This is a genomic window from Massilia sp. ST3, assembly GCF_018119405.1.
GTDB lineage: Bacteria > Pseudomonadota > Gammaproteobacteria > Burkholderiales > Burkholderiaceae_D > Telluria.
Genome location: NZ_JAGPWC010000040.1, coordinates 1 through 43910, shown reverse-complemented (window position 1 = coordinate 43910; position 43910 = coordinate 1). Strand labels below are relative to the sequence as shown.

At 66.5% G+C, this 43910-nt stretch carries 39 protein-coding genes, 1 tRNA gene, 1 other RNA gene, 1 pseudogene and 1 riboswitch; of the genes and pseudogenes, 22 read left to right on the top strand and 20 right to left on the bottom strand.

Annotated elements, in window-relative coordinates; translation table 11 throughout:
- Positions 1–500 (top strand): annotated as a pseudogene (locus KBW98_RS14780) (hypothetical protein); the annotation flags it as partial.
- A 206-nt stretch (positions 501–706) separates the two neighbouring features.
- Here the strand turns inward: KBW98_RS14780 and KBW98_RS14775 are convergent.
- Together KBW98_RS14775 and KBW98_RS14770 are read right to left on the bottom strand one after the other, a co-directional pair.
- Entirely contained in the window at positions 707–1123 is a 417-nt protein-coding gene (locus KBW98_RS14775; protein WP_211520909.1) for a hypothetical protein, read from the bottom strand.
- A gap of 90 nt (positions 1124–1213) precedes the next feature.
- Positions 1214–2275 (bottom strand): DUF475 domain-containing protein, encoded by a 1062-nt coding sequence (locus tag KBW98_RS14770; protein ID WP_211520908.1) that lies wholly within the window; start codon positions 2273–2275, stop codon positions 1214–1216.
- A 133-nt stretch (positions 2276–2408) separates the two neighbouring features.
- Between KBW98_RS14770 and KBW98_RS14765 the strand changes: the two genes are divergently transcribed.
- The 4 genes from KBW98_RS14765 to KBW98_RS14750 all read left to right on the top strand — a co-directional run bounded on the left by KBW98_RS14765 (position 2409) and on the right by KBW98_RS14750 (position 7894).
- Positions 2409–2846, top strand: a complete 438-nt coding sequence (locus KBW98_RS14765) for a divergent PAP2 family protein (protein WP_211520907.1) — start codon at positions 2409–2411, stop codon at positions 2844–2846.
- A gap of 260 nt (positions 2847–3106) precedes the next feature.
- On the top strand, positions 3107–4240 hold the full coding sequence (locus KBW98_RS14760) for an efflux RND transporter periplasmic adaptor subunit (RefSeq protein WP_211520906.1): 1134 nt from the start codon (positions 3107–3109) through the stop codon (positions 4238–4240).
- A 4-nt stretch (positions 4241–4244) separates the two neighbouring features.
- A complete protein-coding gene (locus KBW98_RS14755; protein WP_211520905.1) occupies positions 4245–7454 on the top strand; it encodes an efflux RND transporter permease subunit in 3210 nt (1069 codons plus the stop codon).
- A 131-nt stretch (positions 7455–7585) separates the two neighbouring features.
- Positions 7586–7894, top strand: a complete 309-nt coding sequence (locus KBW98_RS14750; RefSeq protein WP_211520904.1) for a DUF1272 domain-containing protein — start codon at positions 7586–7588, stop codon at positions 7892–7894.
- 391 nt (positions 7895–8285) lie between these two features.
- Here KBW98_RS14750 and KBW98_RS14745 read toward each other — a convergent pair whose 3' ends face one another.
- The 4 genes from KBW98_RS14745 to KBW98_RS14730 all read right to left on the bottom strand — a co-directional run bounded on the left by KBW98_RS14745 (position 8286) and on the right by KBW98_RS14730 (position 12168).
- Positions 8286–8672 carry a hypothetical protein gene (locus KBW98_RS14745; protein WP_211520903.1) on the bottom strand — a complete coding sequence of 129 codons (387 nt, stop codon included), beginning with the start codon at positions 8670–8672 and terminating at the stop codon, positions 8286–8288.
- A 245-nt stretch (positions 8673–8917) separates the two neighbouring features.
- Positions 8918–9859: an NAD(P)H-hydrate dehydratase gene (locus KBW98_RS14740; protein ID WP_211520902.1), complete on the bottom strand. Its 942-nt coding sequence runs from the start codon at positions 9857–9859 to the stop codon at positions 8918–8920.
- Between the two features lie 10 nt (positions 9860–9869).
- Positions 9870–10634, bottom strand: a complete 765-nt coding sequence (locus KBW98_RS14735) for a histidine phosphatase family protein (RefSeq protein ID WP_211520901.1) — start codon at positions 10632–10634, stop codon at positions 9870–9872.
- A 133-nt stretch (positions 10635–10767) separates the two neighbouring features.
- Positions 10768–12168 (bottom strand): L-cystine transporter, encoded by a 1401-nt coding sequence (locus tag KBW98_RS14730; RefSeq protein ID WP_211520900.1) that lies wholly within the window; start codon positions 12166–12168, stop codon positions 10768–10770.
- A 261-nt stretch (positions 12169–12429) separates the two neighbouring features.
- On the opposite strand from KBW98_RS14730, the gene KBW98_RS14725 reads away from it, so the two are divergent.
- Positions 12430–14172 carry a methyl-accepting chemotaxis protein gene (locus KBW98_RS14725; RefSeq protein WP_211520899.1) on the top strand — a complete coding sequence of 581 codons (1743 nt, stop codon included), beginning with the start codon at positions 12430–12432 and terminating at the stop codon, positions 14170–14172.
- Between the two features lie 136 nt (positions 14173–14308).
- On the opposite strand, the gene KBW98_RS14720 is transcribed toward KBW98_RS14725, so the two are convergent.
- Entirely contained in the window at positions 14309–14500 is a 192-nt protein-coding gene (locus tag KBW98_RS14720; RefSeq protein ID WP_211520898.1) for a hypothetical protein, read from the bottom strand.
- Between the two features lie 93 nt (positions 14501–14593).
- Here KBW98_RS14720 and KBW98_RS14715 point away from each other — a divergent pair, with 93 nt between their 5' ends.
- Positions 14594–14755 carry a hypothetical protein gene (locus KBW98_RS14715; protein ID WP_211520897.1) on the top strand — a complete coding sequence of 54 codons (162 nt, stop codon included), beginning with the start codon at positions 14594–14596 and terminating at the stop codon, positions 14753–14755.
- Positions 14756–15183: 428 nt separating this feature from the next.
- Here KBW98_RS14715 and KBW98_RS14710 read toward each other — a convergent pair.
- The 9 genes from KBW98_RS14710 to KBW98_RS14670 all read right to left on the bottom strand — a co-directional run bounded on the left by KBW98_RS14710 (position 15184) and on the right by KBW98_RS14670 (position 21758).
- Positions 15184–15259 (bottom strand) — tRNA-Lys (locus KBW98_RS14710).
- Between the two features lie 63 nt (positions 15260–15322).
- Positions 15323–16078 carry a tol-pal system protein YbgF gene (gene ybgF, locus KBW98_RS14705; RefSeq protein ID WP_211520896.1) on the bottom strand — a complete coding sequence of 252 codons (756 nt, stop codon included), beginning with the start codon at positions 16076–16078 and terminating at the stop codon, positions 15323–15325.
- Between the two features lie 107 nt (positions 16079–16185).
- Complete coding sequence (pal, locus tag KBW98_RS14700) at positions 16186–16710, bottom strand: peptidoglycan-associated lipoprotein Pal (protein WP_211520895.1); 525 nt, start codon at positions 16708–16710, stop codon at positions 16186–16188.
- 162 nt (positions 16711–16872) lie between these two features.
- On the bottom strand, positions 16873–18096 hold the full coding sequence (tolB, locus tag KBW98_RS14695; RefSeq protein ID WP_229429210.1) for a Tol-Pal system beta propeller repeat protein TolB: 1224 nt from the start codon (positions 18094–18096) through the stop codon (positions 16873–16875).
- A gap of 68 nt (positions 18097–18164) precedes the next feature.
- Positions 18165–19082 carry a cell envelope integrity protein TolA gene (gene tolA / locus KBW98_RS14690; RefSeq protein WP_211520893.1) on the bottom strand — a complete coding sequence of 306 codons (918 nt, stop codon included), beginning with the start codon at positions 19080–19082 and terminating at the stop codon, positions 18165–18167.
- Between the two features lie 19 nt (positions 19083–19101).
- Positions 19102–19533 carry a biopolymer transporter ExbD gene (locus tag KBW98_RS14685; protein WP_211520892.1) on the bottom strand — a complete coding sequence of 144 codons (432 nt, stop codon included), beginning with the start codon at positions 19531–19533 and terminating at the stop codon, positions 19102–19104.
- Positions 19534–19546: 13 nt separating this feature from the next.
- Entirely contained in the window at positions 19547–20230 is a 684-nt protein-coding gene (gene tolQ, locus KBW98_RS14680) for a protein TolQ (protein ID WP_211520891.1), read from the bottom strand.
- Positions 20231–20266: 36 nt separating this feature from the next.
- Positions 20267–20671 (bottom strand): tol-pal system-associated acyl-CoA thioesterase, encoded by a 405-nt coding sequence (ybgC, locus tag KBW98_RS14675; protein WP_211520890.1) that lies wholly within the window; start codon positions 20669–20671, stop codon positions 20267–20269.
- Positions 20672–21008: 337 nt separating this feature from the next.
- Positions 21009–21758, bottom strand: a complete 750-nt coding sequence (locus tag KBW98_RS14670; protein ID WP_211520889.1) for an SDR family oxidoreductase — start codon at positions 21756–21758, stop codon at positions 21009–21011.
- 167 nt (positions 21759–21925) lie between these two features.
- A riboswitch (ZMP/ZTP riboswitch) is annotated at positions 21926–22043 on the top strand.
- Between the two features lie 114 nt (positions 22044–22157).
- On the opposite strand from KBW98_RS14670, the gene glyA reads away from it, so the two are divergent.
- From glyA to KBW98_RS14625, 9 genes are all read left to right on the top strand, one after another.
- Positions 22158–23405 carry a serine hydroxymethyltransferase gene (gene glyA, locus KBW98_RS14665; RefSeq protein WP_211520888.1) on the top strand — a complete coding sequence of 416 codons (1248 nt, stop codon included), beginning with the start codon at positions 22158–22160 and terminating at the stop codon, positions 23403–23405.
- Between the two features lie 50 nt (positions 23406–23455).
- Positions 23456–23914: a transcriptional regulator NrdR gene (gene nrdR / locus KBW98_RS14660; protein ID WP_211520915.1), complete on the top strand. Its 459-nt coding sequence runs from the start codon at positions 23456–23458 to the stop codon at positions 23912–23914.
- A gap of 146 nt (positions 23915–24060) precedes the next feature.
- The gene (gene pilV / locus KBW98_RS14655; protein ID WP_211520887.1) at positions 24061–24591 is read left to right on the top strand and encodes a type IV pilus modification protein PilV; all 531 of its coding nucleotides are present in this window, start codon (positions 24061–24063) and stop codon (positions 24589–24591) included.
- Positions 24588–25514 carry a PilW family protein gene (locus KBW98_RS14650; protein WP_211520886.1) on the top strand — a complete coding sequence of 309 codons (927 nt, stop codon included), beginning with the start codon at positions 24588–24590 and terminating at the stop codon, positions 25512–25514. Before pilV ends, KBW98_RS14650 begins: the two co-directional genes overlap by 4 nt.
- A gap of 19 nt (positions 25515–25533) precedes the next feature.
- A complete protein-coding gene (locus KBW98_RS14645) occupies positions 25534–26169 on the top strand; it encodes a hypothetical protein (RefSeq protein ID WP_229429209.1) in 636 nt (211 codons plus the stop codon).
- 5 nt (positions 26170–26174) lie between these two features.
- Positions 26175–26633 carry a type IV pilin protein gene (locus KBW98_RS14640; RefSeq protein ID WP_267876139.1) on the top strand — a complete coding sequence of 153 codons (459 nt, stop codon included), beginning with the start codon at positions 26175–26177 and terminating at the stop codon, positions 26631–26633.
- Positions 26630–27373, top strand: coding sequence for a GspH/FimT family pseudopilin (locus KBW98_RS14635; RefSeq protein WP_229429207.1), 744 nt, complete (start codon positions 26630–26632; stop codon positions 27371–27373). Before KBW98_RS14640 ends, KBW98_RS14635 begins: the two co-directional genes overlap by 4 nt.
- A 40-nt stretch (positions 27374–27413) precedes the next feature.
- Positions 27414–28523, top strand: a complete 1110-nt coding sequence (gene ribD, locus KBW98_RS14630) for a bifunctional diaminohydroxyphosphoribosylaminopyrimidine deaminase/5-amino-6-(5-phosphoribosylamino)uracil reductase RibD (protein WP_211520912.1) — start codon at positions 27414–27416, stop codon at positions 28521–28523.
- A gap of 25 nt (positions 28524–28548) precedes the next feature.
- Complete coding sequence (locus KBW98_RS14625) at positions 28549–29175, top strand: riboflavin synthase (RefSeq protein WP_211520911.1); 627 nt, start codon at positions 28549–28551, stop codon at positions 29173–29175.
- Between the two features lie 235 nt (positions 29176–29410).
- On the opposite strand, the gene KBW98_RS14620 is transcribed toward KBW98_RS14625, so the two are convergent.
- Both KBW98_RS14620 and KBW98_RS14615 read right to left on the bottom strand, forming a co-directional pair.
- The gene (locus KBW98_RS14620; RefSeq protein ID WP_211520884.1) at positions 29411–32275 is read right to left on the bottom strand and encodes a pitrilysin family protein; all 2865 of its coding nucleotides are present in this window, start codon (positions 32273–32275) and stop codon (positions 29411–29413) included.
- A gap of 82 nt (positions 32276–32357) precedes the next feature.
- Positions 32358–35030: an EAL domain-containing protein gene (locus tag KBW98_RS14615; protein WP_211520883.1), complete on the bottom strand. Its 2673-nt coding sequence runs from the start codon at positions 35028–35030 to the stop codon at positions 32358–32360.
- A gap of 346 nt (positions 35031–35376) precedes the next feature.
- Between KBW98_RS14615 and ribBA the strand changes: the two genes are divergently transcribed.
- From ribBA to nusB, 3 genes are read left to right on the top strand one after another with little or no spacing between them, the layout of a single operon-like run.
- A complete protein-coding gene (ribBA, locus tag KBW98_RS14610) occupies positions 35377–36486 on the top strand; it encodes a bifunctional 3,4-dihydroxy-2-butanone-4-phosphate synthase/GTP cyclohydrolase II (protein WP_211520882.1) in 1110 nt (369 codons plus the stop codon).
- A 53-nt stretch (positions 36487–36539) separates the two neighbouring features.
- The gene (gene ribH / locus KBW98_RS14605; RefSeq protein WP_211520881.1) at positions 36540–37019 is read left to right on the top strand and encodes a 6,7-dimethyl-8-ribityllumazine synthase; all 480 of its coding nucleotides are present in this window, start codon (positions 36540–36542) and stop codon (positions 37017–37019) included.
- A 19-nt stretch (positions 37020–37038) separates the two neighbouring features.
- Positions 37039–37509: a transcription antitermination factor NusB gene (gene nusB, locus KBW98_RS14600; protein ID WP_211520880.1), complete on the top strand. Its 471-nt coding sequence runs from the start codon at positions 37039–37041 to the stop codon at positions 37507–37509.
- Positions 37510–37569: 60 nt separating this feature from the next.
- Here the strand turns inward: nusB and KBW98_RS14595 are convergent, their stop codons facing one another.
- Positions 37570–39324, bottom strand: coding sequence for a hypothetical protein (locus KBW98_RS14595; protein WP_211520879.1), 1755 nt, complete (start codon positions 39322–39324; stop codon positions 37570–37572).
- Between the two features lie 136 nt (positions 39325–39460).
- Positions 39461–40270, bottom strand: coding sequence for a transglycosylase SLT domain-containing protein (locus KBW98_RS14590; protein ID WP_373888950.1), 810 nt, complete (start codon positions 40268–40270; stop codon positions 39461–39463).
- A gap of 568 nt (positions 40271–40838) precedes the next feature.
- Between KBW98_RS14590 and ubiD the strand changes: the two genes are divergently transcribed.
- From ubiD to dnaX, 3 genes are all read left to right on the top strand, one after another.
- Complete coding sequence (ubiD, locus tag KBW98_RS14585) at positions 40839–42323, top strand: 4-hydroxy-3-polyprenylbenzoate decarboxylase (RefSeq protein ID WP_211520878.1); 1485 nt, start codon at positions 40839–40841, stop codon at positions 42321–42323.
- A gap of 208 nt (positions 42324–42531) precedes the next feature.
- Positions 42532–42630, top strand: an RNA gene (gene ffs, locus KBW98_RS14580) — signal recognition particle sRNA small type.
- Between the two features lie 148 nt (positions 42631–42778).
- Positions 42779–43910: DNA polymerase III subunit gamma/tau (dnaX, locus tag KBW98_RS14575; protein ID WP_211520877.1), on the top strand; the 1132-nt coding region annotated here is incomplete at its 3' end.

Genomic DNA, 43910 nt, shown 5'->3' with positions numbered 1-43910 from the left:
CGGCGGCCGACACCCGCGCCAACGAGGCGGCGGCGGCGCGCCTGGCCTCCGAACACGCCGCGGCCCAGGCCGCGCAGGCGCGCGCGGCGGCCGAGGAAGAGCAGGCGCGCCTGGCGCGCGAGCGCGAGCTGGCCGAGCAGGCGGCCGTGCAGGCGGCAATCGAGAAGCGCGAAGCCCAGCGCGCCCTGCTGGAACACGCCCAGGCCCACGCCGAGATGCAGCGCAAGGCGGCCCAGGCGACCCGGCAGATGGCGGACGCGCGCAAGCATTTGCTGAATCTGGAAAGCCGGCACCAGGAAGAACAGGCGGCCGAGCTGGCCGCGACCCAGCGCACCATCGGCGAGCACAAGCAGGAGGCAAGCTACCGCTCGGTGTCGGCCGACCTGACGCGCGAGGTGCTGGGCAGGCTGAAGCAGCCGTCGGCGGGCTCGTCGGCGGCGGAAGCGGCGACGCGGCTGGCGGAGGCGATTCTGCAGCAGCGCAGCAGGGATGATCGCTAGGCCAGGGCGCTAGCGGAAAGACCGTCGAGCGCGTCGCTCAGCCCTTAGCTTCAAGACCGTCATTCCAGCGCAGGCCGGAATTCAGGTTTGCCAGCGTCTTGGCTGCGTTTGGAGTAAATGGTGGGCGTACGACTTGGATTCCGACCTGCGCCGGAATGACGTGTCATCGTCGCCGGCCGATATGAGGCGGTCGGTCGCTTCGGTATTTACATCCCCGCCGGCGCATCGCTCGGCGCCACCGGATTCACCGGCCCCGTCGCCACCTTCTCCACGTAATACTCGGTCTCGCCAAAGCAGCTGGTCGGTACGCCCTTGTGCTGCTCGTAGCTGATCTGCACCCGCTGTCCCATGCTCGACTGCAGCTGCTTGACCAGGCTCTCGTCGCGCACCGTAAAGGCGAAGCGCTCCGGAATCGCGCCCGGCATGCTCGACAGCAGGATCTCGCCTTCCCAGGTCTTGCACAGCCAGCCCTTCTTGGAGAATTTCTGCAGGTAGCCCGCCCGTTCTCCCTCGGAATACGACCAGCTCAGGGTGAACCAGGTATACAGCGCGAACAGCACCAGCACGGTGGCGATGGCGGACAGCAGGAGGGCAAGGGCGCGCTTGGGCATGGTCGTGGGCATTGAGAATCGAACGTTGTCAGGATGGCAGCGCCATTCTGCCACGGCTGGGCCGCCAAGCCAAATCGGCTATGTATCAGCCGATGTACTGGCTTATGTATCGGCAAGTTCGGGATGCTTGTGTTCCTTGGCTTCCATGCGCCGCCGGTAGCGCACCGAGGACCAGACCGATACCAGGATGAAGGCCAGCCCCGACAAGCCCGTGAACCACTCGGGAATGTGGTAGTGGACGCTGGCGAACATGATCAGCGCCAGGATGCCGATCGCGTAGTGCGCGCCGTGTTCCAGGAACACGAATTCCTGCAGGGTTCCCTTATACACGAGGAAGACCGTCATCGAACGCACGAACATGGCGCCGATCGCCAGGCCCAGCATAATGATGACCACGTCGTTGGTGATGGCGAAGGCGCCGATCACGCCGTCGAAGCTGAACGAGGCGTCCAGCACTTCCAGGTAGAGGAAGCCGCCGATGCTGCCCTGCGAGATCATGGCGCCCACCGTCGGGTCTTCCTCCTCTTTCTCGAGCAGGCCGCTGAGCCACTGGACGCCGATGTAGATCAGGACCCCGACCACGCCCGCGATCAGGACCGGCAGCTTGCGCGGGGGCGGCATCAGGCTCATGGCGAAGAACACCCCCAGCAGGGTAATCATGACCGCCAGCCCCTCGGTGCCGTATTTACCCACCTTTTCCTCGATCCAGCCGAGCCAGTGCAGCTCCTTTTCCTCGTCGAACAGGAAGTTCAGGAAAACCAGGGCCAGGAAGGCGCCGCCGAAGGCAGCCACCTCGGCGTGCCGCTCGGTCAGGTGGCGCGAATACTCGAGCGGGGTGTTGATCGCCATGTGCCAGACGTCCACCAGCCCGAGGCCGGTGGCGACCGCCACGATCACCAGGGGGAAGAGCAGGCGCATGCCGAACACGGCCACCAGGATGCCCACGGTCAGGAACAGCTTGCGCCAGAACTCGTTCCAATGGCGCAGGACGGAGGCGTTGACCACCGCGTTGTCGAAAGAAAGCGACACTTCCAGCACACCCAGCACCGCGGTGATCCACAAGGCCTGGAACATCCCCGCCACCCCCTTGTGCTCGTAGCCCCACCAGCCCGCCAGGGCCATCAGGACCACGGTAACCGCGATGGACAACCGGAAATGCCGCATACCGCCCCCTTGCTTGTCTTGGTCGAGTGGAGGAATATTACCGCTCTGGACACAGCGGGGGCGCATCGGAAGGTCCCCGGAGAGGCATGCTTCTGAGATAATTCCGCCCGGCATTCTTCTAATTAGGCGCTTTATGGAATTTATCTACCTCGTAACCCCGGTCCTGACCTGGATGATGGTCGGCCCGATCAAGTTTCTCATCACCAGCGTGCGCCAGCGCCGCTGGGCTTTCAACCTGGTCGGCAATGGGGGCTTTCCAAGCAACCACAGTGCCGTCGTGACCAGCATGGCCACCCTGATCGCCCTGCGCGAGGGGATGGGCCATCCTGCGTTCGGGGTCGCCGTGACCCTGGCCTTCATCGTGATGATCGATGCGAACAGCCTGCGCCAGCACGTCGGGCGCCATGCGGTCACCCTGAACCGCCTGCATGACGGCAAGGAAGACTACGTGATCCTGCGCGAGCGCATGGGCCATACCCTGGTCGAGATCGCCGGCGGCATCGTCACCGGCATCGGCATGGGTTTCCTGATCAATACGGTCCTGGGTGGACCGGCCGCCGCGGCCTTCTAAGGCGCCGGCGGGAGGAGACAGGGGCGGGGAAGGTGGCCGGCGGACGTCCGCCCGTCCGCGATCCGTCCAAAAATGGGGACGTTTCATCCGGGCTGGAATGCAGCTCATCGCCAAAAAACGCATTTCATCCCACGAATTCCGCAAGTCGCAGGTTCGTCTATTGAGTTCGGGCGGCCCCTACTGAATACTGCGCACTGGCCGTATCTATTCGTATTTTTAAAAAAACAAGCTTACCGAGTCCATTTCCGGAGAACACCAACATGCTGCGCAAACCACTACTCGTTCTAGCCATCGCCTCGGCCCTCGTCGCCTGCGGCAAGGAACCCGCCAAGGGCCCCGGCGCCCAGGCGAAGGACAACAAGCCCACGCAGCTGACCGTGGCCCCGGAAGACGTGCTGACCGTGCAGAGCGATTCGATCTCCTCGGGGCCGGTCGTCACCGGCTCGATCCAGCCGGAGCGCCGCGCCGACCTGCGCGCCGAAGTCTCGGCCATCGTACTGCAGGTCCTGAAGGAGAACGGCGAGCCGGTCAAGCGCGGCGACGTGCTGGTGCGCCTGGACGAGACCTCGATCCGCGACACGATGCTGTCGGCCGAGGAAGCCCAGCGCGCCGCCAACCTGTCGCTGGAGCAGGCCAATCGCCAGCTCGAGCGCCTGAAGACCCTGCGCGCCTCGGGCATGACTTCGGTGAAGGCCCTGGACGACGCCGAAATGGCGCGCAACAACGCCCTGAGCGAGCTGTCCGCCGCCAAGAGCCGCGTCGCCACCGCGCGCCAGCAGCTGGGCCGCACCGTGGTGCGCGCCCCGTTCGACGGCATCGTCTCGGACCGCAAGGTCTCGGCCGGCGATACCGCCACGATCGGCAAGGAACTGGTCAAGGTCATCGACCCGAACAGCATGCGCTTCGAAGGCCGCGTCTCGGCCGACTCGATCGCCACCGTCAAGGTCGGCCAGAAGGTCAACTTCCGCGTCAACGGGTATGGCGACCAGCAGTTCGCCGGCATCGTCAAGCGCATCGATCCGGCCGCCAACGCCGTGACCCGCCAGGTCGAGGTACTGGTCGAGTTCGCCGACAAGGCCCAGCCGAAGGTGGCCGGCCTGTACGCCGAAGGCCGCGTCGACGCGGTCTCGACCAACGCCCTGATGCTGCCGGAAGCCGCCGTCGTCAAGGCCGGCGACAAGGCCTACACCTGGCGCGTCAAGGACAAGACCCTGGCCAAGGTCGACCTGGTGCTGGGCGCGCGCGACCAGCGCAGCGGCAACGTCGAAGTCAAGCAGGGCCTCGCTGCCGGCGACGTCGTGCTGCGCGCCCCGACCTCGAACCTGAAGGCCGGCCAGAAGGTCGACATGCCAGCCGCGCGCGTCGCCAGCGCTGCACCGGTACAAGGAAAATAACAACATGTTCCTCTCTAATTTCAGTGTCAAGAATCCCGTTGCCACGGTCGTCATGATCGTGGCGATGATGGCTTTCGGCCTGCTTGCCATGTCGAAGCTCAAGGTCAACCAGAACCCGGACGTCGAAGTGCCGGTGATCGTGGTCGACATCCCCTACCCGGGCGCGTCCCCGGAAACCGCCGAGCGTGAAATCACCAACCGCCTGGAAAAGCAGATGCTGGCGATCCAGGGCGTGACCGAGGTCAATTCCAATTCCTACGAAGGCGGCGCCTCGATCTGGATGGAGTTCGACTTCGACCGCAACATCATCGAAGCCTCGGACGATGTGCGCAACGCCATCGCGGCGGTGCGCTACAAGCTGCCGGTCGAGATGCGCGAGCCGGTCCTGCGCCGCATCGATCCGGCGTCCGAGCCGGTGATGTCGCTGGCCCTGTCCTCGAGCACTCAGAGCCACGCCGAGATTTCGCGCTATGCCGAAGACATCCTGGCCGACAAGTTCCGCGCCATCGACGGCGTCTCGACCGTCAACGTGAACGGCGCCCTGCGCCGCGAACTGTCGGTCCTGCTGCGCGCCGAGAAGCTGCGTGAATTCAACGTCTCGGTCTCGGACGTCACCAACGCCCTGCGCACCCAGAACACCAATGCGCCGGTGGGCAAGCTGCGTAGCGAGCTAGACGAGAAGGGCATCCGCCTGGTCGGCCGCATCGAGCGTCCGGAAGACTTCTCGCAAGTCGTGGTCAAGCGCAACGGCGACCAGATCGTGCGCCTGAACCAGGTGGCCGAGATCCGCGACGGCTACGCCGACGTCAACAGCCTGTCCATGCGTAGCGGCAAGCCGAACGTCGGCCTGCAGGTCTCGCGTTCGCGTGACGCCTCGACCGTGTCGCTGGCCAAGAAGGTGCACGAAGTCGTCAAGGAAGCCAACAAGGAACTGCCGGAAGGCACCAAGGTCGAAGTCGTGCGCGACGGCGGCGACGACGCCCAGAGCAGCCTGAACAACGTGATCGAAGCCCTGGTGCTGGGCGCGGTCCTGACCATTTTCGTCGTCTACGCCTTCCTGAATTCCTGGCGCTCGACCCTGATCACCGCGCTGTCGCTGCCGACCTCGGTGCTGGCCGCCTTCATCGCCGTGTGGCTGTGCGGTTTCACCCTGAACTTCATGACCCTGCTGGGCCTGTCGCTGGCGATCGGCGTGCTGATCGACGATGCGATCGTGGTGCGTGAAAACATCGTGCGCCACATGGAAATGGGCTCCGACCGCCGCACCGCTGCCCTCGAAGGCACTTCCGAGATCGGCATGGCCGTGGCCGCCACGACCTTCTCGATCATGGCCGTGTTCATCCCGGTCGCCTTCATGCCCGGCATCTCGGGCGAATGGTTCGCGCCTTTCGCGCTGACCGTGACCTGCTCGGTGATCGTGTCGCTGTTCATCTCCTTCACCCTGGACCCGATGCTGTCGGCCTACTGGGGCGACCCGGTCGGCCACCACGCCGCGCCCAAGAAGGGCATCGGCAAGGTGCTGGACCGCTTCAACCACTGGTTCGACCACCAGGCCGACCGCTACGGCAACGTGATCGCCTGGGCGCTGCACCACCGCAAGTGGATGGCCGCCATCGCCGTCGCCAGCTTCGTCGGCGCGATCGCCCTGCACGCTTCCTTCGGCGGATCGAGCTTCCTGCCGAAGTCGGACCACGGCACCATCATGGTCGAGATCCGCACGCCGGCCTCGTCGAGCGTGGAATACTCGCGCCGCAAGGTGGAAGCGGCGGCCGAGCTGGCCCGTTCGATTCCTGAAACCAAGGACACCAACAGCAACGTCAACCTGAACGGCGGCCGCATCTACGTCGACATCGGCAAGCGCAGCACCCGCAAGCGCGGCGCCGCCGAGATCGCCGCCGACCTGCGCCAGAAGGTCAGCCGCCTGGTGGGCGCCGAGTATGTCGTGATCGACGACCTGAACGGCGGCGGCAAGCCGGTCCAGATCGAGTTCACCGGCCCGGATTCGCGCAAGCTGATGGAACTGACCAATACCTACATGGACCGCCTGCGCGCCGAAGTGCCGGGCGCGGTCGACGTCACCCTGTCGGAACAGGATCCGAAGAACGAGCTGCAGATCGTGCTCGACCGCGGCCTGGCCAATGCGATGGGCATCTCGATCAACGACGCCGCCCAGTCGCTGCGCGTGGCCTTTGCCGGCATCGAGGTCGGCGACTGGGTCGACCCGAGCAGCGAGACCCGCGACGTGGCCGTGCGCCTGCATCCGGACGACCGTGTCAACACCGAGAACATCGAGCGCCTGCCGATCGCCGTCAACGGCACCGGCATGATGGTCCCGCTCGAGCAGATCGCCACCATCACCATGGGCAAGGGCCCGTCGGGTATCCGCCACAAGAACGGCGAGCGCATGATCACCGTGTCCGCCAATGCCCAGGGCCGTTCGCCGGGCGAGGTGACCTCGGACGCCATGAAACTGGCCAAGAGCTTCGACTTCCCGCCGGGCTACGGCCTGTCGCTGGGCGGCGCCGGCGAAGACCAGCAGGAAGTGTTCACCGAGATGGGCATCGCCCTGATTTCGGGCATCGGCCTGATGTACCTGATCCTGGTGATGCAGTTCGGTTCCTTCACCGCACCGATGGGCGTGATGCTGTCGCTGCCGCTGTCGCTGATCGGCGTGGTGCTGGCGCTGCTGCTGACCAAGAACACCCTCAACCTGATGAGCCTGATCGGCGTCATCATGCTGATGGGCCTGGTCGCCAAGAACGCGATCCTGCTGCTGGACGCCGCCCGTGCGCTGGAGAGGGAAGGCATGGACCGCGAAGACGCGCTGATGGCGGCAGGCCGCAAGCGTCTGCGTCCGATCCTGATGACCACCTTCGCGCTGATCGCCGGCATGCTGCCGGTGGCGCTGGCCCTCGGCGACGCCGGCCAGTTCTACCAGCCGCTGGCCATCGCGATCATCGGCGGCACCATCACGTCGACCTTCCTGACCTTGCTGGTCGTGCCGACCTTCTACGACAGCATCGAGATCGCCCGCGACCGCATGGTGGCCAAGTTCGGCCGCCGCGCCGAGAAGATGAACCCGGCGCTGGCCTTCCTGATGACCTTTGTCGAGGCGATCCTGGCGCTGACCATGGTGCGTTTCGTGTTCCGCCTGATCATGCGCGGCATCGGCCTGGTGACGGGCCGCGGCCGCGGCACGCCGCAGCCGGCGTAAGAAGAGGGCGGGCGCCGCGTGCGCCCGCCGCCTGGAAGCACGATGGCCGGCGATTTCGCCGGCCGTTTTTTTTATTCCGCACAGCGCCTGCCATGCAGCGCTGTGCATCGTCACATCCATGAAAGGAACGTATGCTCGAACTACGTCCCAACTGCGAACACTGCAATATCGCCCTGCCGCCCGATGCGGCGAACGCGCGTATCTGCTCCTTCGAATGCACCTTCTGCGCCGCCTGCGCCGAGGGCTTGCTGCAGGACGTGTGCCCGAACTGCGGCGGCGGTTTCGTTCCGCGTCCAGTGCGCCCCCGCCGCGACTGGAAGAACGGGAACTACCTCGGCAAGCATCCAGCCCGGACCGAGCCGAAGCTGCGCCCGGTCGACTTGGCGGCGCATGCCGCGCTGGTCCAGGCGGTCAGCGGCATTCCGCCCCAGGAGCGCTGATCCTGGTCGGCGAGCCCGGTGTGACAGGGCGGCTGGGCGACGGACGGGAATGCGCGCGGATGCGCGGGTAGCTGGCGACGGCTAAGCTGCCGAGACGGAAATTTCAAGACGGAAGTCGGCAGGACCGGAGATGGCCAGACTGGAATCCGGGAAGTCGGCAGGACGGGAGGCTGGAAAGACCACAATCCGGATGCGGCACAAAAAGGGGGGCGCTGGCCGGGGGCAACAAAGCGCGGCCGAATGCGAGCACGGAAGACCGCGCAAGACGCCTCAAAGCTAGCCCGTCGGGCTGGCGATCGCCCTCTCGCGAGGGGTTGCCGAGGCACAGCTGGACGCGACGCTGGACAGGGCCCGCGATTGCGGGCCCTGCTCGTTGCCGGCGTCCAGCGGCTTAGCCGCCGGTGGTCGGTGGCGGGGTGGTACCGGTGCCGGTGGTGCCGGTAGTACCCGAGGTGCCCGAGGTACCGGTGCCGGTGGCCGGTGGCGTCGTCATGTCGGCCGGCGGATTGGTGGTGGTGCCGGTGGCCGGATCGGTCGTGGTCGGCGGCGTGGTGGTGGTGCCGGTGCCCATGTCGCCGGTGGTGCCGGTGGTGCCGGTGCCGGTTGCGCCCGTGCCGGTGTCACCCGTGGTGCCGGTAGCGCCCGAGGTGGAGCTCGGAGCGGTGGCCGAGGTGTCGCCAGTGGTGGTGGCCGGTTCGTTCTTCTTGCAAGCGCCCAGCATGGTTGCCAGGATGGCCGCAGTCAGAAGGATTTTTGGTGCCTTGGTCATTGCTTTCATTGTTTATACTCCTCGTTCACGTCTATCGTGTGCCGAAGCCTCCAGGTGAGGCGCTGGAGGGTCAACGGCGCCAGTTCAGTTCCTCCATGGGTCCAGGACCCCGTGGAACCATCAGGGAACCGACGCAATACGCGGCCCCGACAAGTGCCCGAATCCGACAGTGAGAATTAGACTGGCAGCCTGGCCGCCAGTTCGTCGGATCGCGCACCTGTGTTCTTTCCGCGGTGAGGCATGCGGAAATCCTGTCAAGCCGGCGCCTGGGCGCCCAGCTGTTCCAACAAGCCGGGAATTTCTTGAGAAATTTCCCGTGCCAGATATCCCAAAGTACCCAGCCGCTCGGCCAGGCGGTCGCCGGCGCGGGCATGCAGCGCCACGCCCCAGCAGGTGGCCTGGGCCAGCGGCGCGCCGCGCGCGGCCAGGCCCGCAACGATACCGGCCAGTACGTCACCCGAACCCGAGATGGCCAGGCCGATGTTGCCGGCGCCCTCGTGCCGCCACAGCACGCCGTCCGGCGCGGCGATCACGGTACGCGCGCCCTTGAGCGCCACCACGGCGTTCCATGCGCGCGCGCAGGCGAGCGCCAGCGGATCGGGACTGGCCACGATGTCGGCCTTGTCGACGCCGGTCAGGTGCGCCATCTCGCCCGCGTGCGGGGTCAGCGCCACCGGACGCTCGAAGCGGAAGGGCATGCCGGCCGGCCAGCCGCGCGGCGGATGGCGCAGCGCGCCCATTGCGCAGGCGTCGAGCACCACGCTGGTCTGGGTAGCGTCCAGGCGCGGCAGCAGCGCATGCACCAGGGCGGCCGTGGCCGCTTCGTCGCGCATGCCGGGACCGATCAGGACGGCGTCGACGCGATCGGCCAGCGGATCGAGGCTGTCCAGGGCGTCCAGGCTGAAGCCGTCGCTCGCGTGCTCGAGCAGGCCGATCACGCGCGCCTCGGGCATGGCCAGCGCCACCAGCTGGGCCACGCTGGCGCCGGTGGCGACGGTCAGCTTGCCGGCGCCGGCGCGCAGGGCGGCGGTGGCCGCGAGGATAATGGCGCCCGGCATTTCGCTGGAGCCGCCGACAATCAGCACATGCCCGCGCAATTCCTTGTCGCCGTCGGCCGACGGCCAGGGCAGGGGCCAGCCCGCCAGCAAGGCAGCGTCGACGTCGTGCACGGCAGTGGCGCGGATGCTCGGTTCCATGGAGGTGGCCTTATGCCTTCGGTGCGGCCGGCAGGTCCTTGCCCGCGGTGACCGGCGTCCCGGTGGCTTCCAGCGGGGCGACGAAGTTGAGCAGGTTGAGCGCGAGGTCGCCGCGCTTGCCCAGCGAAGGATCGAAGCGGTAGGAAGTGACCGAGCAGTTCGGCACGTCGCCGGCACGGTCGAATTCCAGGATGGTGGCTTCGTCGAGGTGTTCGAACAGGTAACGGAAGCAATTGACCGTGACCTGGTGCGCGACGATCAGCACGCGCTCGCGGCAGAACTCGCGCTCGAGCGTGTCCATCACGCTGCGCAGCCGCAGGATGACGTCGCACCAGCTCTCGCCGCCCGGCGGGCGGAAGTAGAACTTGCCGACGTGGCGGCGCTGTTCGTAGAGCTCGGGATGGTGGTGGGCGATGCCGTGCGTGGTCAGGCGGTCGAGGATGCCGAATTCCTTCTCGCGCAAGCGCTCGTCGGCCTGCACCGCCAGCAGTTCGCTGCGGTCGAGGCGCTGCATGAGGATGTCGGCGGTTTCGCGTGCGCGCCGGTAAGGCGAATGCAGCACCGCATTGGGCCGCTGGCCTTCGGGCAGCGCGGCGAACCACGAGGCCAGCGCTTCGGACTGGCGCATGCCGAGTTCGGACAGGGGCACGTCGACGTCGCGGTCGGCGATGTCGATATGGTGGCCGGCAGCCGCTTCCGCGATGTCACGCGCGACGTTGCCGGCGCTCTGCCCATGCCTGACAAGCCAGATTTCCTGCGGCCACTTCTGCTCCATCACCCGCCCGTCGTTGATATTGACATGGCGTCATCATAGACGGATTCTGCGGCGGTTTAGCGCACGATTGCGGCCTTTCCGGACTGGCTCTCCGCTCTGTCGGCAGGCTCTTACAAGGCCTTTCCACAGGGCTTCAGACCGCTTGTTCTTCGCTGTCCAGATTGATTTCCGCGTCGCTATGAAACACCCGCATGTCGGTCTCGCCGAGCACGCGGCTGGTGACCGTGCCGGCCGCGATCGAGCCGCTCACGTTGAGCGCGGTGCGGCCCATGTCGATCAGCGGTTCGACCGAGATCAAGAGGCCCGCCAGGGCCACCGGCAGGTCCATCGCCGACAACACGATCAGGGCCGCGAAGGTGGCGCCGCCGCCCACGCCTGCCACGCCGATCGAGCCGAAGGCGACGATGGCCAGCAGCGGCAGCAGGAAGCTCGCGCTCATCGGGTCGATGCCGACCGTGGGCGCGATCATCACCGCCAGCATGGCCGGGTAGATGCCGGCGCAGCCGTTCTGGCCGATGGTGGCGCCGAAGGAGGCCGCGAAGTTGGCGATGCCTTCCGGCGTGCCCAGGCGCGCGGTCTGGGTCGCCACGCTCATCGGGATCGAGCCGGCGCTGGTGCGCGAGGTGAAGGCGAAGGCCAGCACCGGGAAGATCTTGCCGACATAGCGCAGCGGATTCAGCCCGGCCGCCCCCACCATCAGCAGGTGCACGCAGAACATCAATGCCAGTGCGCAATAGGAAGCGGCGACGAAGCCCAGCAGGTTGAGGATGTCCTGCAGGCTGGAGCCGGCCACCACCTTGGCCATCAGGGCGAACACGCCGAACGGGGTCAGGCGCAGCACCAGGGTCACCATGCGCATCACGATCACATGGGCCACGTGCACGAAGTGGCTGAAGGATTCGAACACCTCCGGCTTCTTGCCGGCGATGCCGGTGGCCGAGATGCCGATGAAGATCGAGAACACGACCACGGCGATGGTCGAGGTCTTGCGCGCGCCGGTCATGTCGAGGAAGGGATTGGCCGGGATGAAGGACAGGATCATGCTGGGCAGCGAAATGTCCTTGGCGGCCGCCAGGTTGCCCTGCAGGTATTCGCCGCGCGCCACTTCGGCCGCGGAGGCGGTCAGGCCGACGGCGCTCAGGCCGAACAGCTTGGCCATCAGGATGCCGATCGCGGCCGCGATCACGGTGGTCGCCAGCAGGATGCCGATGGTGAGCGTGCTGATGCTGCCGAGCGAGGCCGTGGTGCGCAGTTTCATGATGGCCTGCACGATCGAGACCATGATCAGCGGGATCACGATCATTTGCAGCAGCTTGACGTAGCCGCTGCCCAGCACGTCCAGCCAGGCATTGGTGGCCGCCACCTCGGGGGAGCCCGCCCCATACACGGCCTGCAGGCCCGCGCCCAGTACCACGCCCATGCCGAGACCCGCCAGCACCCGCTTGGTAAAGGACACGTGGCCACTCTGCATGCGCCACAGCAGGACGCAGACGGCGAGGGCGATGGCCAGGTTCAGGATCAGCGTAAGGTTCATGGGGCCTCAGGAAAAAGTTACTGCATTGCTACAAATCGATCGCAGCATTCTATAGACAAACTGGCATCGACGCTCTCCCCGCGGAGATATTTGCACCGTCCTGGTGCGCGACTACTTGAAGCCTCAAGCCTGTGTTGCAGTGCGGCGACGGCGGAGCTGGTATATCGCAAAGGATGTGGCCAAGCAGAGCAAACATGTCCAGTTGTTTCTATAATTCAAGGAGTATTTCTCCGAAAACGCCCAAGATACCCAAGCGCTCCCATGTTCAAACACTTCAGCATCAAGTCGCGCCTCATCTTCGTCATCGCCTTCCTGGCCGTGGAACTCATTGCCGGCGCCGTCATCGGCCTGGTCAACCTCGGTGTCGCGAATGCCGAACTCAAGCAAATGTACGACCAGCGCCTGCTCGCGCTCGGCCGGGTCGGCCAGGTCGTGCAGCTGGTCACGACGAACCAGCTCAATGTCGCCAAGGCGATCAGCATCGAGGACGCCGCCGTGCGCGCCGCGCTGATGACCGAGGTCGATACCAACGCGGCCCAGATCACCAGGCTGTGGGACGAGTACAAGGGCAGCGACCTGGGCGAACAGGAACGCGCCCTGGCCGAGGCCTTCGCCGAGGCGCGCAAGTCCTTCCTGGCGCAAGGACTGCGTCCGGCCCAGGCCGCGATCCGCGGCGGCGACAATGCCCAGGCCGTGCAGCTGCTGAACGGCCCGATGCTGGCGCTGTTCAAGCCGATGCAGGACCAGGGTTTCAAGCTGATCGGCATGATGCAGGCCGAGGCCAAGGCCGACTACGACCGCTCGCAGTCGACCTTCGAACTGGTGCGCCTGGTCTGCCTGGCGGGCCTGCTGTTCGGCCTGGCAATGGCCGCGGTGGTCGGCTGGATGCTGGTGCGCGCCATCGTGCGTCCGCTGGAAAAGGCGGTGGCCATCGCCGGCGCCGTGGCGGCAGGCGACCTGACCCAGCACATCGAAGCCGACTCGCAGGACGAGACCGGCCGCCTGCTGCAGGCGCTCAAGGAGATGAACGACTCGCTGGTCCAGATCGTCAGCCGGGTACGCAAGGGCACCGATACCATCGCCACCGCATCGGGCGAGATTGCCTCCGGCAACCTCGACCTGTCGGCGCGCACCGAGCAGCAGGCCGGTTCGCTGGAAGAAACCGCGTCCTCGATGGAAGAGCTGACCTCGACCGTCAAGCAGAACGCCGACAATGCGCGCCAGGCCAACGCCCTGGCCGCCTCGGCCTCGGAAGTGGCGGGCAAGGGCGGCGCGGTGGTCGAGCAGGTGGTGCAGACCATGGGCGCGATCAACGCCTCGGCGACCCGCATCGTCGACATCATCGGCGTCATCGACGGCATCGCCTTCCAGACCAACATCCTGGCGCTCAACGCGGCGGTGGAAGCGGCGCGCGCCGGCGAGCAGGGCCGCGGCTTCGCGGTGGTGGCGGGCGAAGTACGCAGCCTGGCCCAGCGCAGCGCGGCGGCGGCCAAGGAAATCAAGGCCCTGATCGACGACTCGGTCGAGAAGGTGCACCACGGCTCCGAACTGGTCGACCAGGCCGGCGCGACGATGGCGGACATCGTGCAGAGCGTCAGCCGCGTGACCGACATCATGGCCGAGATCACGGCCGCCAGCCAGGAACAGACCGCCGGCATCGAGCAGATCAACAGCGCGGTCACCCAGATGGACCAGGTGACGCAGCAGAACGCGGCGCTGGTCGAGCAGGCCACCGCGGCCGCCCAGTCGCTGCAGGAAGAAGCGTCGGTGCTGGCGCAGACCGTGGGTGCCTTCAAGCTGAACGGTTCGGCAACGCCGGCGACGCTGGCGAGCCCGGTGCGCAGCGCGGTGGCGCTGCCGGCTGCGCGTGCGGCCAAGGTGCCGGCGGCGCCGGCGCGTCCGAAGCCCGGCAAGCAGGCGGACCGGCAGCCGGCCACGCAGGCGGCGCGTCCGGCACGGAAGGCCGAGGCGGCCCAGGCGGCGGACGGCTGGGAAGAGTTCTGAATCCAGGCGCCGCCAAGGCGCTATCCGTAATGAAAAAGCCAACCTGCACGGTTGGCTTTTTCATTGGCGCGCCCGGTTCCATCAGCGGCGCGGGCCAGGGGGCCGGCCGCGGGGATCAGGCGCGTGTGCCCGCAGCTTATTCGAACACGATCACCAGCGCCAGCAGGCCGATGCACAGGCCCACGCTGACGGCGACCCGCTGGCGCAGGCGGCGGCTGCTCGAGACGATGTCCTTGGCGATGTTGCGGCGCGGTGCGCGCGGGTCGGTGTTGTCGACAGTGGCGGTATGGATGGCGCGGTGTGCGCGTTCGGTGTGTTCGGTTTCCATGATGTCTCCATGCGCCGTCTCCACGGGAAACGGCAGGTTAGGCCTCCGAGGGCCAGGTATTCGGTCAGTACGTCGTGCGGACGCGTCGGTCTGGTGCGGCCCGGCGAAGCGATTTCGCCGGGCTCAGGCAAGCCGGGCAGCGGCCTGGCAGCCCTGGCGGGCGCGCGGCGCGAGGAAGCGGTGTCGTTGGCGGCCATGCCGCGCGGCCGCGGCGCAGCGGGTGCGCGGGCCAGGGTGGTGCAGGTAGGTGCGTGACATGCAGTGCCAGTACGTTGCTTCTTGTTCGACAATCCGTGAGCGCAGCGGTTCCATACGCAGAAGGCTTGCGCGCGCGTCCCGGGACGTTATCCATTTTACATCTCGCTATCCTAAAGGCAAGAGGCGCACGATAGCGGCGCCAACATTCGCTTACCTTCAAAAGAACGAAGTTCATCCTATCATGGTTGACCATTTGTGAAAGCCTCCAGCAGCAGAGGCCGGTATTTTGTCGCCTTTTTACCAAGTTTTTCTGGGAAACTTGGTTACAAGAAGCTGCCTTACGGTTTTTCCGTATGGAAACAGCAATACTGGCTCGACGCCGGCGCGAGACCGAGCGCGTCTTGCGAGCAGCAAGTGCGGTTTTGGAGGAGCAGGGAGGCTGGAAACAAAAACGCCAGCCCGAAGGCTGGCGTTTTCGCTGATTCTGGTAGGCCGTGCTGGGCTCGAACCAGCGACCAACGGATTAAAAGTCCGCTGCTCTACCAACTGAGCTAACGACCCGAAAGAAGCAAGATTATAGGTCGAGCTAACGAAGCTGTCAAATACCCATCACGCTTGAGTGGATCACTTGAGCGCCGCCAGGCGGTCGCGCGCGGTCTGCGCGGCGCTCGACGACGGGTACTTCGAGACCAGCTGCTGCAGGGCCTTCTTGGCGTTCTTGTTGTCCTTCAGCAGGGCGTAGCTGCTGGCGATGTTCAGCATCGCGTCCGGCACTTTCGGCGAGCTGTTGTAGGTGCTGGTCACGACTTCCTGGGCCGCGATGGCCTTCTTGTAGTCGCCCAGGGCGTAGTAGGCGTTGCCCAGCCAGTACTGCGCGTTCGAGGCATAGGCCGATTCCGGGTAGCGCTTGACGAAGTCCTGCAGCGCGGTGGCGGCGGCCTTGTAGTCGCCCGACTGGAAGGTGGCGGTGGCGGCGTCGTAGGCGGTTTTTTCGGCCGGCAGTACTTCGGCGGTCTGGCCGTCGATGGTTTCCTGGCGCGGCTCGAGCTTCTTGATGCGCGCGTCGAGGTCGGCGTACAGCTGCTTCTGGCCGTTCTGGGCCTTGGCGATCTCGTTGGCGAGCACCTCGACCTGGCCGCGCAGGCGCGCCAGTTCCTGCATCGTCTGCTCGTGCTGGTTCAGCATCTCGATGGTCGAGCTCTTGTCCGCCTTGTTGTCGACACGGGCGTTCAGCTCGCGCGCGATGTTGTCGACCTTGGCACGCAGGTCGAGGATGGCTTTGCGCGCTTCGTCGTCGTCGAGCAGGCCGGCGGACGCCTGCAGCGGCATCCAGGCCGCCAGGAACAGGCAGGCGAGACGGGACGGGGTCAGTTTCATCATGGCGTTGCTCTTTCTACTAAACCAGTTACAGAGATAAAAACGGGGCGGCTAGCAGTCTGCACTGCCCGCCGCCCCGCTGTCAATCGACCGTGCTAAACGGCAATCGATTACTGGTAAACGATGTCGGCGCGACGGTTCTCAGCCCAGGCGGCTTCGTTGCTGCCGGTTGCCTTCGGCTTTTCTTCGCCCAGCGACACGGCTTCCATCTGGCCTTCGGCCACGCCCAGCGAGGCCATGGCGCGACGGACGGCTTCGGCACGCTTCTGGCCCAGGGCCAGGTTGTACTCGGTGCCGCCGCGTTCGTCGGTGTTGCCCTGGATCAGGACCTTGCGCTCCTTGTTCTTGTTCAGGTAGCCCGAGTGGTTTTCCACGACCGGACGGCCATCGTCACGCACCACGAAGCTGTCGTAGTCGAAGTAGACGCTGCGGTTGGCCAGCACGCCCTTCGGGTCGTTCAGCGGGTCCACGGTGCCGGTTTCGACCGGTTTGATGTCACGGGTGTCGGCTTGTGCCGGCGCCGGTTCCGGCGACTTCTCGACGACCGGGGTTTCGTTCAGCTTGGTAGGCGACGAGCAAGCGGCGAGCAGGGCTGCTGCCGAGACGATGAAGGCGACGCTCTTGAGGTTGCGCATGTTTTTCTCCTGTTCTGGTAAAGGTTTTACTTCTTACTGCGTGGGAAACTCGACAAACCTACTGCGCGTCGCCCTGTCGTCCTGCGATGCTCACCGTACCTGAGTACGGCTGCGCTTCTCGGACAACATGGCTTCCGCTCGCTACGGTTTGTCGAGCTTCCCTTACTTCATGAAAGGACCCCAGCTGGGTTCCCGAATGTTTCCCGCTTGGGTGGTCAAGCGTTGCTTGACCCGTCCATCCACCGACACCACGGCCAGCGAGGTTCGCCCGCCGCCCTTGGTCGCATACATGATGTACTTGCCGTTAGGCGAAAAACTCGGTTCGGTGGCCCCATCGGCCAGGCGCAGTTCCTGGCCGCTGGCCAGGTCCATCGCATATAAGGAGAAACCGCCGTCGCGTTGGGAGATCCATGCCAGGGTCTTCCCATCAGGAGACACGCGCGGGCTGATGTTGTAGCTTCCGTTGAAGGTCACGCGGGTGGCGTTGCCGCCCGACGCGCTCATCTTGTAGACCTGCGGACCGCCGCTGCGGTCGCTGGTGAAATAAATGGACTGGCCGTCGGCCGAGAACTGCGGCTCGGTGTCGATGGCGTTGTTGGTGGTCAGGCGGCGCAGGGCGCTGCCGTCCGAGCGCACGGTATAGATCTCGGTATTGCCGTCCTTCGACAGGGCCACGGCGAGGGTGGAGCCGTCCGGCGACCACGACGGCGCCGAGTTGTTGCCCTTCTGGTTGGAGACCTTGCTGCGGCGGCCGGTCATCAGGTCCTGCAGGTAGACCACCGGCTTGCGGTCTTCCAGCGAGACATAGGCGACCTTGCTGCCGTCCGGCGACCAGGCCGGCGAGATGATCGGCTCGCGGCCATGCACGGCCACGATCTCGTTCTCGCCGTCGGCGTCGGCCACTGCCAGGCTGTAGTCGCGGCCGGCGCGGTTTTCCTTCACGTAGGCGATGCGGGTCGAGAAGATGCCCTTCACGCCGGTGAGCTTTTCGTAGACGTCGTCGGCGATGCGGTGCGCCTGCAGGCGGGTGTACTTGGGCTGGACTTCGCCGCCCATCTGCGAGATCTGGCCACCCTTGACGGTATCGAGCAGTTTATAGCGCACGGCCAGGCGGCCGTCCGGCTGGCGCGCCACGCTGCCGACCACCAGCGCGTCGGCGCCGCTGGCCTTGAAGGCGGCCAGGTCGACATTGGCGCTATCGCTGATCACTTGTCCGGCGTTGATCACCTTGAACACGCCCGAGCGCTCGAGGTCGGCACGGATCACGGCCGAGATCTGGGCCGGCGCCACGCCTTCGTCGGCGAAGGCGGCCACGGCGACCGGGATCTGGTTGCTGCCGACACCGGCGATCTCGACCTTCAGCTGGGCCTGGGTCGCAGTTCCCATCAGCATGGTCGCACTAAACAGCAGTAAATGAAGTTTTTTCATAGTCTAATCAGAGTGAGTCGGACCGGTCAGTCGAGGTCTTTCATAGAGAAATTGACTTCGAGGTTACGCTCTACCGTACCATCTTTCTTCTTGGGTAGTGGGGACGCTTTGCGGATGCCGTTTTCCACCGCGCGGTCGAATTCCGGCACGCCGCTGCTCTTGCTCAGGCGGACCGACATGATCTCGCCGGTCGGCAACTGGTCCACCTTGAACACGGCCTTCGGATTGCCCGGCACATCGGTGCCGCCTGCATAGGTCGTATTGCTCTTGATCTTGGCCGTGATCGCCGCGACGTAGCCGCTGTCGATCTTCGGCGCGGTCGATTTCTCGGCCGTGCCGCCGCTGCCCATCGCGCCGGCCATGCGCTTGAGGTCTTCCTGGCGGATCTTGTCCAGGCGCGCTTTCTCGGCGGCCGCTTTCTTCGCATCAGCCAGTTTCTTGGCGTCTTCTTTCTTTTTCTTCTCGTCGGCTTCCTTCTTGGCCAGCTCCTTGCGCTCGGCTTCTTCCTGTTTCTTCTTCTCGAGCTCGTCTTTCTTTTTCTGCTCGGCGATTTCCTTCTCGCGTTCGCGCTCGCGCTTCTCGGCCAGCTCCTTCTTCTTCAGCTCGTCGGCCTTGCGCTGCTTCTCGCGCTCGAGGGCGATGTCCGGCGGCGTCGGCGCGGGGCGCTCGACGGGCGGCGGCGGCTCGGCGCGCTGGACGGGCTGGGGTTCCGGCTTGGGCGGGGGGGGCGGCGGGTCGGCCGGCAGAGGCGGCGCGGCGGCGGTCTGGACCGACATGTCCCAGACTTCGGCCTCGACCGCGACCGGCTCGTTGCTCTGCCAGCTGATGCCGAACCACAGGAAGGACAGCAGCACGGCGTGCACCACCAGCGCCAGCACGAAGGAGGGCAGGCGTTTCGGTTCGGGCGGCACGTAGTACGGGGTGCCGGCGCTGGCTGGCTTCATGGCTGACATGGTTGCGACATCACTTGGTAGCGAGTCCCACGCGGTCGATGCCCATCTTCTTGGCTTCGGAAATCAGCTGGATGACATCGTCGTACTTGCTGTCCTTGTCGCCCGCGATCATCACCGGATAGTCCGGATTGTCCTCGTGCAGGGCGCGCAGGCGCTGGAGCAGGGCGGAGCGGTCCGCCACGTCCTCGGCGGCGACCTTCTGCTTGCCGTTCACGCCGATCGACAGCTTGCCTTCCGGGTGCACCTGGATCTGGATATAGGTATCCGGCGGCAGCGCCGATTTTTCCGCGCGCGGCAGGTTGACCACGCTCGGCGCCTCGTTGGCCGGCACCGCCATGAAGATGATGAGCAGCACCAGCATCACGTCGATGTAGGGCACGACGTTGATCTCGGACTTGAACTTGCGGCGGCGTCCGCCGCGCATGCTGCTGGAAAATGCCATACCGTCCCCCGTCTCAGCGCGCCTGGCGCTGCAGGATGTTCGAGAATTCCTCGACGAAGCTCTCGAAGCGGTTGGCCAGGCGGTCGATGTCGTGCGTGAAGCGGTTGTAGGCGACGACGGCCGGGATCGCGGCGAACAGGCCAATCGCGGTGGCGATCAGGGCTTCGGCGATGCCGGGCGCGACCACCGCCAGGGTGGCCTGCTGCACGTTGGCCAGGCCGCGGAACGCGTTCATGATGCCCCACACGGTACCCAGCAGGCCGATGTAGGGCGACACGGAGCCGACCGAGGCCAGGAAGTTCAGGTGGGTGTCCAGCATGTCGAGCTCGCGCTGGAAGGAGGCGCGCATGGCGCGGCGCGCGCCGTCGAGCACGGCGCCCATGTCGAGCGCGTCGCGCGAGGTCTGCTTGCCCTTGATGAATTCGCCCATGCCGGCCTCGAAGATGCGGGCCAGGGGGCCGCTCTGGTCGCGCTGGCTGCTGGCGCTCTGGTGCAGGGTGTGCAGGTTGCCGCCGGCCCAGAAGCTGCGCTCGAACTGCTCGGTCTGGCTACGGGCGGCGCGGATCGCGAACAGCTTGCGGAAAATATAGGTCCAGCTGATGATCGACAAGGCCAGCAGCAAGGCCATGATCAGCTGCACGAGCAGGTGGGCGTTGCTGATCAGGGCGATAAACGAAAGGTCTTGGGTCGCGGTCATCGGTAGCAATAGTTGTTTGTTTGGTCAGGCAGGGCGCTATGCGCCGCGCATTTTATCAGCCACGTCGCCGGGCAGGGAACGGGGACGCATGGTGGCCAGGTCGACGCAGCCGACTTTCACGCTGGCGCTGGTCAGGAGCGTATCGCCGCGCCAGGCCTGCTGCGCGAACTGGACCGAGGCGCGGCCGAGCTTTTCGACGCTGGTGCGGATGGTCAGTTCGTCGTCGAGACGGGCGGGCGCGTGATAGTCAAGGCTGGCGCTCTTGACCACGAAGGCGGTGCCCTCGGCGTCGAGCAGCGCCTGCTGCTGAACGCCGGTCGCGCGCAGCCATTCCGTGCGCGCGCGTTCGAAGAACTTCAGGTAGTTAGCGTAAAACACGATACCACCGGCGTCGGTGTCTTCGTAATAGACCCGGACTGGCCAGTCAAAAGCTGAAGGCATTTCCCCTGCCATTAAGTGTAAATAGGAAACATTTTACGCGATTTCCGACCGTCCTATGTACGGTGCCGTACATTAAACGGCAAAAAACCGCCTGCCTGTTCCCATCAGGCATGCATAGCGCCGCTAAGTAGACGTGAAATAGTGCAAGAAGGCCAATTACTGTAACACTTTCTCACAACTGTCCTGCGCTCGTTACAAACGGTATCTCTACGGGGGCAGGGTTGGCGGCTGTGCCGCCGACGCGTTCAAGCAGTGTGTGCCGCTGGTATGCGCTTTGCCGCGCAGGGATCACCGCGTCGGCAGCGCAGCTGCCGACCCTACGGGCAGGATGCAAGCCTCAGGTGCTGCGCTTGATGGCGAAGGGCGAGAAGCCCTGGCAGGTCGGCATCAGTTCGATCAGGTTGACGTTGATGTGCGGGGGCAGGGTCGCGATCCAGTACGCGGTCTCGGCGATGTCCTTGGCCGTCAGCGGGGTCGTGCCTTCGTAGACCTTGGCCGCGGCCGCGTCGTCGCCCTTGAAGCGCACGTTCGAGAATTCGGTGCCGCCGCACAGGCCCGGCGCCAGGTTGGTGGCGCGCACGCCCGTGCCGACCAGGTCGGCGCGCAGGTTGAGCGTGAACTGCTCGACGAAGGCCTTGGTGGCGCCGTACACGTTGCCGCCCGGGTAGGGGTAATGCCCGGCCACCGAGCCGAGGTTGATCACCAGGCCGCTGCCGCGCTCGACCATGCCCGGCAGCACGGCGCGGGTCATGCTCACCAGGCCCTGGCAGTTGGTGGCGATCATGGTTTCCCAGTCTTCCAGCGGCACCTGGTGCGCCGGCAGGGTATTCAGGGCCAGGCCGGCATTGTTGACCAGCACGTCGATGGCGCGCCAGTCTTCCGGCAGCGAGGCGAGCGCGGCCTCGATCGAGGCGCGGCTGGTCACGTCCAGGGTCAGGGGCAGGGCGGCGTCGCCCAGTTCGCCGGCCAGGTCGGCGATCCGCTCGGCGCGGCGGGCGGCGAGCACGACGCGGTGGCCGTTACGGGCGAAGGTGCGCGCCATTTCGGCGCCGAAGCCGGCCGAGGCGCCGGTGATGAATACGATCATGGTGGATCCCGAAGCGAAGTTTATTTCGAAGGTGACCGGGACATTGTAGACGAAACGACCATGCTCCCGCTGGCGCTCCCCTTTCGTTCCTCCTTTGCTCCGGCTTGCCAGGACGACAGCAGTTTCCTTGCCCTAAGGGGGGCAGATCACATACAATCTGGAGTCCCTACGTCTCTCGTAACTGGCGAAACACCGCGCGCCGCAGCCTCGGGCTCTGCGCACGGCAAGGTGGAGCCCCACCGGGGAACCTGAGACGTCATTTCGCCGTTCGCCTGGGCAGCCTGCAACTGGTACGCGCATGAAGCGCGGGAACCCGCGCGGACGCCCGTTCGTTTATGTCGGCTCCCGCCCACGCCTCAACGCTGCCGTTGCCTGGTTTACTATCGATTGGAGTTTTACATGTTTGCAAAAGACCATACGCTCGCCAACATCGACCCGGAACTGTGGGATGCCATCAAGAAGGAAAACGTTCGCCAGCAGGACCACATCGAACTGATCGCGTCCGAAAACTATACCTCGCCGGCCGTGATGGAGGCGCAGGGTTCGCAGCTGACCAATAAATACGCCGAAGGCTACCCGGGCAAGCGCTACTACGGCGGCTGCGAGTACGTCGACGTCGTCGAGCAGCTGGCCATCGACCGCCTGAAGCAGATCTTCGGCGCGGAAGCCGCCAACGTGCAGCCGAACTCGGGCTCGCAAGCCAACCAGGGCGTGTTCTTCGCCATGCTCAAGCCGGGCGACACCATCATGGGCATGTCGCTGGCCGAAGGCGGCCACCTGACCCACGGCATGGCCCTGAACATGTCGGGCAAGTGGTTCAACGTCGTTTCCTACGGCCTGACCGCGGAAGAAGACATCGACTACGAACAAATGGAGCGCCTGGCGCGCGAGCACAAGCCGAAGATGATCATCGCGGGCGCCTCGGCGTTCTCGCTGCGCATCGACTTCGAGCGCTTCGCACGCATCGCCAAGGAAATCGGCGCCTACTTCATGGTCGACATGGCCCACTACGCGGGCCTGATCGCCGCCGGCGAATACCCGAACCCGGTGCCGCACGCCGACTTCGTCACCTCGACCACCCACAAGTCGCTGCGCGGCCCGCGCGGCGGCATCATCCTGATGAAGGCCGAGCACGAGAAGGCCATCAACTCGGCGATCTTCCCGGGCATCCAGGGCGGTCCGCTGATGCACGTCATCGCCGGCAAGGCCGTGGCCTTCAAGGAAGCGCAGTCGCCCGAGTTCAAGGCCTACCAGCAGCAGGTGGTCAAGAACGCCAAGGCGCTGGCCGATACCCTGACCGCGCGCGGCCTGCGCATCGTCTCGGGCACCACCCAGTCGCACGTGATGCTGGTGGACCTGCGCGCCAAGGGCCTGACCGGCAAGGAAGCGGAAGCCATCCTGGGCCAGGCACACATGACCTGCAACAAGAACGGCATCCCGAACGACCCGCAGAAGCCCTTCGTCACCTCGGGCATCCGCCTGGGCAGCCCGGCCTTCACCACCCGCGGCTTCAAGGAAGAAGACGCGGTCAAGGTGGGCAACCTGATCGCCGACGTGCTGGACAACCCGCACGACGCCGCGACCATCGAGCGCGTCAAGGGCGAAGTCAAGCAGCTGACCGACAAGTACCCGGTCTACGCGGCCTGACAGCCTGACAGGGACCGGCACTGCCGGTCCCCTTGAACCCACCCGGCGCCATGAAATGTCCCTTCTGCCAGCATGAAGACACCCAGGTCCTCGATACCCGCGTATCGGAGGAGGGGGATTCCATCCGGCGCCGGCGCCGCTGCACCAAGTGCGACAAGCGCTTCACGACCTACGAGCGGATCGAGCTGTCGATGCCGATCATCGTCAAGAAGAACGGCAGCCGCACCGAGTTCGAATCGAGCAAGCTGCGCGGCAGCCTGATGCTGGCGCTGCGCAAGCGTCCCGTCGCGGCCGAAGCCATCGACACCGCCGTCGCCTCGATCGAGGAAAAGCTGCTCACCAGCGGCCGGCGCGAAGTCGACACCGGCTACGTGGGCGAACTGGTGATGCAGGAGCTCAAGCGCCTGGACAAGATCGCCTATATTCGCTTCGCCTCCGTCTACAAGAACTTCGAAGACCTGGACGAGTTCCAGGAAGCGCTGGACGAAGTGGGCCACCCGCGCAAATAAGCCGCTTCACTTCCTCGCCGTTTAGTTCCCCAAAATCCGCCGCCAGGGCTTAGGCCAGCTCATGGCCGGCCCGTTCACGGCTGCTACCTTTACACCTCGCCGTATCACGCGCCGCGTGATGGCGTATCGTCAGGGAAGAGGGCGGCATGCGGGGGTATCCAGAAAGCGGTTTCACGCTCATCGAAGTGCTGGTGGCGCTGTTCGTGCTGGCCGTCGGCGTGCTCGGCGCCGGCGCGGCCCAGCTGGCGGCCCAGCGCACGCGCCAGCAGTCGGCCCTGATGTCCGAGGCGGCGCAGCTGGCCGCGTCGCTGGCCGCGCGCATGCGCGCCAATGCGGCTGTCGCCACGCTGCCGGATGCGTCCAATCCCTATCTTGCGCTCGACTACGACGCCATGCTCGACGGCGCGCCCGGCGCCGCGCCGGCATCCTGCTACGGAGCAGGCCACTGCGATCCGCTGCGCCTGGCCGCCTTCGACCTGCATGAAACCAAGCAGGCCGTGTACGCATCCTTCCCCGGCGGCCGGATCGCCGTCTGCCGCGACGGCGCGCCCTGGGACGCGAGCACGGGCCGCTACCGCTGGGCCTGCGACGAGGAAGCGGGCGCGCCGGTCCTCATCAAGCTCGGCTGGATCGGCCTGGACGACGCGCCCGGCCTGGTGGCGGTGGTGCCGCAATGAGCGGCCGGTGCGGCCGGCAGCGCGGACTGACCGTGGTCGAACTGATGGTGGCGATGACGCTCGGCCTGGCGGTATTGCTTGCCGCCGGCAAGCTGCTGGTCGGCGCCACGCGCGCCCACGCGATGCAGGTGGAAACGGCCGACATGGACGAGGCCGGGCGCTACGCGCTGGACGCGGTGGCGCGCGCCGTGCGGCAGGCGGCGCATGTCGACTGGGCGGCGTCGACGGCGCCCGATCCCGCGCTGCCGGCGCGGGTTGCCGGCCTGGATGCGCGCTCGCTGTCGCGTAACGGCGCGGGCATCGCTAAGCCCATGACTGACGCGGTGAACGGCAGCGACGTGCTGGCGCTGCGCTTTCCCGGCACCGGCAAGCCGCCGGACGGCGACGGCGGCACCGTCGACTGCGCCGGCTTCCCGGTCCACGCCGCCGAAGAGGGCTGGAGCATCTTCTACGTGGCGCGCAACGCGCAGGGCGAGGCGGAGCTGCGCTGCAAGTACCGCGGCAAGACCAGCTGGTCGTCGGACGCCGTGGCCGGGAAGGTCGACGGCTTCCAGGTGCTGTACGGGCTCGATGGCGACGGCGACGGAACGCCCGAGCGCTACGTGAATGCCGCCACGCTCGCGGCGCTCGACGCCGGACTCGTCCTGAACGGCGCGACCCCGGCGCAGCGCGCCCAGGACCTGAACCGGCGCACGCACTGGAAGCGCGTGGCGGCGGTGAAGCTGGCGCTGCTCCTGCACGGTCCCCGGATCGATGGCGGAACGGGCGCCAGCTACGCGCTGTTCGGGCCCGGCCACGCGCAGACGCAGGCGGGCGGCGATGCCGGCACGCTGCTGAGCGAACGGAGCTTGGCGGGCAGGCAGGCGCCGCGCATGCGCAAGGTCTACAGCGCCACGGTGGCGCTGCCGGTGGCGCCGGAGTGAGGACGCGATGGGCGCGAGCATGCTGTCCTTTACTCCACGCACGCACGAGCGCGGCGCCGCCCTGCTGACCGCGATGGTGCTGATGCTGGCCGTGCTGATGACGGGCCTGGCCGGCGCCCGCACCGCCTTGTACGGCGCGCGCGCCGCCGCCCACGAGCGCGACCGCCTGCTGGCCTTGCAGATGGCCGAGGCTGCGCTGGCCGACGCCGAGCGCGACATCGAAGGCGGGGACGATCCGGCATCGGCGCGCGCGGCCGCCTTCGCGTCCGGCCTGGCGTCCGCCTTTGCGCAAGACTGCACCGGAGGCAGGCCCTATGACGGCCTGTGCGATGCCGAGGACGATGCCGGGGAACACGCGCAGCGGCTGGCCGACGACGAGGGACCGGCCGTGCGCTTCGGCACATTCACGGGACGGAGCATGCCGGAAGGCGAGGGCGGGCTGCCGTTCGAGGCGCCACGCTACCTGGTCGAACGCATGCCGCCGGCCGGCGCGGACCACCTGTACCGCGTCACCGCGCTCGGCACCGGCGCCATGCCCGCGACCCGGGCCGCCGTGCAAGCCTATTACCGCAAGCCCGCCACGGCGGGAACGCGCGGCCGCCGGGTCGGCTGGCGCGAGATCGGCAACTGGGCCGAGATGGCCGCAAGCGAATAGGGGAGATGACGATGACGAGACGCACGAGAGGTTTTACCTTGATCGAATTGATGCTGGTGCTGGCGATCGTCGCCCTGCTTGGGGCGGTGGCTTATCCCTCGTATGCGCGCCAGATGGCCAAGGCCAGGCGCATCGAAGCCCAGCTGGCGCTGGTGGATCTGATGCAGCGCCAGGAACAGTACCGCGCCCAGCACCACAGCTACCTGGCCTTCTCGTCGGACGCCGATACCGCGGACGCGCGCCTGTTCAAGTGGTGGCTCGGCCGTGACGCGGCTGCCAGCGCATATGAGCTCGACGGTGTCGCCTGTCCCGGCCGCACCATCCAGGAATGCATCCAGCTGCGCGCACGGCCCGGGACGGAAAACGTCGACAGCAGCTTCGCCGACCCCGAATGCGGCGCGCTGACCTATGACAGCACCGGCGCCCAGGCGTCGAATGGTACGTCGGACAGGTGCTGGCCATGAGCTACTTCCGTGACCGCACCGATGCCGCGCATGCCGAATTGATGGCCAACACTACCCGCAGGGTGGACGGCTCCGCCGTCCACGCGGTGATAGATGGCGGCTCCGATATCGCGCCGAATGATCTTGCTGCCAACCATCACCGCGTGGACGGACGAGCCGTCCACCCTACGGCACGCGCCCCGGGATCCCGCCGCCGCCACCGCGGCTTTTCCCTTTCCGAACTCACTGTCGTCCTCGGCATCGCCGCCATCGCCGCCGGCATGGCCGCCCCCAACCTGCACAGCCTGTTGCAGGCCCAGCAACTGCGCTCGGCCGCCGGCGACCTGTCGGGCGCCATCGCCTTCGCGCGCGCCCAGGCCATCGCCCGCAACGAGACGGTCAAGCTGGTTCCCAACGACGCCGCCGGCGAAGACTGGACGCGCGGCTGGACCGTCTTCGTCGACCGCGACGGCGACCGTGCGCCCGGTCCGGACGACGAGCTGCTGGCCGTCCACCCGGCGCTGCCGCACGGCATGCAGGCCGACTACGCCTTCACCAGCCCGGCGCCGCCGCAGTACATCGCCTACAATGGCGCCGGACGCAGCTGCAGCGACACCAACAGCGCTGCATCACGGCTGGGTACGCTGTCGCTGTTTCACGGCGATGGTGTCCGGCGTATTAAAATCAACATGCTGGGCCGTGCGCGGAGCTGCAATCCGGCGCGCGAGCGCGGCTGCGAAGGCGCGCCGGCGCCGCCCTGAAGGAAAGATCGACGTGAGCAAGGACACCGCGAAAGACAGCATGCAGATACGCAGCGACGCCGAAGGCATGGCGCTCGCCCTCGACTGGGCCGCCAAGGGCATGTACATCACCGCGCCCAACCCGCGCATCGGCTGCGTGATCGTGCGCGACGGCGCCGTGGTCGCGGCCGGGCATACCCAGCGCGTGGGCGGCCCGCATGCCGAGATCGTGGCCCTGCGCGACGCCGCCTCGCGCGGCGTCGACGTGCGCGGCGCCACCGCCTACGTGACCCTGGAACCCTGCAGCCACTACGGCCGCACGCCGCCGTGCTCGAACGCCCTGGTCGAGGCCGGCCTGGGCCGGGTGGTCGCGGCCATGGTCGACCCGAACCCGCTGGTGGCCGGGCGCGGCCTCGCCCAGCTCGAGGCGGCCGGCATTGCCGTCAGTTCCGGCGTCCTGGCGAACGAGGCGAACGAACTCAACATCGGATTCTTCTCGCGCATGCGCCGCGGCCTGCCCTGGGTGCGCCTGAAGACGGCCGCCAGCCTGGACGGGGCCACGGCGCTGGCGGGCGGCGAAAGCCAGTGGATTACCGGTCCTGAGGCGCGCGCCGATGGCCACGCCTGGCGCGCCCGGGCCCAGGCGATCCTGACCGGCATCGGCACCGTCAAGGCGGACGATCCACAGCTGACGGTGCGCGGCGTCGAGACGCCGTTGCCGCCGCGCCGCGTGATCGTCGACAGCCGGCTTGAGATCGCGCTCGACGCCCGCATCTTGCAAGGCGAACCGTGCTGGATCGTGGCCGCGGCGCCGCATCCGGAAAAAGAAGCCGCGCTGCGCGCCGCCGGCCACGAGGTGATCCAGCTGCCGAACGCATCGGGCAAGGTCGACCTGCCGGCCCTGAGGCGCGAACTGGGACGGCGCGAGATCAACGAAGTGCACGTCGAGGCGGGCGCCAAGCTGAATGCTTCGCTGGTGCGCGAAGGCTGCGTCGACGAGCTGCTGGTCTACCTGGCGCCGAGCCTGATCGGCCCGGGGCAGGGCATGTTCGACCTGCCGCCGCTGGCGCGCCTGGGCGACAAGCGCGGCTTGCGCTTCCACGATGTGGCGCGGGTCGGCGACGACCTGCGCATTCTGGCCAGGTTCGCCGGCCAGATGAATGAATCATGAAACCAACCTGAAGGAAGAAGGCCGTATGTTTACTGGAATCGTCGCCGCAGTCGGCAACATCACTTCGGTCGCGCCGCTGGCGGGCGGCCTGGACGCGGGCGTGCGCCTGGCGATCGACGCCGGTCCGCTGCCGCTGGCCGACGTCGCCCTGGGCGACTCGATCGCCATCAACGGCGCCTGCATGACCGTGGTCGAAAAGACCGCCAGCAGCTTCACCGTCGACGTCTCGCGCGAAAGCCTGAGCAAGACCGTGGGCCTGGACGCGCCGGGCGAGGTCAACCTGGAAAAGGCGCTGACCCTGGCCGAGCGCCTGGGCGGCCACCTGGTGTCCGGCCATGTGGACGGCCTCGGCACCGTGCACAGCTTCGAGCCGGTGGGCGAATCGCGCGAGCTGGTCATCGACGCGCCGCACGAGCTGGCCAAGTTCCTGGCGTACAAAGGCTCGGTGGTGGTGAATGGCGTGTCGCTGACCGTCAATCGTGTGGAAGATCTCGATGCCGGGGCAGGGAAGGTGTGCCGCTTCTCGATCAACCTGATTCCGCACACGATCGAGGTCACCACGCTCAAGCACCTGCGCGCGGGGTCGAAGGTCAACCTGGAGATCGACCTGATCGCGCGCTACGTGGAGCGCATGCTGTCGGCCAAGGGCTGATGGCGGGATTCCTCGTTGTCGCCGAGTGAACGTAGGGTTGGCGGCTTCGCCGCCGACGCGTTCAAGCGGCGTCGGGACAATCCGTGCGCGTCCGGTCACCCGTGGTTTGGACGCGTTGGCGGCAGAGCCGCCAACCCTACTAGCGGCTCGCGGCCCGTAGGGTGGACGGCTCCGCCGTTCACGCGTACAGCCAGCGACAATTCACGCAAGGACGGTCACGCGTACGTCCCGCGCTTCATTCCCCCGCCGCCGACGCCGCCACGTGCGCCGCCGCCGGCCGCTCCGGATTGAGCACCACCTGCACGTAATTCTCCGTATCGAAGTAGCGCCGCGCCGCCGCCTGCACGTCCTGGGCGCTGAGCGCCTGCACCTGGCGCTCCACGTCCAGGATCGAGGCCGGGTCGGTGCCTTCGGTCAGCGCCGCCTGCAGGTTCGCCACCCAGTAACCGTTCTCGCGCAGCGAGCGGCGGTGGTTCTGGATCCAGTTGCTCTTGACCTTGTCCAGGTCGGCCGCGCCCGGCCCCTGTTCCTGCAGGCGCCGGATTTCGGCAAAGGTCGCCGCCAGCACCTTGTCCACGTGTTCCGGGCCGGTCGGCAGGCTGATGCCGATCGAGTAGTTCCCATAGGGGATCTTGCTCAAGGCGCCGCTGGCGCCGCCGCCGTAGATCAGGGCCATCTGCTCGCGCAGCACCTCGATCAGGCGCAGGTTGATCACTTCGATCACCGCCGCCAGGCGCAGCTGCTCGGTTTCCGAGAACTCGGCCGCGCCGGTGAAATTCAGCGAAATCGTGCTCTTCTGCTCAAGCCCGCTGCGCACCTCGCGCTTGATCACGCCTTTCGCCGGCCGCAGTCCCACGTCGCGGTAGGCCACCGGAATGTCGGGCGTCGGCAGGCTGCCGAGGTAGGTCGCCAGCAGCGGGCGGATCGCGGCGGCGTCGAAACTGCCGACTACGATGAAGGTCAGGTCCTTGGCGCTGGAGAAGCGCTGGCGGAAGATGTCGATGCTGCGGTCCAGGTCGATCTTGGCGTAGTCGTCCGCCTCCAGCGAACGCGGCGCGCGCGGGTGGCCGTTGTACAGCGCCGACACCACCGCGTCGCCGAAGCGCTTGCCCGGCTGGCCGCTCTGGTTGCGCGCCAGTTCGGCCTGCTTGCCGACGTAGGCGCGGAACAGGTCCTCGTCGCGCCGCACGCTGGAGAACTTCAGCCACAGCAGCTGCAGCATGGTTTCCACATCCGAGGCGCCCGAGGCGCCCGCCACCAGGTCGGTGTAGCTGCCCAGGCCGACCGTCACGCCGGCCGCCTTGCCGGCCAGGATCTTGCGCATGTCCAGCGGCGTGAAGTCCTTCACGCCCATGCTGGCCACGATGGCGTTGGCGAAGCGCGCATTCAGGATGTCCTGGTCGCCGAACAGGCTCTGGCCGCCGAAGCGGGCGGCGCTCAGCATCACCTGGTCGTTGAGGAAGTCGGTCGGCTTGAGGATCACCTTGACGCCGTTCGACAGCGTCAAGTGGGTCAGCCCGAGCGCCTTGTCCTGGCGTTCCGCCACGATGGCGCCCGGGCTGGGCGGCTTGTCCATCAGGCGCGCCGCCACCGCCTTGTCGTCGTAGGGCTGGACCTGCTCCCGCGCCGCCTCGCTGACCGCCGCCAGCAGCTGGGCGCCGGTGGGGGCGCCCGGCTTGTCCACGCCCGTGTACAGCACCAGCTTGCCCGAATCGGCCGGGATGGTGCGGCGCGCGTAGGCGTTCATCTCGTCGAGCGAGATGCCGGGCACCAGCTCGCGCACGTAGCGGTACTCGGTGTCGATGCCGGGAATCGCCTCGTGCTGCAGGAAGTTGCGGATGTATTCGGCGGCGTAGGTGGCGGAATCGCTCTTGGCGCGCTCGTTCCAGGCCTGCTCGTAGTTGCGCATCAGGTTCTTCTTGGCCCGCTCCAGTTCCTGGGCGCCGAAGCCGTGTTGGCGCGCGCGTTCGTTCTCCTGCACCAGGGCAGCCAGCGCCGGCGCGGCGCCGCGCGGTCCGAGTGCGGCGCTGGCGTTATAGGAGTGGTAGCGCGGCGTGAGCTTGCCCAGCGCGCTGTTGGCGGCCAGGTAGGGTGGTTCCGGCTGCTGGGCCAAGGCCTGCAGGCGGCCGTTGAGCATGGCGCCGAACAGCAGCTGCACCAGTTCTTCGCGGTAGGCGCCGATGGTGCCGGCTTCGCGCACCGGCTGCAGCGGGTAGCGGATCAGGACCGAATTGCCGCTCGCTTCATGGTCGAGCACCACCAGCGCCTCGGTGTCGGGACGCGCGGGAATCGCGGCGTAGTCGCGCGGACGGGGCTGGGCCGGGTTCTTCAGGCGCGAGAAATGCGTCTTGATCAGGTTTTCCGCGCGCGCCGGGTCGATGTCGCCGACCACCACCACCGCCATCAGGTCGGGGCGGTACCAGTCGCGATAGAAGCGCTTGAGGGCTTCGGGCTTGAAGTTGCGCAGCACCTCCTCGCGGCCGATCGGCAGGCGCTCGGCATACTTCGAGCCGTTGAAGATCTTCGGGTAGATCTGCTTGCCCATGCGGTCCGAGGCGCCCTTGCCGAGCCGGAGTTCTTCCAGCACGATGCCGCGCTCCTTCTCGATGGCCTCCGGGTCGAAGCGCACGCCGTGGGCCCAGTCCTCCAGCACCTGGAAGGCCTTGGCGACGTTCTGCGGCTGGTCGGTGGGAATCGGCAGCACGTAGACCGTCTCGTCGAAGGAGGTATACGCGTTCAGGTCGGCGCCGAAGCCGACTCCGATCGACTGCAGGTAGGACACCAGCTCGTGCTTGCGGAAGTGGGTGCTGCCGTTGAAGGCCATGTGCTCGACGAAGTGGGCCAGCCCGCGCTGGTCCTCGTCTTCCAGGATCGAGCCGGCCTTCACCACCAGGCGCAGTTCGAGCTTGCGTTCTGGACGGGCATTGCGCTGGACGTACCAGGTCAGGCCATTGGCCAGCTTGCCGACCTTGACCTGTGGCCCGACGGGAATGGCCGCGTCCAGCCGCAGGGCCGGGGGCGCCGAGGGCGCGGCCGCGGCCAGGGTGTGCGCGAACAGCACTGCGGCCAGGCACAGGCCGCGCACGAAATTGTTGCTCATTGGGTCATTCCCGGTGATATGGTCGAGTGCATTCTAACCCGGCGCGGCGCCCAGGCCGCCGCGCGCAAGTGCGAGGGGCGCATCACCTGGCGACCCGGCCCAGGGCCAGCAGCTTGGCCATCTCGAAGGCGGCCACCGGGCGGCTATAGAGGTAGCCCTGGAACACGTCGCAGCCGATGGCGCCGAGGAAGTCGCGCTGGCCGATGGTTTCCACGCCTTCGGCCACCACCGCCAGCGACAGGCCCTGGGCCAGGGCGATCGTGGCCTGGGCGATGGCGGCGCTGCGCTGTTCGGTGGTGATGTTGCGGACAAAGGCCTGGTCGATCTTGAGCTTGTCGAGCGGGAAGCGCGACAGGTAGCCGAGCGAGGAGTAGCCGGTGCCGAAGTCGTCCAGCGAGAGCGACACGCCCATCGCGCGCAGCTCCGTCATCTGGGCTTCGGCGGCGGAGGACTCGCCCAGCATCACGCTTTCGGTCAGCTCCACCTCGAGCCAGCGCGCCGCCAGGCCGCTGTCCTCGAGCGCGGCGCGCACCACCGTGGCCACGGTGCCGGCCTTGAACTGGCTGGCCGAGACGTTGACCGCGACCCGCACCGGCGCCAGGCCGGCGTTCTGCCAGGCCTTGCTCTGGAAGCAGGCCTGTCGGATCACCCATTCGCCGATTGGCAGGATCAGGCCGGTGTCCTCGGCCAGCGGGATGAAGTCGGCCGGCGAGACCTGGCCGATCTCGTCGCTCCTCCAGCGCAGCAGTGCTTCCATGCCGACCACGCGGCCATCGACGCGCGAGATCTGCGGCTGGTAGTGCAGGGCCAGTTCGTCGCGCTCGATGGCGCGCCGCAAGCGCGTCTCGAGCGCCAGCCAGCGCAGGGCCTCGGCGTTCATCTCGCCCTTGAAGAAGCGGAAGCCGTTGCGGCCGGACTGCTTCATGCTGCCCAGGGCGGCGTCGGCGGCCTTGAGCAGGTCGCCCGGCGCGCTGCCGTCGCGCGGATAGATGCTGATGCCGATGCTGCCGGTGACCACCACGTCGTGTCCGCCCACCGTGTGCGGCTGGGCGATCGCGTCGATCAGGCGCCGTGCGCAGTAGATGATGGCGTCGGTGTCCTCGCAGCCGTTCACCACCATCACGAATTCGTCGCCCGACAGCCGCGCCACGGTGTCGGTCGGCCCGGCCACCTCGCTGGCGCGGCGCGCCACCTCGCGCAGCACGGCGTCGCCGGCCGCGTGTCCCAGGCTGTCGTTGATGCGCGAGAGGCGGTCGACGTTGAACAGCAGCAGCGCCACCTGGCCCCCGCCCTGGCGCGCCGCCGCCAGCGCCTGCTGCAGGCGGTCGTTGAACAGCGAGCGGTTGGGCAGCAGGGTCAGGGCGTCGTGGTTGGACAGGAAGTCCAGCTGGTGGTGGGCGGCCTTGAGCGCCGACATGTCGGTCGAGACCGAGACATAGGCGGTCAGCTTGCCCTTGTCGTTGCGCACCGCGCTGATGCTGGCGCGTTCGGGATAGATCTCGCCGTTCTTGCGGCGGTTCCACAGTTCGCCGCGCCATTGCCCATCCTTTTCCAGGCAGGACCACATCGCCCTGTAGAAATCGTCGTCGTGGCGGCCGGAACGCAGGACGCGCGGATTCTGTCCCATCACCTCGGCCTCGGTGAAACCCGTGATCTGCTCGAAGGCGGGGTTCACGGCCACGATGTTGGCGTTCGCGTCCGTCATCATGATCGCTTCCTGGGTGCTGTCGAACACCTGGCGCGCCAGTTCGAGCCGGTGCTTGCTCTCGCGCAGGGCGGCGTCGGCCTCGGCGCGCGCGATCGCTTCCAGCTGCAGCTGGGCGGCATGGCGCTGGACCACGTCGTAGAGATTCAGGTTTTCGTAGGCGACCGCGAGCTGGGCGGCCAGCGCGGTGGCCCAGCGTTCTTCCTCGTCCGAGAATGCCTCGGCGGCGGAGCAGCGGCCGCAATACAGCCAGCCATGCGGATGCTGCAGGTCGTGGACCTGCAGGCCGAGCAGGTGTCCCAGCGGCGGATGGCTGGGGGGCAGGCTGGCAAGCAGGGGATCGCCCTCCGACAGGCGCAGCGGGGCGCGCGCGCGCAGCAGGGCGCCCGGCAGGCGGGTATCGTCCAGGGCCGAATCGCGCAGCAGCGCGCCGTCGACGCCATAGGTCTCCAGGTGGCGCACGCTGCGCTCGGTGCTCTCCAGCAGGCAGAGCGCGACCACGTCGGCGTCCAGCACGCGGCGCGCGGCGTCCAGGAAGGCCGCCGCCAGGGCCTCGACGCGGCGCTCGCCGACCAGGGTCAGGCACATGCGTTCGAGTTCGGACAGGCGTGCGCACAGGTCGAAGGGCAGGTCGCGGTCGCGCGCGCCGTCGTCCGGCAGGGGCGGGGCCGGCGCGCCCTCCAGCACGCCCAGTTCGGCATTCACCGCTTCCAGGATCTGGTGGGCGTCGGCCGGCTTGCTCAGCACCGTGGACACGCCGCAGCGCGCGGCCATCGCCACCGTTTCGTGTTCGGCGTACACCGCGGAAAAGAAGATCACCCGGGTCGCCGCCAGGCCGGGATCGGCGCGCACCTGCTGGACGAACTCGTAGCCGTCCATGGTCGGCATCAGGATGTCGGTGATGATCAGGTCGGGACGTTCGGTGCGCGTCAGCGCCAGGGCCTGGGCGCCGTCTTCCGCTTCCAGCAGCCGGTGGCCGGTGTAGCCGAGCAGGGCGCCGAGGAAGGCGCGGTTGCTCGGCCGATCGTCGACGATCAGGATGGTGGCCATCAGCACCGCCTTCCGGTGAAGACGGCCGAATCTTCTCTGCAAGGTGGAACTACCTGCATGGCAACTCCGTCAGGAAGCGGCCGCGTGCTCATGCACGGGCGGCTGCGATGTCTTTATCATAATCGAGTCGAGCATAGGCACGCTAGGATGTTGCGCGCGGAAATGTAAAGCTTAACAATTTGCCATGGGCAAAGTTCTTATTGTTACCAATATGCAACGACGATGCCGTTTTGCTTACGTCGACGCCGTCAGCCGGCTGGGCTTCCCGAAGGGAAAGCCAGTTAAAAGCCTGTAAATCCTTTAAAATAGCGGATTACGCATAACCGTCCCGATTCAAGGAATCCGCATGTCTATCTCCAGCACCGAGGAAATCGTTGCCGAACTTCGCGCCGGCCGCATGGTCATTCTGGTCGACGAAGAGGACCGCGAAAACGAAGGCGACCTGGTGCTCGCCGCCGATTTCGTGACCCCCGAAGCGATCAACTTCATGATCCGCCACGCCAGGGGCCTGGTGTGCCTGACCCTGACCGAGGAACGCTGCGACGAGCTGGCGCTGCCGATGATGACCTCGAAGAACGGCACTTCGTTCGGGACCAATTTCACCGTGTCGATCGAAGCGGCCGAAGGCGTCACGACCGGCATCTCTGCGGCCGACCGCGCGCGCACCATCCAGGTGGCCGTCAACAAGGGCACGACCCCGGACGACCTGGTGCAGCCGGGCCACATCTTCCCGCTGCGCGCCCAGAAGGGCGGCGTCCTGATGCGCGCCGGCCATACCGAAGCCGGCTGCGACCTGACCGCGATGGCGGGCCTGACCCCGGCCTCGGTGATCTGCGAGATCATCAAGGAAGACGGCACCATGGCGCGCCTGCCGGACCTGATCGAATTCGCGCACGAGCACAAGCTGAAGATCGGCACCATCGCCGACCTGATCCACTACCGCAGCCAGAACGAGTGCCTGGTCGAGCGCGTCGCCGAGCGCAAGCTCTCGACCGAGCACGGCGAGTTCACCCTGGTCGCCTTCCGCGACAGCCCGAGCGGCGCGGCCCACCTGGCCCTGGTGCACGGCGAGCAGTCGCCCGAAAAGGAAGCCCTGGTGCGCGTGCACCAGCCGGTGTCGCTGCTGGACCTGCTGGAAAACCGTTCGTCCACCCACTCGTGGGACATGGCCTCGGCCATGCGCACCATCCAGGCCAGCGAGCGCGGCGTGATCGTGCTGCTGAACTGCGGCGAGACCGCCGAGCAGCTGTTCGCCCAGTTCGCGCCGCCGGAAGCCAAGGGCCGCGCCAACGCGCGCGCGGCCTCGATGGACCTGCGCACCTACGGCATCGGCGCCCAGATCCTGCGCGCCCTCGGCGTGGGCAAGATGCAGCTGCTGGCCAATCCGCGCAAGATGCCGTCGATGACGGGCTTCGACCTGGAAGTCACCGGCTACCTGCCGTGCCCTGCCGCCTGAGGCTTGCGTTACCATATCCCTAATATATATACACAGACAAGAAGAGGTCAGCCATGACGGTAGGAACTTTTGAAAGCAATCTGGCGGGCGACGGCCTGCGCATCGGGATCGTGCAGGCCCGCTTCAACGCCGACATCGGCCACGGCCTGCTGTCGTCCTGCCTGGCCGAGCTGAAGCGCCTGGGCGTGGCCGACGAGGACATCCTGCACGTGACCGTGCCGGGCGCGCTGGAAGTGCCGCTGGCGCTGCAGAAGATGGCCGAGACCCAGCAGTTCGACGCGCTGATCGCGCTGGGCGCGGTGATCCGCGGCGAGACCTACCACTTCGAGCTGGTGGCGAACGAATCGGGCGCGGGCATCACCCGCATCGGCCTGGACTACGGCATGCCGATCGCGAACGCGATCCTGACCACCGAGAACGACGAGCAGGCGGAAGTCCGCATGGCCGAGAAGGGCGCCGACGCGGCGCGCGTGGCGGTCGAGATGTCGAACCTGCTGATCGGCCTGGAAGAGCTGTCGGCCGAAGAAGAGTAAACAGAGAAGGTTGAGAGAAATGACTGACAAGAGCATGCACGCCAACCCCAGCAAGAACCGCACGCCGCGCCACCGCGCGCGCGAGTTCGCGCTGCAGGGACTGTACCAGTGGCTGCTGAACAATGAGCCGGCGCGCACCGTCGCCACCAACATCCGCGGCGCCCACGGCTTCGACAAGGCGGACGGCGAGTTCTTCGCCGAACTGCTGAACGGTACGATCAGTACCTCGGTCGAGCTGCGCGAGACCATCGCCCCGCTGATCGACCGCCAGCTGACCGAGCTGTCGCCGATCGAGCACGCGGTGCTGCTGCTGGGCGCCTACGAGCTGAAGAACCATCCGGAGATTCCCTACCGCGTTGTGATCAACGAAGCGGTGGAACTGACCAAGTCCTTCGGCGGCATCGACGGCCACAAGTACGTCAACGGCGTGCTGGACAAGCTGGCCTCGGGTCTGCGTCCGGACGAAGTGGGGGCGGACGGGAAGCGCTGATCCGGCGGCGTCCCTGACTGGCCACCTCGCGCAAGCCTGGTGGCCTTTTCTTTTTTGCGCTCAGATATAGGGCCGGACGATGCGTACCCTGGCCGGCCTGAGCTTGCGCAAAGCACGCTGCCAAGGCGTTGCACCAGGCAGCACGATGTCGAAGCCGTAGCGTGCCCCCAGCCGGTGGTCCATGGCCTGGGGCAGCAGTTGCGCAGGGTCGCCGGCTGCGCGGAAAAAGTGCGCGATCACCTGCTCGGGGTCCTCGAGCGGAAGAAGCTCGCTGCTCGCCACCGTCGACATCCGTCCCAGCGCATTCCCGCCCCGGCCGATCGCCGCACGCTGGGTCGCTCCGCGCAGCAGGAGATTCCTGAACAGGTTCCACTCGTAGATCGTGACGCCGTCGATCGTATAGGCACTGAAATAGGGCAGCGTATGCAGGACGATGAAATGGGCGTTTTCCTGGATCTCGCGATCGGACATCTCGATGGAGCCCAGTGCATCCCTGACCTGGCCGAGCACGCCGGGCTCCGACAAGCGCTCCCGCAGGCCGGTCAATTGGCCGACGCCGTAGGTCAGCGGTCCTGTCTTCGCTCTCCAGTTCTTGAGTTCGTCTTCCAGGGTGGCGGTTCGGCCGTCGCGTTTCCATTTGGTCTGCACGAAAAAGAGTTTGCGGCGCTTCGGCTCGAACAGGATGAGGTCGCAATCGTAATTCCGGCCCTTGCCGTTCGATCCGGACTGGACCCAGCGGCGGACGAGGTAGTCGTTTGGCGGCACGGCCTGTTCCACGTAACTCCGGACATGCGATTCGAAAGGCTTGCCCAGCTTTTGGGCATCGTCCCCGCTCAAGACTGCATGCTTGCAGCAGTTGAGCGCGTGCGTCAGCGAGGCGCCGCCGAGCGTCAGGCCGCCCCTGGCCGTGCGATAGACGCCCTGATCGGACGATAGCTCGGAGGCCTGGATGGCCAGTATCTCTTCCATCAGGGTGATATCGAGACCCAGTTGCTGGAGCAAGGCCGCATCGCATGCCATGTCGTGCTCGCCGGCCAGCCGCACGATGTCGAGAACAACAAGCCAGCGGCACAGCTTGCGCGCCTTGACGATCAGCGGCTTGACCTTGGGGTCGCCTTGCATCGACGAACTAAGGGAAAAGCCGGCGTCGAGCAGCCAGGAAGCATAGCTGTCGACCAGGGTAGGAGTCAGCCGGGCGGCGATGCTGTCGATGCGCCGCGACGCTTGCCGGCGCAACTGGTCAATGGTGTCGAGCATGACGGCGCGCATCGCGGCTTCGGTATGGTGCTGCATCGTCGTCGTCGCCACGCGATTGCGCACGCACTCCTTGCCCAGGGGAGTGAGGGCAAACGCGATCAGGCGGCCCTGGGGGCGCAGCTCGAACAGGCGCGCCAGCGTGAGAAATGCCGCTTCGTGCAACGAGGCTGCCTGGACGGCTAGCCTTGCCTCCGCGGGAGTGCAGGGACCCAGCCTTGAAGCTGCACCGCTGCGTTGCAGCCATTCCAGCTCGTCGCGCACCACTTCCTCCAGCAAAATTACCTGGGCCTGCAAGAGCACCCCGGATGGCAGGGGAAGCGTGCGTCCATTGAGTTCCGCAACCGGGCGGAGAACCGCGTCCGCTTGCGCTGCCTGGGTCGTGCCGAGCGACTTTCCCAGCGGCCGTTGAGCCGCCATGGCGCGGTAAGCGGGGCCGAGTGCGGGAAGTTCCGCCTCGATCAGCGCACAACTGTCATCGGTAAAAGGCTTGCGCAGGAAAGCGAGAAGGACCTGGCGCCGCTCCGGGGGCAGCAGGTCGGGGTCGAGCAGGATAAGCATCGATCGGCGGAGTTGGTCGGAAGAGCCTGGAGCCTAGCCGATTTTTGCAGAGCGTGCGGCGCGTGGCGCATCGAACCGCGAACAGCGCAAAAAAAACCACCGCCTCGGCGGTGGTCCATACTGAGTCCAGTACCGCTTACAGCCCGGCGATCACTTCCGCCGCCGGCGCTTCCGCCGGGGCCGGCGTGGCGGCCGGTGCCGCCGCCGGCTTGACGTCCGCCTCGGCCGGCTTGCTGACCACGATCGCCGCGGGCGGCGCCGGCGGGGTGAAGGTCGGCACCTTGTGGCCCTTGGCCACCTGCTTCAGGCGGCGGTATTCCGCCAGCACCTTGGAGCCGTAGCCCGAGTCGCTTTCCATGTCGGCCGCGCCCACGTAGGTCTTGAGGCCGCCTTCGACCGAACCGGTGCGCTTCACGTAGTCCTTCAGGATCAGGGCGCCGACACGGATGTTGGCGACCGGATTCAGCGCGGCCTGCTGGCCGCCCACTTCCGCAAACTTGTCATGGTGTACCTTGGCCATGACCTGCATCAAACCCTTGGCGCCCACCGGGCTTTCCGCGAACGGATTCAGGCCCGACTCGATCGCCATGACGGCCAGGATCAGGAGCGGATCCAGCTTGACCTCGTGCGCCGTCATGTAGGCGGTCGAGACCAGCATGTTGGCCGCGTCGCTGGCGACGCGGTAGCGCTTCGACAGCCAGTCGGTGACCCATTGCTGCTGCTTGGAGCTGCCCACGGTAGGGTGCGCCTCGTGGGTCGTTTCCTCGGCCACGGCCTCGGCGACGGTGATGGCGGTCGGGGCGGCCGGGGTGGCAGCCACGATGGCCGGCTGCGGATGCAGCAGTTGCGAGACGCGCTTGGCGACGTTCTCGTTGGTGTACAGCAGTGCGAGCGCGGCAATTGCCGTGAGACCGCAAATGGTCAGTGTGTATTGTGCGGTGGTCAAGAGACCACGTGCCGCTTTGCTCACGGAAGCCCACGTGATTGGCTGGCTGGCCATGGATTGGACGAGCCGTGCGCTCGCGATGAAACGATGCATCATCGAATCTCCCTTTTGTCGCGGCAAAAACGATCCCGCCGGAGCGCAAAGGCGCTTCGTTTGGACGTACGTTGCCGTGCATCAGAAATATCGTCTGTCGCCGCCTTGCGGTGGACTGACGCCGTCATTGCTTTGCTTAAGCTGGTATGGCCAGGGCGGCAGGGACCAGTGGCTCAACAACTGTTTCGGGGGGCTGGGCAGACGCCCAATGAAAACACTCCTTAAAATGTCATGTGGGGCCCCGACCCCGTGAATGCATGAGAACAGCTAAAATAATGTCAAAAAGACGTGCCTGCCTCATCAAGTAGGGTGGATTGTAGGGGCGAGCTTATATCAAGTCAACCCTAGCACGCTCCGCCTTTATTACTTTTAGTTCTGATTTCCTCGGGTCAATCTGGAAAATGCTCAGCAATTCAAGGACTTGAGCCAGACCCTTCACATCCCAAATGCAGTTGAAAAAACGATCAAAAACTTGATGAAATATACAGACTTACGGGATTTCATGGCCCAGCTGGACAGCATGGGCGAACTCAAGCGTGTCGGAATCCCGGTGTCGCCCCACCTCGAAATGACCGAAGTGTGCGACCGCACCCTGCGCGCCGGCGGCCCGGCGCTCCTGTTCACCCAGCCCACCGGCCACACCATCCCCGTCCTCGGCAACCTGTTCGGCACCCCGCGCCGGGTGGCCCTGGGCATGGGCGCGGAGGACGTGGGCGAGCTGCGCCGCATCGGCCACGTGCTGGCGCGCCTGAAGGAGCCGGAGCCGCCCAAGGGTTTCAGGGACATCATGGGCCTGGGCTCTCTCGTCAAGGCGGTCTGGGACATGGCGCCCAAGGAAGTGCGCGGCGCCCCCTGCCAGGAAATCGTCTGGGAAGGGCAGGACGTCGACCTCGGCAAGCTGCCGATCCAGCACTGCTGGCCGGGTGACATCGCCCCCCTGATCACCTGGGGCCTGGTGATTACCAAGGGCCCGAACAAGAAGCGCCAGAACCTGGGCATCTACCGCCAGCAGGTGCTGGGACCGAACAAGGTCATCATGCGCTGGCTAGCCCACCGCGGCGGCGCGCTCGACTTCCGCGAGCACGCGCTGGCCAATCCGGGCCAGCCTTACCCGATTGCGGTGGCCCTGGGCGCCGACCCGGCCACCATCCTGGGCGCCGTGACGCCGGTGCCGGACAGTCTGTCCGAATACCAGTTCGCCGGCCTGCTGCGCGGCAGCCGCACGACGCTCGTGAAAGCCATCGGCAGCGAGCTGCGCGTGCCCGCGTCCGCCGAGATCGTGCTGGAAGGTCATATCTATCCGGATGCCAGCCACCCGTCCGGCTTCGGGCATGCGCTCGAAGGGCCGTATGGCGACCACACCGGCTACTATAATGAGCAGGACAGCTTCCCGGTGTTCACGATCGACCGCATCACCATGCGCCGCGATCCGATCTATCACTCCACCTACACCGGCAAGCCGCCCGACGAACCGGCGGTGCTGGGCGTGGCCCTGAACGAGGTCTTCATCCCGCTGCTGCAGAAGCAGTTCAGCGAGATCACCGACTTCTACCTGCCGCCGGAAGGCTGCAGTTACCGCATGGCCGTGGTGCAGATGAAGAAGCAGTACGCGGGCCACGCCAAGCGCGTGATGTTCGGGGTGTGGAGTTTCCTGCGCCAGTTCATGTATACCAAGTTCATCGTGGTGGTGGACGAGGACGTCGATGTGCGCGATTGGAAGGAAGTGATCTGGGCGATCACCACCCGGGTCGATCCAACGCGCGACACCGTCCTGGTCGACAACACCCCGATCGACTATCTCGATTTCGCTTCGCCGATCAGCGGCCTGGGGAGCAAGATGGGGATCGATGCGACCAACAAGTGGCCGGGGGAGACCAATCGGGAGTGGGGCACGCCGATCGTCATGGACGAGGGGGTCAAGCGGAAGGTGGATGAGATCTGGCAGCAGCTGGGTATCTGATAGCAGCCTGCGGCTGGTCGTATTTAGTCAGCCTCGAGACCGTCACCCCGGCGAAGGCCGGGGCCCAAGTTCGTCGCGCAGCGGTGGCGCATGCAAATTTGGATCCCGGCCTTCGCCGGGACGACGGCTCATATGCCAACGGTAAGGCACAAGCAGACGGTTTTCCCACCGTTTCCCAAACCCGAGCCGGTGCGGTATAATGACCGCTGGCGGGCCCCTGCGCATTGTGGCATGGTTTACCTGGTCAGGTCGGGAACGAAGCAGCCAAAGCCGTTCACCGCAAGTGCCGCAGATCAGGCTCGCCTCTTATCTTCCCTCCTGTTTTACCTTCTCCTCCAGCGATCCATCCGGCAGTGGCGTCTTGTCGTGTCCGCCCTTCGTCGGTCGCGCCCTGATGCTGGACGGCATGACCTGAGATTGTTCGCGGCAACGCCCAACTGCGGTAAAATCCCGGCATGTCCTATCAAGTCCTCGCCCGCAAATACCGTCCCAAGAACTTCGAAACGCTGGTTGGCCAGGAGCACGTCGTTCGTGCGCTGAGCCATGCGTTGAGGACCGGCCGCCTGCACCACGCCTACCTGTTCACCGGCACCCGCGGGGTCGGCAAGACCACGCTGTCGCGCATCCTGGCCAAGTCGCTGAACTGCACCGGCCCGGACGGGCAGGGCGGCATCACGGCGGAACCCTGCGGGCAATGCGAAGCCTGCCGCGCGATCGATGCCGGCCGCTTCGTCGACTATATAGAGATGGACGCGGCGTCCAACCGCGGCGTCGACGAGATGGCCCAGCTGCTCGAGCAGGCGGTCTACGCGCCGAGCAATGCGCGCTTCAAGGTCTACATGATCGACGAGGTGCACATGCTGACCAACCACGCGTTCAACGCGATGCTCAAGACGCTCGAGGAACCGCCGCCGCACGTCAAGTTCATCCTCGCGACCACCGACCCGCAGAAGATCCCGGTGACGGTGCTGTCGCGCTGCCTGCAGTTCAACCTCAAGCAGATGCCCCCGGGGCACATCGTCGGCCACCTGGAGAACATCCTGGGCCAGGAAGGCGTGAGTTTCGAACAGCCGGCCCTGCGCCTGCTGGCGCAGGGCGCCCACGGCTCGATGCGCGACGCCCTGTCGCTGACCGACCAGGCGATCGCCTATGCCGCCGGCCAGGTGACCCTGGACGCGGTGCAGGGCATGCTGGGCGCGCTCGACCAGTCCTACCTGGTGCGTCTGCTGGACGCGCTGGCGGCCCAGGACGGCGCCGACCTGATGGCGGTGGCCGACGAGATGGCCAGCCGCAGCCTGTCGTACAACGGCGCGCTGCAGGACCTCGGCACCCTGCTGCACCGGATCGCCCTGGCCCAGAGCGTGCCCTCGGCCGTGCCGCAAGACTTGCCGGAACTGGCCGACATCCTGCGCCTGGCCGGCGAATTCGACGCCCAGGAAGTGCAGCTGTATTACCAGATCGCCGTCCACGGCCGTAACGAGATCGGCCTGGCGCCGGACGAGTACGCCGGCTTCACGATGACCCTGCTGCGCATGCTTGCCTTTCGTCCCGGACAGGGCGGGGCGGAAGCCCCGGCAGTCGCCACGC

Bases quoted from the DNA above. Each gene is read 5' to 3' on its own strand.
- KBW98_RS14775 (WP_211520909.1), bottom strand. From the start codon at position 1,123: ATGCCCACGACCATGCCCAAGCGCGCCCTTGCCCTCCTGCTGTCCGCC.
- KBW98_RS14770 (WP_211520908.1), bottom strand. From the start codon at position 2,275: ATGCGGCATTTCCGGTTGTCCATCGCGGTTACCGTGGTCCTGATGGCC.
- KBW98_RS14765 (WP_211520907.1), top strand. From the start codon at position 2,409: ATGGAATTTATCTACCTCGTAACCCCGGTCCTGACCTGGATGATGGTC.
- KBW98_RS14760 (WP_211520906.1), top strand. From the start codon at position 3,107: ATGCTGCGCAAACCACTACTCGTTCTAGCCATCGCCTCGGCCCTCGTC.
- KBW98_RS14755 (WP_211520905.1), top strand. From the start codon at position 4,245: ATGTTCCTCTCTAATTTCAGTGTCAAGAATCCCGTTGCCACGGTCGTC.
- KBW98_RS14750 (WP_211520904.1), top strand. From the start codon at position 7,586: ATGCTCGAACTACGTCCCAACTGCGAACACTGCAATATCGCCCTGCCG.
- KBW98_RS14745 (WP_211520903.1), bottom strand. From the start codon at position 8,672: ATGAAAGCAATGACCAAGGCACCAAAAATCCTTCTGACTGCGGCCATC.
- KBW98_RS14740 (WP_211520902.1), bottom strand. From the start codon at position 9,859: ATGGAACCGAGCATCCGCGCCACTGCCGTGCACGACGTCGACGCTGCC.
- KBW98_RS14735 (WP_211520901.1), bottom strand. From the start codon at position 10,634: ATGGAGCAGAAGTGGCCGCAGGAAATCTGGCTTGTCAGGCATGGGCAG.
- KBW98_RS14730 (WP_211520900.1), bottom strand. From the start codon at position 12,168: ATGAACCTTACGCTGATCCTGAACCTGGCCATCGCCCTCGCCGTCTGC.
- KBW98_RS14725 (WP_211520899.1), top strand. From the start codon at position 12,430: ATGTTCAAACACTTCAGCATCAAGTCGCGCCTCATCTTCGTCATCGCC.
- KBW98_RS14720 (WP_211520898.1), bottom strand. From the start codon at position 14,500: ATGGAAACCGAACACACCGAACGCGCACACCGCGCCATCCATACCGCC.
- ybgF (WP_211520896.1), bottom strand. From the start codon at position 16,078: ATGATGAAACTGACCCCGTCCCGTCTCGCCTGCCTGTTCCTGGCGGCC.
- pal (WP_211520895.1), bottom strand. From the start codon at position 16,710: ATGCGCAACCTCAAGAGCGTCGCCTTCATCGTCTCGGCAGCAGCCCTG.
- tolB (WP_229429210.1), bottom strand. From the start codon at position 18,096: ATGGGAACTGCGACCCAGGCCCAGCTGAAGGTCGAGATCGCCGGTGTC.
- tolA (WP_211520893.1), bottom strand. From the start codon at position 19,082: ATGAAGCCAGCCAGCGCCGGCACCCCGTACTACGTGCCGCCCGAACCG.
- KBW98_RS14685 (WP_211520892.1), bottom strand. From the start codon at position 19,533: ATGGCATTTTCCAGCAGCATGCGCGGCGGACGCCGCCGCAAGTTCAAG.
- tolQ (WP_211520891.1), bottom strand. From the start codon at position 20,230: ATGACCGCGACCCAAGACCTTTCGTTTATCGCCCTGATCAGCAACGCC.
- ybgC (WP_211520890.1), bottom strand. From the start codon at position 20,671: ATGCCTTCAGCTTTTGACTGGCCAGTCCGGGTCTATTACGAAGACACC.
- KBW98_RS14670 (WP_211520889.1), bottom strand. From the start codon at position 21,758: ATGATCGTATTCATCACCGGCGCCTCGGCCGGCTTCGGCGCCGAAATG.
- glyA (WP_211520888.1), top strand. From the start codon at position 22,158: ATGTTTGCAAAAGACCATACGCTCGCCAACATCGACCCGGAACTGTGG.
- nrdR (WP_211520915.1), top strand. From the start codon at position 23,456: ATGAAATGTCCCTTCTGCCAGCATGAAGACACCCAGGTCCTCGATACC.
- pilV (WP_211520887.1), top strand. From the start codon at position 24,061: ATGCGGGGGTATCCAGAAAGCGGTTTCACGCTCATCGAAGTGCTGGTG.
- KBW98_RS14650 (WP_211520886.1), top strand. From the start codon at position 24,588: ATGAGCGGCCGGTGCGGCCGGCAGCGCGGACTGACCGTGGTCGAACTG.
- KBW98_RS14645 (WP_229429209.1), top strand. From the start codon at position 25,534: ATGCTGTCCTTTACTCCACGCACGCACGAGCGCGGCGCCGCCCTGCTG.
- KBW98_RS14640 (WP_267876139.1), top strand. From the start codon at position 26,175: ATGACGATGACGAGACGCACGAGAGGTTTTACCTTGATCGAATTGATG.
- KBW98_RS14635 (WP_229429207.1), top strand. From the start codon at position 26,630: ATGAGCTACTTCCGTGACCGCACCGATGCCGCGCATGCCGAATTGATG.
- ribD (WP_211520912.1), top strand. From the start codon at position 27,414: ATGCAGATACGCAGCGACGCCGAAGGCATGGCGCTCGCCCTCGACTGG.
- KBW98_RS14625 (WP_211520911.1), top strand. From the start codon at position 28,549: ATGTTTACTGGAATCGTCGCCGCAGTCGGCAACATCACTTCGGTCGCG.
- KBW98_RS14620 (WP_211520884.1), bottom strand. From the start codon at position 32,275: ATGAGCAACAATTTCGTGCGCGGCCTGTGCCTGGCCGCAGTGCTGTTC.
- KBW98_RS14615 (WP_211520883.1), bottom strand. From the start codon at position 35,030: ATGGCCACCATCCTGATCGTCGACGATCGGCCGAGCAACCGCGCCTTC.
- ribBA (WP_211520882.1), top strand. From the start codon at position 35,377: ATGTCTATCTCCAGCACCGAGGAAATCGTTGCCGAACTTCGCGCCGGC.
- ribH (WP_211520881.1), top strand. From the start codon at position 36,540: ATGACGGTAGGAACTTTTGAAAGCAATCTGGCGGGCGACGGCCTGCGC.
- nusB (WP_211520880.1), top strand. From the start codon at position 37,039: ATGACTGACAAGAGCATGCACGCCAACCCCAGCAAGAACCGCACGCCG.
- KBW98_RS14595 (WP_211520879.1), bottom strand. From the start codon at position 39,324: ATGCTTATCCTGCTCGACCCCGACCTGCTGCCCCCGGAGCGGCGCCAG.
- ubiD (WP_211520878.1), top strand. From the start codon at position 40,839: ATGAAATATACAGACTTACGGGATTTCATGGCCCAGCTGGACAGCATG.